The 53,067-nt window shown below is 70.1% G+C and carries 60 protein-coding genes (1 of these 60 only partly in view); 26 read left to right on the top strand and 34 right to left on the bottom strand.

The window, feature by feature from the left end:
• Nucleotides 1–131: 131 nt before the first annotated feature.
• Genes PUT80_RS32465 through PUT80_RS32475 form a run of 3 tightly spaced genes read left to right on the top strand, consistent with a single transcriptional unit; the run spans nucleotide 132 to nucleotide 3,639 of the window.
• Nucleotides 132–653 (top strand): PadR family transcriptional regulator, encoded by a 522-nt coding sequence (locus PUT80_RS32465; protein WP_043837530.1) that lies wholly within the window; start codon nucleotides 132–134, stop codon nucleotides 651–653.
• Nucleotides 653–1,342 (top strand): ABC transporter ATP-binding protein, encoded by a 690-nt coding sequence (locus PUT80_RS32470; RefSeq protein WP_134662416.1) that lies wholly within the window; start codon nucleotides 653–655, stop codon nucleotides 1,340–1,342. Before PUT80_RS32465 ends, PUT80_RS32470 begins: the two co-directional genes overlap by 1 nt.
• Entirely contained in the window at nucleotides 1,339–3,639 is a 2,301-nt protein-coding gene (locus PUT80_RS32475; protein WP_275294445.1) for an FtsX-like permease family protein, read from the top strand. The genes PUT80_RS32470 and PUT80_RS32475 overlap by 4 nt, the downstream gene beginning before the upstream one ends.
• A 71-nt stretch (nucleotides 3,640–3,710) precedes the next feature.
• Here the strand turns inward: PUT80_RS32475 and PUT80_RS32480 are convergent, their stop codons facing one another.
• The 4 genes from PUT80_RS32480 to PUT80_RS32495 form a co-directional block, all read right to left on the bottom strand.
• On the bottom strand, nucleotides 3,711–4,775 hold the full coding sequence (locus PUT80_RS32480; protein WP_275294446.1) for a saccharopine dehydrogenase NADP-binding domain-containing protein: 1,065 nt from the start codon (nucleotides 4,773–4,775) through the stop codon (nucleotides 3,711–3,713).
• The gene (locus PUT80_RS32485; protein ID WP_275294447.1) at nucleotides 4,772–5,107 is read right to left on the bottom strand and encodes a hypothetical protein; all 336 of its coding nucleotides are present in this window, start codon (nucleotides 5,105–5,107) and stop codon (nucleotides 4,772–4,774) included. Before PUT80_RS32485 ends, PUT80_RS32480 begins: the two co-directional genes overlap by 4 nt.
• Before the next feature lie 507 nt (nucleotides 5,108–5,614).
• A complete protein-coding gene (locus tag PUT80_RS32490; RefSeq protein WP_275294448.1) occupies nucleotides 5,615–6,052 on the bottom strand; it encodes a hypothetical protein in 438 nt (145 codons plus the stop codon).
• Between the two features lie 47 nt (nucleotides 6,053–6,099).
• A complete protein-coding gene (locus PUT80_RS32495) occupies nucleotides 6,100–6,900 on the bottom strand; it encodes an IclR family transcriptional regulator (protein ID WP_275294449.1) in 801 nt (266 codons plus the stop codon).
• Between the two features lie 58 nt (nucleotides 6,901–6,958).
• Here PUT80_RS32495 and PUT80_RS32500 point away from each other — a divergent pair, with 58 nt between their 5' ends.
• From PUT80_RS32500 to PUT80_RS32525, 6 genes are all read left to right on the top strand, one after another.
• A complete protein-coding gene (locus PUT80_RS32500) occupies nucleotides 6,959–8,053 on the top strand; it encodes a mandelate racemase/muconate lactonizing enzyme family protein (protein WP_275294450.1) in 1,095 nt (364 codons plus the stop codon).
• 2 nt (nucleotides 8,054–8,055) lie between these two features.
• A complete protein-coding gene (locus PUT80_RS32505) occupies nucleotides 8,056–9,225 on the top strand; it encodes an iron-containing alcohol dehydrogenase (RefSeq protein WP_275294451.1) in 1,170 nt (389 codons plus the stop codon).
• Between the two features lie 189 nt (nucleotides 9,226–9,414).
• On the top strand, nucleotides 9,415–11,112 hold the full coding sequence (locus PUT80_RS32510; RefSeq protein ID WP_275294452.1) for an APC family permease: 1,698 nt from the start codon (nucleotides 9,415–9,417) through the stop codon (nucleotides 11,110–11,112).
• Nucleotides 11,113–11,133: 21 nt separating this feature from the next.
• Nucleotides 11,134–11,550 carry a hypothetical protein gene (locus PUT80_RS32515; RefSeq protein WP_275294453.1) on the top strand — a complete coding sequence of 139 codons (417 nt, stop codon included), beginning with the start codon at nucleotides 11,134–11,136 and terminating at the stop codon, nucleotides 11,548–11,550.
• A gap of 73 nt (nucleotides 11,551–11,623) precedes the next feature.
• A complete protein-coding gene (locus PUT80_RS32520) occupies nucleotides 11,624–12,037 on the top strand; it encodes an SRPBCC family protein (protein WP_275294454.1) in 414 nt (137 codons plus the stop codon).
• Entirely contained in the window at nucleotides 12,034–12,462 is a 429-nt protein-coding gene (locus PUT80_RS32525) for a MarR family transcriptional regulator (protein WP_275294455.1), read from the top strand. The genes PUT80_RS32520 and PUT80_RS32525 overlap by 4 nt, the downstream gene beginning before the upstream one ends.
• Before the next feature lie 297 nt (nucleotides 12,463–12,759).
• On the opposite strand, the gene PUT80_RS32530 is transcribed toward PUT80_RS32525, so the two are convergent.
• The 3 genes from PUT80_RS32530 to PUT80_RS32540 form a co-directional block, all read right to left on the bottom strand.
• Entirely contained in the window at nucleotides 12,760–13,362 is a 603-nt protein-coding gene (locus tag PUT80_RS32530) for an SRPBCC family protein (RefSeq protein ID WP_275294456.1), read from the bottom strand.
• Between the two features lie 116 nt (nucleotides 13,363–13,478).
• Nucleotides 13,479–13,826, bottom strand: a complete 348-nt coding sequence (locus PUT80_RS32535; RefSeq protein WP_078870475.1) for a hypothetical protein — start codon at nucleotides 13,824–13,826, stop codon at nucleotides 13,479–13,481.
• Nucleotides 13,827–13,859: 33 nt separating this feature from the next.
• Complete coding sequence (locus tag PUT80_RS32540; protein ID WP_275294457.1) at nucleotides 13,860–14,792, bottom strand: LysR family transcriptional regulator; 933 nt, start codon at nucleotides 14,790–14,792, stop codon at nucleotides 13,860–13,862.
• Nucleotides 14,793–14,893: 101 nt separating this feature from the next.
• On the opposite strand from PUT80_RS32540, the gene PUT80_RS32545 reads away from it, so the two are divergent.
• Together PUT80_RS32545 and PUT80_RS32550 are read left to right on the top strand one after the other, a co-directional pair.
• The gene (locus PUT80_RS32545; RefSeq protein ID WP_275294458.1) at nucleotides 14,894–15,775 is read left to right on the top strand and encodes an NAD(P)H-binding protein; all 882 of its coding nucleotides are present in this window, start codon (nucleotides 14,894–14,896) and stop codon (nucleotides 15,773–15,775) included.
• A 9-nt stretch (nucleotides 15,776–15,784) separates the two neighbouring features.
• Complete coding sequence (locus tag PUT80_RS32550) at nucleotides 15,785–16,144, top strand: darcynin family protein (RefSeq protein WP_275294459.1); 360 nt, start codon at nucleotides 15,785–15,787, stop codon at nucleotides 16,142–16,144.
• Between the two features lie 51 nt (nucleotides 16,145–16,195).
• Here the strand turns inward: PUT80_RS32550 and PUT80_RS32555 are convergent, their stop codons facing one another.
• From PUT80_RS32555 to PUT80_RS32575, 5 genes are all read right to left on the bottom strand, one after another.
• Nucleotides 16,196–17,338, bottom strand: coding sequence for a M48 family metalloprotease (locus tag PUT80_RS32555; protein WP_134662388.1), 1,143 nt, complete (start codon nucleotides 17,336–17,338; stop codon nucleotides 16,196–16,198).
• Nucleotides 17,339–17,693: 355 nt separating this feature from the next.
• Entirely contained in the window at nucleotides 17,694–17,966 is a 273-nt protein-coding gene (locus PUT80_RS32560) for a DUF3040 domain-containing protein (RefSeq protein ID WP_275294460.1), read from the bottom strand.
• Nucleotides 17,960–18,280 carry a DUF3618 domain-containing protein gene (locus PUT80_RS32565; protein WP_275294461.1) on the bottom strand — a complete coding sequence of 107 codons (321 nt, stop codon included), beginning with the start codon at nucleotides 18,278–18,280 and terminating at the stop codon, nucleotides 17,960–17,962. Before PUT80_RS32565 ends, PUT80_RS32560 begins: the two co-directional genes overlap by 7 nt.
• Nucleotides 18,261–18,686 carry a phage holin family protein gene (locus PUT80_RS32570; protein WP_037813293.1) on the bottom strand — a complete coding sequence of 142 codons (426 nt, stop codon included), beginning with the start codon at nucleotides 18,684–18,686 and terminating at the stop codon, nucleotides 18,261–18,263. Before PUT80_RS32570 ends, PUT80_RS32565 begins: the two co-directional genes overlap by 20 nt.
• Nucleotides 18,687–18,740: 54 nt before the next feature.
• Complete coding sequence (locus PUT80_RS32575; protein ID WP_037813291.1) at nucleotides 18,741–19,298, bottom strand: hypothetical protein; 558 nt, start codon at nucleotides 19,296–19,298, stop codon at nucleotides 18,741–18,743.
• Between the two features lie 117 nt (nucleotides 19,299–19,415).
• On the opposite strand from PUT80_RS32575, the gene PUT80_RS32580 reads away from it, so the two are divergent.
• Nucleotides 19,416–19,835: a CBS domain-containing protein gene (locus PUT80_RS32580; RefSeq protein WP_037813288.1), complete on the top strand. Its 420-nt coding sequence runs from the start codon at nucleotides 19,416–19,418 to the stop codon at nucleotides 19,833–19,835.
• A 198-nt stretch (nucleotides 19,836–20,033) separates the two neighbouring features.
• Nucleotides 20,034–20,891, top strand: coding sequence for an SDR family oxidoreductase (locus PUT80_RS32585; protein ID WP_240690572.1), 858 nt, complete (start codon nucleotides 20,034–20,036; stop codon nucleotides 20,889–20,891).
• Nucleotides 20,892–20,958: 67 nt separating this feature from the next.
• Here PUT80_RS32585 and PUT80_RS32590 read toward each other — a convergent pair whose 3' ends face one another.
• From PUT80_RS32590 to PUT80_RS32610, 5 genes are read right to left on the bottom strand one after another with little or no spacing between them, the layout of a single operon-like run.
• Nucleotides 20,959–23,910, bottom strand: coding sequence for an FAD-binding and (Fe-S)-binding domain-containing protein (locus tag PUT80_RS32590; protein WP_275294462.1), 2,952 nt, complete (start codon nucleotides 23,908–23,910; stop codon nucleotides 20,959–20,961).
• Nucleotides 23,907–25,019: an enolase C-terminal domain-like protein gene (locus tag PUT80_RS32595; RefSeq protein ID WP_275294463.1), complete on the bottom strand. Its 1,113-nt coding sequence runs from the start codon at nucleotides 25,017–25,019 to the stop codon at nucleotides 23,907–23,909. Before PUT80_RS32595 ends, PUT80_RS32590 begins: the two co-directional genes overlap by 4 nt.
• Nucleotides 25,016–26,809 carry a thiamine pyrophosphate-requiring protein gene (locus tag PUT80_RS32600; protein ID WP_275294464.1) on the bottom strand — a complete coding sequence of 598 codons (1,794 nt, stop codon included), beginning with the start codon at nucleotides 26,807–26,809 and terminating at the stop codon, nucleotides 25,016–25,018. The genes PUT80_RS32595 and PUT80_RS32600 overlap by 4 nt, the downstream gene beginning before the upstream one ends.
• Before the next feature lie 53 nt (nucleotides 26,810–26,862).
• Nucleotides 26,863–28,674 carry a glycoside hydrolase family 15 protein gene (locus PUT80_RS32605; RefSeq protein WP_275294465.1) on the bottom strand — a complete coding sequence of 604 codons (1,812 nt, stop codon included), beginning with the start codon at nucleotides 28,672–28,674 and terminating at the stop codon, nucleotides 26,863–26,865.
• A 10-nt stretch (nucleotides 28,675–28,684) separates the two neighbouring features.
• The gene (locus PUT80_RS32610) at nucleotides 28,685–29,020 is read right to left on the bottom strand and encodes a hypothetical protein (RefSeq protein WP_037813276.1); all 336 of its coding nucleotides are present in this window, start codon (nucleotides 29,018–29,020) and stop codon (nucleotides 28,685–28,687) included.
• Nucleotides 29,021–29,118: 98 nt separating this feature from the next.
• Between PUT80_RS32610 and PUT80_RS32615 the strand changes: the two genes are divergently transcribed.
• Complete coding sequence (locus tag PUT80_RS32615; protein ID WP_275294466.1) at nucleotides 29,119–31,071, top strand: aconitate hydratase; 1,953 nt, start codon at nucleotides 29,119–29,121, stop codon at nucleotides 31,069–31,071.
• Between the two features lie 454 nt (nucleotides 31,072–31,525).
• On the opposite strand, the gene PUT80_RS32620 is transcribed toward PUT80_RS32615, so the two are convergent.
• Nucleotides 31,526–32,425, bottom strand: coding sequence for a Ku protein (locus tag PUT80_RS32620; RefSeq protein ID WP_037813271.1), 900 nt, complete (start codon nucleotides 32,423–32,425; stop codon nucleotides 31,526–31,528).
• A 100-nt stretch (nucleotides 32,426–32,525) separates the two neighbouring features.
• Here PUT80_RS32620 and PUT80_RS32625 point away from each other — a divergent pair, with 100 nt between their 5' ends.
• Both PUT80_RS32625 and PUT80_RS32630 read left to right on the top strand, forming a co-directional pair.
• Nucleotides 32,526–33,140: a DUF47 family protein gene (locus PUT80_RS32625; protein WP_134734498.1), complete on the top strand. Its 615-nt coding sequence runs from the start codon at nucleotides 32,526–32,528 to the stop codon at nucleotides 33,138–33,140.
• Nucleotides 33,141–34,136 carry an inorganic phosphate transporter gene (locus tag PUT80_RS32630; protein ID WP_037813265.1) on the top strand — a complete coding sequence of 332 codons (996 nt, stop codon included), beginning with the start codon at nucleotides 33,141–33,143 and terminating at the stop codon, nucleotides 34,134–34,136.
• Here the strand turns inward: PUT80_RS32630 and PUT80_RS32635 are convergent, their stop codons facing one another.
• The 3 genes from PUT80_RS32635 to PUT80_RS32645 are packed head-to-tail and all read right to left on the bottom strand — an operon-like array spanning nucleotide 34,137 to nucleotide 36,174.
• Nucleotides 34,137–34,766, bottom strand: a complete 630-nt coding sequence (locus PUT80_RS32635; RefSeq protein ID WP_275294467.1) for a phosphoribosyltransferase family protein — start codon at nucleotides 34,764–34,766, stop codon at nucleotides 34,137–34,139.
• The gene (locus PUT80_RS32640) at nucleotides 34,763–35,854 is read right to left on the bottom strand and encodes an SDR family oxidoreductase (protein WP_275294468.1); all 1,092 of its coding nucleotides are present in this window, start codon (nucleotides 35,852–35,854) and stop codon (nucleotides 34,763–34,765) included. The genes PUT80_RS32635 and PUT80_RS32640 overlap by 4 nt, the downstream gene beginning before the upstream one ends.
• Nucleotides 35,839–36,174 carry a DUF3040 domain-containing protein gene (locus tag PUT80_RS32645; RefSeq protein ID WP_275294469.1) on the bottom strand — a complete coding sequence of 112 codons (336 nt, stop codon included), beginning with the start codon at nucleotides 36,172–36,174 and terminating at the stop codon, nucleotides 35,839–35,841. Before PUT80_RS32645 ends, PUT80_RS32640 begins: the two co-directional genes overlap by 16 nt.
• Before the next feature lie 138 nt (nucleotides 36,175–36,312).
• Between PUT80_RS32645 and PUT80_RS32650 the strand changes: the two genes are divergently transcribed.
• On the top strand, nucleotides 36,313–36,534 hold the full coding sequence (locus tag PUT80_RS32650) for a hypothetical protein (protein ID WP_275294470.1): 222 nt from the start codon (nucleotides 36,313–36,315) through the stop codon (nucleotides 36,532–36,534).
• A 76-nt stretch (nucleotides 36,535–36,610) separates the two neighbouring features.
• On the opposite strand, the gene PUT80_RS32655 is transcribed toward PUT80_RS32650, so the two are convergent.
• On the bottom strand, nucleotides 36,611–37,144 hold the full coding sequence (locus tag PUT80_RS32655; RefSeq protein ID WP_275294471.1) for a hypothetical protein: 534 nt from the start codon (nucleotides 37,142–37,144) through the stop codon (nucleotides 36,611–36,613).
• A 462-nt stretch (nucleotides 37,145–37,606) separates the two neighbouring features.
• On the opposite strand from PUT80_RS32655, the gene PUT80_RS32660 reads away from it, so the two are divergent.
• From PUT80_RS32660 to PUT80_RS32675, 4 genes are all read left to right on the top strand, one after another.
• Complete coding sequence (locus PUT80_RS32660; protein ID WP_037813251.1) at nucleotides 37,607–37,861, top strand: hypothetical protein; 255 nt, start codon at nucleotides 37,607–37,609, stop codon at nucleotides 37,859–37,861.
• On the top strand, nucleotides 37,854–39,467 hold the full coding sequence (locus PUT80_RS32665) for a hypothetical protein (protein ID WP_238606997.1): 1,614 nt from the start codon (nucleotides 37,854–37,856) through the stop codon (nucleotides 39,465–39,467). The genes PUT80_RS32660 and PUT80_RS32665 overlap by 8 nt, the downstream gene beginning before the upstream one ends.
• Nucleotides 39,468–39,483: 16 nt before the next feature.
• A complete protein-coding gene (locus PUT80_RS32670) occupies nucleotides 39,484–39,717 on the top strand; it encodes a hypothetical protein (protein ID WP_238606996.1) in 234 nt (77 codons plus the stop codon).
• A gap of 516 nt (nucleotides 39,718–40,233) precedes the next feature.
• On the top strand, nucleotides 40,234–40,488 hold the full coding sequence (locus PUT80_RS32675) for a hypothetical protein (RefSeq protein ID WP_199817666.1): 255 nt from the start codon (nucleotides 40,234–40,236) through the stop codon (nucleotides 40,486–40,488).
• A 3-nt stretch (nucleotides 40,489–40,491) separates the two neighbouring features.
• Here the strand turns inward: PUT80_RS32675 and PUT80_RS32680 are convergent, their stop codons facing one another.
• Nucleotides 40,492–40,950, bottom strand: coding sequence for a cupin domain-containing protein (locus PUT80_RS32680; RefSeq protein WP_037813245.1), 459 nt, complete (start codon nucleotides 40,948–40,950; stop codon nucleotides 40,492–40,494).
• 65 nt (nucleotides 40,951–41,015) lie between these two features.
• Here PUT80_RS32680 and PUT80_RS32685 point away from each other — a divergent pair, with 65 nt between their 5' ends.
• On the top strand, nucleotides 41,016–41,570 hold the full coding sequence (locus PUT80_RS32685) for a TetR/AcrR family transcriptional regulator (RefSeq protein WP_275294472.1): 555 nt from the start codon (nucleotides 41,016–41,018) through the stop codon (nucleotides 41,568–41,570).
• Here PUT80_RS32685 and PUT80_RS32690 read toward each other — a convergent pair.
• The 3 genes from PUT80_RS32690 to PUT80_RS32700 form a co-directional block, all read right to left on the bottom strand.
• Entirely contained in the window at nucleotides 41,567–41,926 is a 360-nt protein-coding gene (locus tag PUT80_RS32690; RefSeq protein ID WP_275294473.1) for a hypothetical protein, read from the bottom strand. The two genes, PUT80_RS32685 and PUT80_RS32690, sit on opposite strands and share 4 nt — an antisense overlap.
• A gap of 61 nt (nucleotides 41,927–41,987) precedes the next feature.
• On the bottom strand, nucleotides 41,988–43,190 hold the full coding sequence (locus tag PUT80_RS32695; protein ID WP_275294474.1) for an FAD-dependent oxidoreductase: 1,203 nt from the start codon (nucleotides 43,188–43,190) through the stop codon (nucleotides 41,988–41,990).
• Between the two features lie 143 nt (nucleotides 43,191–43,333).
• Nucleotides 43,334–43,813, bottom strand: coding sequence for a hypothetical protein (locus PUT80_RS32700; RefSeq protein ID WP_275294475.1), 480 nt, complete (start codon nucleotides 43,811–43,813; stop codon nucleotides 43,334–43,336).
• A gap of 162 nt (nucleotides 43,814–43,975) precedes the next feature.
• Here PUT80_RS32700 and PUT80_RS32705 point away from each other — a divergent pair, with 162 nt between their 5' ends.
• The gene (locus tag PUT80_RS32705) at nucleotides 43,976–44,461 is read left to right on the top strand and encodes a DoxX family protein (RefSeq protein WP_275294476.1); all 486 of its coding nucleotides are present in this window, start codon (nucleotides 43,976–43,978) and stop codon (nucleotides 44,459–44,461) included.
• 17 nt (nucleotides 44,462–44,478) lie between these two features.
• Here the strand turns inward: PUT80_RS32705 and PUT80_RS32710 are convergent, their stop codons facing one another.
• Both PUT80_RS32710 and bioB read right to left on the bottom strand, forming a co-directional pair.
• Entirely contained in the window at nucleotides 44,479–45,615 is a 1,137-nt protein-coding gene (locus PUT80_RS32710; RefSeq protein ID WP_275294493.1) for an 8-amino-7-oxononanoate synthase, read from the bottom strand.
• 5 nt (nucleotides 45,616–45,620) lie between these two features.
• Entirely contained in the window at nucleotides 45,621–46,658 is a 1,038-nt protein-coding gene (gene bioB / locus PUT80_RS32715; protein ID WP_235146718.1) for a biotin synthase BioB, read from the bottom strand.
• A 69-nt stretch (nucleotides 46,659–46,727) separates the two neighbouring features.
• On the opposite strand from bioB, the gene PUT80_RS32720 reads away from it, so the two are divergent.
• Together PUT80_RS32720 and PUT80_RS32725 are read left to right on the top strand one after the other, a co-directional pair.
• On the top strand, nucleotides 46,728–47,267 hold the full coding sequence (locus tag PUT80_RS32720; RefSeq protein WP_078870473.1) for a TetR family transcriptional regulator: 540 nt from the start codon (nucleotides 46,728–46,730) through the stop codon (nucleotides 47,265–47,267).
• Between the two features lie 103 nt (nucleotides 47,268–47,370).
• Nucleotides 47,371–48,306 (top strand): bile acid:sodium symporter, encoded by a 936-nt coding sequence (locus PUT80_RS32725; protein ID WP_275294494.1) that lies wholly within the window; start codon nucleotides 47,371–47,373, stop codon nucleotides 48,304–48,306.
• On the opposite strand, the gene PUT80_RS32730 is transcribed toward PUT80_RS32725, so the two are convergent.
• The 6 genes from PUT80_RS32730 to PUT80_RS32755 form a co-directional block, all read right to left on the bottom strand.
• Nucleotides 48,283–49,686, bottom strand: a complete 1,404-nt coding sequence (locus PUT80_RS32730) for a methionine--tRNA ligase (RefSeq protein WP_275294477.1) — start codon at nucleotides 49,684–49,686, stop codon at nucleotides 48,283–48,285. The two genes, PUT80_RS32725 and PUT80_RS32730, sit on opposite strands and share 24 nt — an antisense overlap.
• 162 nt (nucleotides 49,687–49,848) lie before the next feature.
• The gene (locus PUT80_RS32735) at nucleotides 49,849–50,313 is read right to left on the bottom strand and encodes a DinB family protein (RefSeq protein ID WP_275294478.1); all 465 of its coding nucleotides are present in this window, start codon (nucleotides 50,311–50,313) and stop codon (nucleotides 49,849–49,851) included.
• Nucleotides 50,314–50,323: 10 nt separating this feature from the next.
• On the bottom strand, nucleotides 50,324–50,920 hold the full coding sequence (locus tag PUT80_RS32740; RefSeq protein ID WP_275294479.1) for a class I SAM-dependent methyltransferase: 597 nt from the start codon (nucleotides 50,918–50,920) through the stop codon (nucleotides 50,324–50,326).
• 144 nt (nucleotides 50,921–51,064) lie between these two features.
• The gene (locus PUT80_RS32745; protein ID WP_037813225.1) at nucleotides 51,065–51,448 is read right to left on the bottom strand and encodes a DUF2267 domain-containing protein; all 384 of its coding nucleotides are present in this window, start codon (nucleotides 51,446–51,448) and stop codon (nucleotides 51,065–51,067) included.
• Between the two features lie 104 nt (nucleotides 51,449–51,552).
• Nucleotides 51,553–51,858: an SRPBCC family protein gene (locus tag PUT80_RS32750; protein WP_275294480.1), complete on the bottom strand. Its 306-nt coding sequence runs from the start codon at nucleotides 51,856–51,858 to the stop codon at nucleotides 51,553–51,555.
• A gap of 78 nt (nucleotides 51,859–51,936) precedes the next feature.
• Complete coding sequence (locus PUT80_RS32755) at nucleotides 51,937–52,362, bottom strand: DUF6292 family protein (protein ID WP_275294495.1); 426 nt, start codon at nucleotides 52,360–52,362, stop codon at nucleotides 51,937–51,939.
• Nucleotides 52,363–52,667: 305 nt separating this feature from the next.
• On the opposite strand from PUT80_RS32755, the gene PUT80_RS32760 reads away from it, so the two are divergent.
• On the top strand, nucleotides 52,668–53,067 hold the 5' portion of the coding sequence (locus tag PUT80_RS32760) for an HSP18 transcriptional regulator (protein WP_275294481.1). The gene runs 212 nt beyond the window's last position; the window shows 400 of its 612 coding nt (coding positions 1–400); the start codon lies at nucleotides 52,668–52,670; its stop codon lies off the right edge, out of view.

The following is a 53,067-nucleotide window of genomic DNA, read 5'->3' on the forward strand; positions in this document are numbered from 1 at the left end:
GTGTCGCCCGGCGGCAGCGAGCCCTGACCTGCGAAGACGCACTATTCTGCGGTGGTATACACGGTGCGTATACCTGTGTTGTATAGTGATCTTCACCCCCGGGATTCCGGGGTCAAGGGAGGAACAGGGGAATGTCGGTTTCACATACCTTGCTCGGGTTGCTCGAGTCGGGGCCGAGACACGGGTACGACCTGAAACGGGCGTACGACGAGCAGTTCGGGCAGGACCGCCCGCTCGCGTACGGCCAGGTCTACTCGACGCTGTCGCGCTTGCTGCGCAACGGCATGGTCGAGGTCGCGGGGGTCGAGAGCGGCGACGGGCCGGAACGGAAGCGCTACACGATCACCGACGCCGGGATCACCGACGTCGAGCAGTGGCTGAGCACTCCGGAGAACCCGGAGCCGTACCTGCAGAACACGCTGTACACGAAGGTGGTCCTGGCGCTGCTGTCCGGGCGCGACGCCACCGACGTGCTCGACGTCCAGCGCAGCGAGCACCTCAAAGTGATGCGCTCGCTCACGAAACGCAAGTACGAGGGCGACCTCGCCGATCAGCTGATCTGCGACCACGCGCTCTTCCACCTCGAGGCGGATCTGCGGTGGCTCGAGCTCACCGCGGCCCGGCTCGGCGAACTCGAGAAAGCGGTGCGCTGATGACCAGGCCGGGAACCGCGCTGCTCGCGGGCAGCGGGCTGCACAAATCGTTCGGCCAGACGCGGGCGCTCGACGGGGCGGCGCTGGCCGTCGCGGCGGGGGAAGTGCTCGCGATCATGGGCGCGTCGGGGTCGGGGAAATCGACGCTGCTGCACTGTCTCGCCGGGATCGTCCGGCCGGACGCGGGGACCATCCACTACGGCGGGCAGGACCTCGTCGCGATGGACGACAAGGGCCGGAGTGCGTTGCGGCGCACCGAATTCGGCTTCGTGTTCCAGTTCGGCCAGCTCGTTCCCGAGCTGACCTGCCTGGAGAACGTCGCGCTTCCGCTGCGGCTGACCGGGGCGAAGCGGGGGCCCGCCGAGGCGAAGGCGAAGGAATGGCTCGCTCGGCTGGAGGTCGACAACCTGGCGAAGCGGCGTCCGGGCGACGTGTCCGGCGGGCAGGCGCAGCGGGTCGCGGTGGCGCGGGCGCTGGTGACCGGGCCGAAGGTCGTGTTCGCCGACGAGCCGACCGGCGCGCTCGACTCGCTCAACGGCGAGAAGGTCATGCAGATGCTCACCCAGGCGGCGCGGGAAACACACGCCGCGGTGGTGCTGGTGACCCACGAACCGCGGGTCGCGGCGTACTCCGACCGCGAGATCGTGGTCCGGGACGGGCGCACGGTCGACCGGGAGCTGGTCGCATGATGCGGGATCTGCTGCTGGGACTCCGGCTGGCCGTCGGGGGCGGCCGGATGTCCGGCTCGGCGCTCCTGCGGCTCGCGATGACCGCGTTCGGCATCGCGCTCGCGGTCGCTGTGCTCCTGCCCGCCGCCTCGGTGAGCCACCTGGTGAACGCGCGGGCGGACCGGGCGGCGGCGATCAAGCAGGACACGACGCCGCGCGAGGGGATCGCGCCGCTGGCGACCTACCGCTGGTACCCGTCGGTCGGCGAGGACTTCCTCCAGCTGACCGCGGTCGCGGCGACCGGGGAGAACTCGCCGGTGCCGCCGGGGCTTTCCCGGCTGCCCGCGCCGGGCGAGGTGATCGTGTCGCCCGCGCTGGCGGAGAAGCTGAACTCGGCCGAGGGCGCGTCGATCAAGGCGCGGCTGCCGGGGAACGTGGTCGGCCAGATCGGGGAACCGGGCGTCAGTGACGCGGCCGACCTGACGGCGTACTACGGGTCGACCGCCGCGGAGATCAAGGCCGAAGGGGAAAACGCCACCAGCGTCTACTCCTACGGCAAGCCTCCGGAAGGGTTCACCCTGCCGTTGGTGATGTGGATGGTCATCGCGCCGATCGCCGCAGTGCTGCTGCTGCCGTTGCTGATCTTCGTGACCACCGCGTCGCGGATGGGCGCGGCGCAACGCGAACGGCGGCTCGCCGCGCTGCGGCTGATCGGGGTGGACGCCCGGCAGATCAAACGGGTCGCGGCGGCGGAATCGCTGGTCGGCGCGGTGATCGGGCTCGTGGCGGGCGGGGCGCTGTTCTACGCGCTGCGGCCGTTCATCGGGGACTGGCTCCCGTTCGGCCTCCGCGTCTTCCCGGACGATTTCACGCCGTCGTGGGTGTCCTTGCTGGTGATCGTGCTGCTGGTGCCCGGTCTCGCGGTCGGCTCGGCGCTGTTCGGGCTGCGCCGGACCATCGTCGAACCGCTCGGCGTGGTCCGGCAGGGCAAACCGGTGCGGCGGCGGATGTGGTGGCGCTGGACGATCACCGGGATCGGCGTGGTGTTCCTGCTCGGGACGCTCGTCGTCTCGCCGGGGTCGGGGGACCAGGCCGCGGCGATGGCGCTCGCGGTGGGCAGCGTGTTCCTGCTCGTCGGCGTCGCGGCGCTGCTGCCGTGGCTGGTAGAGCGGATCGTCGAACGGCTGCAGGGCGGTCCGCCGTCGTGGCAGCTCGCGGTGCGCAGGCTGCAGCTCGACAGCGGCACCGCCAGCCGGGTGGTGTCCGGGCTCGTCGTCGTGCTCGCCGGGACGATCCTGATCCAGGGCGTGCTTACCTCGATGACCAGCCGCAATTCGCGGTCGTACGAGACGCCGGCCGGGGTCGCGGCCGCGCCGGTGCGGGTGGACACGACGAGTGCGCACGAGGCGGAGGTCCGGCAGCGGCTGTCCGGGGCGCCCGGGGTGACCGGCGTGCACAGCGCCCGCGCCCTGCAGCTGCAGGGATCCGGCGAGAACCAGGTCTACGGCACTGTCGGGGACTGCGTCGCGCTGAAAACGCAGGCGAACATCGGAGACTGCGCCGACGGGGACGCTTTCTACGTGACCGGTTCGTCGGCCCAGCCCGTGCCCAAGGGGGAGTACCGGCTGACCGGCTACCGCAACGGCAACAAGGTCGAGGGTCCGATGTGGACAGTCCCGGGCAACGTCCGGGTGGTGCCCGCGAGCAACACCGCGAAGGCGTCGGCCAGCGAACTGCTGGTCACGCCCGGCGCGTTCGGCGACGTCCAGCTGCCGGTCGAGCGGACGGAACTGTTCGTGTCGGGCGCCGGCGGCGTCGACGCCCTGATCGACCAGGTCGCGACCGCGGTGCGCCCGCTGGCGTGGAAGGCCGAGGTCGGCAAGACGGACTTCATGTCCGACTACGCCGGCCGCGACGAGCGGATGGTGGAGAGCTTCCGCGCGGTGCTGCTGACCGCGTCGCTGTTCGTGCTGGCGGTGGCGGCGATGAGCCTGCTGATGCTGTCGATCGAGCAGATCAGCGAACGCCGCCGTCCGCTCGCGGCGCTGTCCGCGGCGGGCGTGCCGATCGGGGTGCTGGCCAGGGGATCCCTGTGGCAGACCGCGGTTCCGGTGGTCGTCGGGGTGGTGCTGGCCGTAGGAGCCGGGCTCGGCTTGACCGCGCCGATCCTGCGGCTGGCGAAAATGCCGATGATGGTGGACGGCGGGGTCCTGGCCGGACTGGCCGGAGCCGCGGTCGCCGCGGTGCTGCTGGTGACGGCGTTGACGCTGCCGCTGCTGCGCCAGGTGACGAGGCTGGACACGCTCCGCTCGGAATAACCCCGGGGGTGTGGGGTGGTCCGTGAAGGGCTCCTTGAGGGAATCCGATTCCGTCAAGGAGCCCTTCACGGCTATTGCCGCACCAGCCCGAGTTCCGCGCATCCGTCCCGGAGCGGTTCCAGCCCGAACGCGTCCACCGGGCCCACCACGCCGGGCGTCGCCGGGCCCTCGGTGCTCAACCGGATCGCCGCCCAGGCCAGCAGATCCCCGGTGAGCGTGTACGCATTCGGTCCTTCAAGCCGCACCTCGACCCGGGAATCGGCGACTGCGACCACTTCCGCGCCGGTTTTCGCGCGTGCGGTCGCGTCCGGTCCGCCGGGCGGGCCCACCATCGGCCCGCTCATCGCCCGCAGCACCGGACCGGCCACCGAGGCCAGTGCGGACACCACCGGCATCGCCCGGCTCAACGCGGGGAACCATCCATTGTAGACAGTCACCTCGTCGAGCGACGGGAAATTCCCCGGCAGGAACAGCACTTCGGTCCCGGAAACCAGGAAGGCCGACTTGGACCGGCCGCGGACCGGGAACGCGCGCACCCGGCTGCCGGTGCGTTCCTCGACCAGCCGACGGCCCCGCCAGCGCAGCGAGGGCAGCGTCATCCCGTCCCGCATGGTCGTCCGGGTGCCTTGGCTCAAGCCTCGGTAGAGCGGCCCGGTCGCGAAGTAGCCGATCTCCAGCGAACGCACGTCATCGCCCGCCTCTTGCGCGGCTAGGGCGCCGGCGAGGATGCCGGGGACGTAGTCGTAACCGAAGGCCGGGACCATTGCCGCACCGGTTTCGACTGCTCGCTCATGGTGTCGGGCACGCACATCACGGACGAAGCCGACCTCGCCGGTCGAGTCCAGGTAGTGCGCTCCGGCATCGGCGGCGGCTTGCGCGGCCGCGTGCCCGATCCGGTCGAACGGGCCGACGGTGGCGATCAGCACGTCGCCGGGCCCGGCCAGCGAGCGGAGGGTCGCCGGGTCGCTGACGTCCGCGACCGCGATCTCCAAGTCGCCGTGGTCCGCGGCCAGTGCGTCCAACGCAGCACGGTTCCGTCCGGCCAGGACGGGCCGCGCTCCGCGCCGTACCAGTGACTCCAGGACCAGGCCGCCGGTGTAGCCGGTCGCCCCGAACACCACGATCCGCCCGGTCATGCTGTCACCGGAACGTGCCGACGGAGGAAATCGACCTGGTCCGCGACCACTCGCTCGAACGGTTCGCCTTGGTAGACGGCGAAATGCCCGTCCGGATAAGTCCGTACCTCACCGCGCGGCGCACGGGCGGCGTACCGCAGCGTCGGCCCGGACGGGGCGACGGAATCCTTCTCGCACACCGCGAACAACGTGGGCACCTCGATCCGGCCGACGCCGCGGCCCGGCCGGTACCGCAGGATGTCGAACACCGCCCGCGCCGCGACCTCGTTGCGGAAATCGCTGCCCGGCGGCACCAGCGCAAGATACCCCGGCTCGGCGTCCGGCGCAGTCATCAGCGCGGTGCCTCGTTCCGGACCGGTCCCAACGGTGGCCGTTCGCGACGAGCACGGCGTCGTACCGCTCGGTGTCTCCTGTGGACAGTGCGACGGCGAAGCCGCCGTCCGGCCGAGGCTCGACGTGGGTGACCCCGGGGCCGAACCGGATGCGGTTGCCGAAGCCGAAACGCGCCACATACACCGCGAAGCAGTCGGCGATCCGGTCGTGCCGGGCGAAGTCGGGCGTTCGCCGCAGTCCACGCCGAAGCCGCGTTCGGTGGGCACCCTGACCGCGACGATCCCGGACGAGCCCGCGCCGACGACGCAGACCCGAAGCTGCCCGCGAACATGCGTTCTCCTCCTTGTGACCGGTGACCATATGACCACCGGTCAGGCGGGGCGGGTTTATGCAGGGCCCCGGGCAACCGCGCGCCGGACGGGTTTATGCATGAACCGAACAACCACGGACCGAGCAGCGATTATCCGTCACCTGAGCACGACCGAACCCCCCGCGGCAAGAGCGCTTCAGCTCAACACCCGCACCCCGTGCAGGTAAGCCGTCACCCGGATCCGCAAGCCCCGCAGATCACGCAGTGCCAGCGGCAGGTGGTAAGCCGGTCGGTACCCCGCCGAAACCCCCGGCTCTCCGCAAGGTCCGGCGAAGTACACGAAACCGTCGTCGTGGTCGCGGCGGGCGGGGGACCACGGCTGGTCTTGCCAGGCGCGCGCCGCGGCGTGGCTGGCGGTCCAGTAGTTCGGGGCCTTCATCGTCTCGGCGATCGCGGCGGCGAAACCGGCGGCGTCGGCGTCGCTGACTCCCAGTCCGCGGCCCGGCCACAGGCGCGGCAGCACCCGGTCCGCGGTGGGGTCTTCCACCCACGGCGCGCAAGCGAAGATCGCGTGGGCGCCGTCGACCGACACTGACCAGCGTTGCATGGCCGCCGTGGGCGGGATTTCGTACATGCGACCACCTGCCGGGAAGAGACGCTTTGGCGCAGCATAAATGACCGTCATCCCGGCGCGCCGAGCACGGCGGAGATCCGGTCGGCGACGCTGCGGGCGAACCGGCCTGCCGCGGGCAGGCGTCCGCCGAGGCGCGATTTCGGGGCGGACACGTTGACCGCCGCGACGATGTCGCCCCGGAAGCCGTACACCGGAGCGGACACGCCGACCAACCCCGGTTCGAACTCCTCGTCCACCGTTTCGTAGCCGCGTTCCCGGATCCCCGCGAGCTTCCCGGTCAGCTGGTCGAGCGTGAGCGGCGGCGGTTCCTCGGCGGCGCCGGGGAGGTCGGGGAGCGGGTGCGCGGTGCCGCCGCCGAAGGTCCGCCACCAGTGTCCGAGGGTTTCCTCGTCCCATTCGCTCAATAACACCCGTCCGGGTGAGGTCGTGAACGGGTCGACGCCGACGCCTTCCCAGCCGAGTCCGCGAAAAGCGTGGGACGCGAGTTCGCTTCGGAGGGTGAACACCTGCCCGGCGCGCAGGACGCACAGATGCGTCGTTTCGTTGAGCCGCGCCACGATCGTGCGCAGAAACGGCGCGGCGAGGTGCGCGAGATGCGTTTCGGTGGCGTGCGTGGCCAAGGCGAACAGCCGCCATCCTGGCCGGTACGCGCGGGTGTGCTCGTCGCGCAACACGAGGCCGGCGTCGGCGAGCGTCGCGAGGGCGCGCGAGACCTGGGCTTTGTCCCGCCCGGACAGTTCGGCTACGCGGGACACGCCGAGCCCGTCGCGCGCTTCCGGCAGTGCGAGGACCTCGAGCAGGTCGACGTCGCGGACCAGGCCCGAACCGTAGGTGCGCTGGTTCGCCATGTTGAGGACTGTGCAACAACGATTGGGCGAGCGTCAATCCGCGGTTACCGTCCGATGCGTGAAGATCGCCGACATCCAGCTGCTGCCCGGGACGCTGCCGCTCGATCCGCCGTTCGACGCCGCGTGGGATCCGGTGCCGCGCACGCGCTTCGACGCGACGGTGGTCAAGGTCGTGACCGACGAGGGCGTGGTCGGCTACGGCTCCGGCGACACGATGGCGGGCTTCGAGCCGTACGCGGAGCTGTTCCTCGGCCAGGATCCGATGGCGATCAGCCGCCACGTGCGCGCGCTAGAGACCATCGCCTTCCACGCCGGGCGCTACTGGCCGCTGGAGATCGCGCTGTGGGACGTCATCGGGAAGGTGCTCGGCGTTCCGGTCGCGACGTTGTTCGGCGGCGCGGCGGACGCGATCCCGGCGTACGCGTCGACCGGCCGGATCCTGCCTGCCGACGAGCGGGCCGAGATGATGAGTGGGGTGCGCGACCGCGGGTTCCCGGCGGCGAAGATCCGGCTGGCCGCGGATGATTTCGCGGGCGGGATCCGCACCATGCGGGCGGTCCGGGACGCGGTCGGACCGGAGATGACGCTGATGGCCGACCTGAACCAGGCGTGGCGGATGCCCGGCGACGTGCGGCCTTCGCTCGACCCGGCGGCGGTCCGGCGATTCGCCGCGGCGCTGCGCGAAGTGGACGTCTTCTGGCTCGAGGAACCGCTGCCGCTGGACGACCGGCCCGGCCTGCGCGCGGTGCGGGACGCCGGGGTCCGCGTCGCCGGGGGAGAAATGGTCCGGACCTTCAGCGAGCTGCTGGACCTGGTCGAAGCCGACGCTCTCGACGTCTACCAGCCGGACGTCGCGCTCGCCGCCGGAATGCTGCGCGCCCGCACGCTCGCCGAGCTGGTGCTGGCGCGCAACCGGCTCTTCACGCCGCACACCTGGTCCAACGGCCTCGGCCTGGTCGCGAACCTGCACGTGACCGCGGGCGTCGGCGGGGGACCGTACCTCGAATTCCCTTACGACCCGCCGGTGTGGACGCCGGAGCGACGCGACTTCCTGCTTTCCGCCCCGCTGGACATCGACGCGGACGGACTGCTGCACGTGCCGTCCGCGCCCGGGCTGGGCGTCACGATCGACGAAGACCGGTTCGGGAGGTAGGCATGCCTGAGATCTCAGCCATCGAAATCGGTCCGTATCCGGCTGCCACGTTCGCCGCTGGTGCCGTTGGACAGCTGCCGCGATTGATCCGGGCGATCGGCGCGCGGAAGATTGTGCTGGTCAGTGATCGCGGGCTCGTCGCGACTCCGTTGCCCGAGCAGGCAGCCCAGTTGGTATGTCAGGACGGGCTCGCGGTCGAGGTTTTCTCCGAGGTGCACCCGAATCCCACCACTGACGACGTCGACGCGGGCGGCGCTTTCGTGCGCGCCGCCGAGGCGGAAGCGGTGGTCTCGCTGGGCGGCGGGTCCGCTTTGGACGCGGCGAAGGCGATCGCGCTGGCCGCCGTCAACGACCGTCCGGCCGCCGAACTTACTTGGAGCACCGAAGTTTCCGCGGACCTGACGCCCGCGTTGCCGATCGTGGCGATCCCGACCACCTCCGGCACCGGTTCGGAGTGCAACGACCTCGGCGTCATCACCGATCCCCGGCAGCAGCGCAAGTGCTATCTCGGCGGCCCGGCTTGCCTTGCCCGGTACGCACTTCTCGACCCGGCGCTCACCCTGAGTCTGCCGCCGCGCGCGACCGCGGCCGCCGGGATCGACTGCCTGACCCATGCCGTGGAGTCCTTTCTCTCCGCCCGGCCCAATCCATGGGCGGATGGTCTGGACCTGCAAGCCGTCCGTTTGGTCGCGGAGAACCTGCGCCGCGCGGTCGCAGTCGGCGGAGACCTGGCTGCGCGGGCGAACCTGATGCTCGCGGCGCACACGGCGGGCCAGGCGATGCGGACGACCGGACTCGGCGTGGTGCACGGCATCGGGCACTCGCTCGGCGGCCGGTTCGACCTGCCGCACGGCCAGGCGCTCGCCTTGGTGCTCGCCGAATGCCTGCGGTTCAACCTCGCGGTGCGGGAAGACCGGCTGGCGCGCTTGGCGGAACCGCTGGGCGTCGCCGATGCCCGGAAATCGGTCGCGCACAACGCGGACGCGGCGATCGCGGCGGTGGAACGCCTGGTCGCCGAGGTCGAACTGGCCGGCCGGCTGCGCGAATTCGGCATCGGCGAAGGGGATCTGCCGGACCTGGTGGCCGACACCCTGGCGGACGGGGTCCTGGCGAACACCCCGCGGGAGGCCTCGGCGGCGGACGTAACTGGGATTCTGCGCGCGACCTGGTAGTCCGCTGCGGGAAACCGGCGATGTCGGACATAACTCGCGAATACCGTTGTGCGGCAACGGTGAACCGAGCAAGATCCCGGCCTGGCACCGAATGGTGCACAAGGTAACAATTTTATGTCCGCTTATTCTGCGCGCACCGCCGCGGGAGGAGAGTGGAAGCGGACCGCCGACCCGGCAGGAGGCCGCGCCATGGACACAGCCGGAACGACCGAACAGCCGTCCCCCGCGGTCGTCGCGGGCGACGACAAGCGGCTGAAGAAGCACTTCGGCCCGATCGGGCTGCTGTTCACCGCGGTGGGGTCGATCATCGGGTCCGGATGGCTCTTCGGCGCGCTCAACGCCGCACAGCTCGCCGGGCCCGCGGCGATCGTGTCGTGGGGGATCGGCGCGGTCATGTTCGTGCTGATCGGGATGACGTACGCCGAATTGGGCACCATGTTCCCGCATTCGGGCGGCGTCGCGCGGTTCCCGCACTATTCGTTCGGTTCCTTCGCGAGCTTTTCCATGGGTTGGGTGACATGGATCGCGGCGGCCGCGGTGTCGCCGATCGAGGTGCTCGCGGTCGTCCAGTACGCCACGAATTACCTGCCCTGGCTGGAAACACTCGACGCCGACCGCAACGCCGTGCTCACCCCGGCGGGCACCGGGATCTCGATTCTGCTGCTGGCGTTCTTCGTGCTGGTGAATTTCTTCGGCGTGCGCTGGTTCGCCCGGATCAACAATGTGCTCGTGTGGTGGAAACTCGCGGTCATCGCGCTGGTGATCGTCGTTTTCCTGGTGACCGCGTTCCATCCCGGGCATTTCACGGACTACGGCGGATTCGCCCCGTACGGGACGCACGGAATCTTCTCCGCGGTCGCGAGCGCGGGCATCGCGTTCTCGTTTTTCGGTTTCCGGCAAGGCGTCGAACTGGCGGGGGAGACGGCGAACCCGAAACGCAACGTGCCGCTCACGCTCATCGGTTCGGTCGTGCTCACCGGAATCCTGTACGTGCTGCTGCAGATCGCGTTCATCGGCGCGGCCCCGTCCGACGCGATCGGCAAACAGGGCTGGGAACACGTCGGTTCGAACTTCACCGCGGGCAGCGACGTCCTGGCCACGTTCGGCCCGCTCGCCGCGATCTCGAGCGTGCTCGGCATCGGCTGGCTGGCCACCCTGCTGTACGCCGACGCGATCATCTCGCCCGGCGACACCGGCCTGATCTACACCGGCGTCACCGCGCGCATCTCGTATGCCATGGGGCGCAACGGAAACGCGCCGTCGGGGCTCGCGAAGGTGAACTCCGCGGGCGTGCCGTGGGTCAGCCTGATCCTGGCGTTCGTCATCGGCTGCTTCTTCTTCCTGCCCTTCCCCGGGTGGAACAAACTGGTTTCGTTCGTCACGAACAGCACTGTGCTGTCGTTCGGGTCCGGTCCGCTGGTGCTGCTGGCGATGCGCAGCCAGCTGCCGAGCCGCGAGCGCCCGTTCCGCCTCGGCCGGGGCTTCACGTGGGCGGTCGCGTTCCTGGCGCTGTTCTCCACCAACCTGATCATCTACTGGACCGGGTGGGACACGAACTGGAAACTGTTCGTGGTGATCGCATTCGGTTATCTTCTGCTCGCGCTGAACCAGGCGTTCGCGAAGAAGTCGCCGAAACTGGACTTCCGGCACGGCTGGTGGGTGCTGGTGTGGTTCGCCGGGCTCGCGGTGATCAGCTACCTCGGCACGTATCCGGAGGCTTCGAAGCATGCCGGGAACCTGGGAGTCCTGGACTTTTCGCTGGGCGCGGTGGCGTCGCTGGTGCTGACCGCGGTGGTGATGGCGTTGGCGCTGCGGAGCGCGCTGCCCGGGGAGCGGGTGACGGAGATTCTGGCTGAACGCCGGGAGGCGGACGAAAGCCCTGCGTGAGGCGCGGGGATAATCCGGGCGGTGGCCACGCTGCGTTTCGCATTCCATCCGCCCGGCGAAACGGGCGGTCCGGTCGCGGTGCCGTACGTCGACGACGTCGCGCTCACCGACCTGATCGACCGGTTCGAGCTGGCCGCCGGGATGTCCCCGGCCGGGGACGCCTACGGCGGCCTGGACCCGCGCTCGCTGAGCGGCACGATGACCGGGCATTTCCACGGTCTCGAATTCGGCGAGGGCAAAACCCCGATGCTGGGCTGTGCGTGCGGGAACTGGGGCTGCTGGCCGCTGCTGGCGCGCATCACCGTGACCGGTGACGAGGTCGTCTGGGACGCGTTCGAGCAGCCGCACCGCGCGAAACGGGACTACCGCGGGTTCGGGCCGTTCCGGTTCGCCCGCGCCCAGTACGACGCTGCCGTGCTTCGGCTGGAGTCTGCCTGACCGTCCTGGTCGGCTGGTCTTGCCAGATAGTCTGCGCGCAGATAGTCTCTGCGCATACTAACTGGGAGGGCTTATGTGGACCACTGACTACAGCGCGGAGACGTCGGCGAGCCCGGAGGCGGTGTGGGCCGCGTTGCGGGCGTTGCACAGCGGGACGTCGTTGAGCGAGCGCAGTGACCGGTTCGAGTTGCACGGGCCGTTCGAGAAGGGGACCGAGCTGTCGGTCACGCCGCAGGGGCAGGACACGTTCCGTTCGCGCATTACGGAATTGGCCGAAAACGAGGTCTACGAAGACGAAACCCGCTTCGGCGACGTGGTGCTGCGGTTCCGGCACACGCTCGCCCCGCTCTCCGGCGGCGGGACGCGCGTGACGCATCGGCTGGAGATCGAAGGCTCGGCGGGGCCGGATCTGGGACCGCAGATCAGCGAGGACTTTCCGGTCGCCATGAGCGATCTCCTCGGCTACGCGGAGCGGTCCGCGCGATGACGCGGTTCGCGGGGCCGGGGGACAGTCCGGGTTTTCTGCTGTGGCACGTGACTTTGGCGTGGCAGCGGCGGATCCGGCAGACGCTCGAACCGCTGGGGCTCACGCACGTGCAGTTCGTGCTGCTCGCGTGCTGCTGGTGGCTGGAAACGCACGGAACGCCGCCGCGGCAACAGGAACTGGCCGCGCAGGCGGGGACCGATGTCAAGATGACGTCCCAGGTGATCGCCCGGCTGGAGGCGGCCGGGCTGGTGACCCGGACAGTCGACTCCGGTGACACCCGCGCGAAACTGGTGCGGCTGACCGAGAAGGGCCGCGATCTGGCCGGTCGCGCGGTGACCGCGGTGGAGCAGGTGGACACGGAGATGTTCGGGACGGACGCCGGGCCGTTGCTGCGGACGCTGCGGTTGGTGCTCGACTCGGAGTGATCGCGGGAGCCGGGGTCGCTTCGGTCCGGGTGTGGTCTGAGCTGCGGGCGGTCGTGGGGGCGGGTTTGTGCGGCCGCGGGGTGGATTGGTGGTGCGGCGGAGGTCTTGGGGCCAGGTTCGTCGCCGCGGGATCCGTTGCGCTGTTGCGCCGCGGCACCGGTTTCACCGGAAGGCCCTCGCGGCGGCTATTCGATTCGGGCGCGGCGGGGGTTGGTTCGGCGGGCGCTTTCGCGACCGGCGCGCGGATCCCGGGCGATCGGGTAGCTGACGAGGTGCAGCGACGGCCCGAGGCGCGGGTCAGTCCCGGCAACCGGTTTCGGCGGTGGTTTTCAGGTCGCTCAGCCAGGTTTCGAGGCCCATGTCGGACGTCGGGTCGGCTTGGGGGCCCGAGTGGCTTTCTTCGGTGCGGACGAGGACGCCGTCGCGGGTGGGGTGGAAAGTCCAGACGTGGACGCCGTCGATGTGGTAGCCGGTGGCGTCTGCCGGGCCGGTCCAGCGGAGGCACTTGCCGCGCTGGAGTTGGCGGACGGTGGAGTTGATGACCACTGTGCTCGGCGGAACCGAGGGCACCTGGACGGTCGCTTGGAATCGTGAATGTTTGCGCAGCGGGCCGGGATCCAGGCGGCGCACGGTCATCGGGGCGGCGGGTTTCTGCCAGGACGTCCAGGCTTCCACGTCGGTGTGGAGGTCCCAGATCCGGTGCAGCGGGGCGTGGATGAGGATTTCGGCGCGGTGGCGGGCTTTCGCGGCCGGGTCGACACCGTGGCCCTGGCAGGTCGGCGAGGCCGAGCCGGGAACGGCGGCTTGGGCGGGGGCTGGGGTGAGAACGGCGGCCAGCGGGACGGCGAGCAAGGCTGTGCGGCGAAGGGGGCGTGAGCTTTTCGGGTTGATGCTGCGCATGGGGCTGCTCCGGGAGTTAATAGGCTTAACGAGAGTTAAAGCCTATAGCGCAGCGTTGGTGAAGGTCAATAGGAAAGGTGAAGGGGTTTAACTGCGGCGTGAGGGGCAGTTCGGCGTCAGGTGCGGAGGAAGACGTCCTCCAGGGCGAAGGTTGGCTGGAGCTGCACGCGCATCCGGCCGAGGCAGTCTTCGGCGCGGTACTCGACGGCGATGACGGGGCCGGGTTGGTGGATCGTCAGCACGGTCGCTTGTTCGCGGAAGACGTCGACGACGACGTCCGGCCCCTGGCGGTACCGGAGGCGGACGCTCCGCTCGACTGGGTCCCAGCTGAGGTGGAGTTCCCCGGTCTCGGATACGGGGATCTTGAGTTCCCGCACGTAGCTGTCGCCCGACGCGTCTTCCCATTGCGGGAGAGTGTCGAAAACGGAGAGCCATACCTCGTCGTCGGCGACTGCGAACTCCACGCGGGGCAACTTACCGCCAAAACAGCACGGCCCTCACGGGTTCGAGCAAAGCGTCCGCCGCACCGCGGCCCGGAGCCAGCGGTGTGCTCCGTCGGCGGACTGTCGCGGATGCCAAGCCATGCCGATCTCCAACGGCGGCAACGGGACCGGGATGTCGAGAAGCCGCAGGCCGAGCGCGGTCGCGTCGGCGGTGAGCGGCGAGGGCGGTTCGCCGGGGAGCGACGCGGGGATCAGGCACACCACATCGCTGCGGGCGGCGACCGCCATCGCGGCCAGGTGGCTCGGCAGGACGATCGCGACCCGGCGGCGGAGGTTGTGTTCGGCCAGTGCCGCGTCGAGGGGGCCGGTGAACCGGCCGCGGCGGCTGACGGCGACGTGGTCCGCCGCGGCGAGCCGGGCCGGGGTCAACGGTTCCGAAGCCAGGGGGTGGCCGGGGCGGACGGCGGCGACCATGCGCAAAGTGAGCAGCTTCTCGACCTGCGTCTCGGGATCGACGTGGTCGATGGAGCCGACCTCCAGGTCGAGGCGGCCGTCGCGGAGGGCTGAACCGGCTTCCAGTTCTTCGGCCCGGACGCGGAGGGAGATGCCGGGGGCTTCCTCGCGGGTGAGTCGCAGGAGCCCGACAGCCAGGGCGGCGCCGACCAGGTCCGCGGTTTGGATCGTGAAGGTGGACCGCAGCGTCGCTGGATCCACGACGGCGCCGGGGCTGAGCAGCGCGTTCAGGCTTTGCACCACGGCCGCGGCTTCGTCGCGCAGGGATTGGGCGCGCGGCGTGGGGACCATGGCTTGCTCGGCCCGGACCAGCAACGGGTCTTGCAGGATGCGGCGCAACCGGGCGAGCGTGCGGCTCATCGCGGCCGGCGACGTGTGCAGGCGCGCGGCGGCGCGGGTGACGCTCTGCTCGGTCAGCAGGGCGTCCAAAGCGACGGCCAGGTTGGCGTCGATCGCCGGATTCAGGCTGTTCACCAGGGTAATTCCATTTCAGGCAAGGATTGCGTGCCGAAGTTCCCATTGTGGCATCGCGGCGGCGCTCAGCAGGATCGAGGGCGTACCCCACGGAGGTTTTCATGATCGTCATCACTGCCCCTACCGGAAACATCGGCAGCCGCGTGCTGAGCGAGCTGGTCGACGCAGGCGAGGAGTTGCGGGTGATCGTCCGCGACCCCGCGCGGCTGCCGGATTCGGTGCGCGAGCGCGTCGAGGTCGTCGTCGGTTCGCACGGCGACCCCGAGGCGGTCGACCGGGCTTTCGCGGGCGCGGACGCCGTTTTCTGGGTCGTGCCACCAGATTCCACCCGGACTCCGGCAGAAGGTTGGAGCGGCTTCACCGGCCCGGCGGCGAAAGCGCTTGTCGCGCACGGCGTCGGGCATGTCGTCGGGGTCTCGGCGCTTGGCCGCGGCACCGCGGTCGCCGACCGGGCGGGGCTCGTGACCGCGTCGCTCGCGATGGACGAGCTCATCGCGGGCACCGGCGTCGCGTATCGGGCGCTGGCCAACCCGTCCTTCTTCGAGAATCTGCTGGAGGAAGTCGATTCGATCCGGGAGAGGGGCGTTTACAGCGACGTCCTGGACCCGGACCGCAAGGCTCCGCTCGTCGCCGTCGCGGACATCGCCGCGGTCGCCGTCCGGCTGTTGCGAGACCGGTCTTGGACCGGCTTCGCCGACGTCCCGGTTCTGGGGCCGGAAGACTTGTCTCCCAACGACTTGGCCCGCATCATGACCGAGCAGCTCGGCCGTCCGGTCCGCTACGAGCGCGAGTCGCTGGACGACCTGCGGTCCACACTCATCGGCTACGGGCTCAACGAAACTTTCGTCCACGGCATCGCGGACATGAAGTACGCCAAGGACAACGGCCTCGACGCCGGTGTCGCGCGCACTGCCGAAACCGCGTCTCCGACCACGTTCGAACAGTGGTGCGCGGAGACCCTCAAACCCGCTTTCGACGCCTAAGGATCCGCAATGTCCCTCGAAAATCCGCCAGTGACCGCGTTCCTGCTGGTCAAAACCACGCCGGAATGGCTCGCCCTGACCCCGACGGAACGGGCGGCCGCGTTCGCCACCCAGGTCGTCCCGGCGATCGAAGCGAAAACCACCGGCGTCCGGTCCCGGTTCTACGACACCGAGTTCTACTCCGCGCGCGTCACCGACGTCTGGGTCTGGGAGGCCGACGACCACCACGCCTACCAGCTCCTGATCGACGCCCTGCGCGAAACTCCGTTCTGGGACCGGTACTTCGAGATCGTCGACCTGCTCGTCGGCACCGAGAACGGCTACGCCCGCACGTACGGCTTCGACCCGCTGGCCACCATCGCCACCTGAACACGCGAACGGGCCCCGTTCCGTGAGAAACGGGGCCCGCTCCGGCGTGGCTCAGTGCGCCGCGGCCAGTGCCGCCGTGGCGGGCGGCATCAGCTTCGGGTACTCCTTCTGGAACTTCTCGATCATCTTCGCGGACGGGATGATCCGGTTCGGGTTGTTCTGGCTCACGGCCTGCTTCTCGCCCCATGCGCCGGCGGCCTTGCGCTGGTCGGGGGTGCCGTGGCTGTGGTAGCAGTCGCCGATGGAGGCGTCGAGGTACGTGACCTCCTGCTGGGTGCGGGCGTTCCAGGCCTCGCCCTTGGCGTGCGCTCCGAAGTAGCCGCCGTAGGCGTCCGGGCCCATCTCGCCGGATTCGTTGCGCGGGTAGTTCTCGTGCGCGAAGTCGACCTGGTGGCCGTACTCGTGGCCGACGACCGCTTCCACCGACACGTCGTCGAAGCCGAGGTGGTTGACCACGTCGAGCAGGCCGTCGCCGAGCATGATGCGCTTGCCGCCGAGGCTGTCGGCCGGGGCGGAGAACGCGTTCAGGGTCAGCAGCGGGTGGCGGCCGCCCTGCAGCGCCGGGACCTCGTAGAGCACCTTGGTCGCGAGCGCGCCCGCTTCCGCGGCCCGCTTCGGGTCGAGGCCGAGCTTGAACGTCTGCGTCGTGCGGTCCTGGCTGCCGAGGTCGGTGCCCTTCCAGGCGACCAGCTGGATGTTCCAGCTCTCGATGTCCCAGAACCCGCGCAGCTTGTCGATCGTCGCGCCGGCGCGCGGCGTGTACTGGCCGTCGGTGCCGAAGACCTGCGGGGTCTTGTCGCTGGCGACGGCCTGGGTGTAGAGCTGGCCGATCGCGCTCAGCGCGCTGAGCGCCTTGTTCTCGGTCGGGGACAGCGAGGACGCGAGCTTGTTCGCGTACGTCAGCAGCGATCCCTCGGTGCAGCCCGGGATCGGGCCCTGCGCGGCGTGCGCCTGCTGGCCCGGCCGCTTGACCGGCGAGTCGAACAGCGGGTCGACGCCGCGCAGCGCGTTCGCGGGCAGCCCGTTGTAGAGGTCTTCGACGTCCTGGTACAGCTGCGCGATGTCCTGGTCGACCGACGTCGGCTCGGCCGCCTGCGGCGCCGCGGTCGCCGGGACGGCCGTGGCCATCGTCAGCGCCGCGAGGGTGCCCGCCGCGGCGAGCGTTCTGCCGAGAATCCTGGTCCGTTTTCGCATGGGCCCCTCATTCCGGTTTCAAGATCACCAAGTACGCCCAACCCTAAGACGATCTTGGACGCGGAAACCGGGACGAGGGAAAGAACCCCGGGATGGCCCACGCCTTTCGGCGGGTTTTCGCCCTGCGGGCATCGGCCGAAAGTACTATCGGGCAACGACGGCCGCGGTTCCGGCGAACCGGGCATTCGGGAAAACGGGACAAAATGGGCTTCGCTGCGCAAGGGAACCAGAATGCCGTGCGAGGAAAAGCAGCGAAGCCGAGGAAACCGACGCTGTAGCGGTACGACTGACAGTCCGCTAACAACGAAAGCCGGTGTCGCTCACCAGGCCGTTCGTCGTGCTCAGCGAACGCGGGTCAACGGGAGGATCCGGCGTTCCAGTGCCGCACCGCGAACGGCCCGCCCAGGAGCGCGGCGAGCGCGACCACCCCGGCCACGATCATGCCCGGCCGCGAGTCGAACGCCCCGGTCGCGATCATCACGACGCTGGTGACGATCGCCAGGATCTCGAGCGCGGAACGGCGCCGACGCCCGGATCCGCGGGCCAGCTCGGCGCTGAGCCGCGGATCCGTGGCGGACAAACCGCGTTCTATTTCGTTCAGTGCACGCTGTTCCCGGTCGGTCAGCATGCGTCGCCTTGCTTCCGGTGCGCGTGCCGGCGGCGGATCAGGAACCGAAGCACGAACACGCTGCCGAAAACCGCCGCGAACAGCGGGAGCGGGTTGTTCCGGACCGCTTCCGCGCCGGCGCGGACCTTCTCCGCGGCCGGTGCCGAGACGGTGTTCTCGACCTGCTCCGCGGCCCGGTCTATCGTCGCGTCGACCTTCTCGGCGGCTCGCGTCCGGACGTCCAGTTTGTGGCTCAGTGCGTCCAGCGTCTCGGCCAGTTCCTCGCGGGTGACGTCCCGGTCCGCCCGGGCCTGCTCAACTTTGCGTTCGGTCATGACCGCCCCCCTTCATCGTCTCGACGTCTTCGCGGACCCGTTCGACGGATTCCTCCGGCACCACCGGCCCGGCGCTGCGTGCTTCCTTGCCGCCGACCAGCGCGGCGAGCCCCGCGACCAGCAGCAACGCGCCTCCGACGATCAGCGCGGACAGCCAGCCGGGCACCACGAGCGCCAAGGCGAGCACGGCCGCGGCGATCAGCGTCGCGCCGCCGAGCAGCGCGAGCACACCGGCGAACCCGACCAGCCCGGCTCCGATGCCGAAGCGCTTCCCCTTCGCCTGGAGCTCGGCCATCGCCAAGCGGAATTCGTCTTGGAGCAGGCGCTTGATGGAAGTGGTCAGATCGGCCGCGAGGTCCGCGGTGGACTTCTCGTGCGCGGGCGTCCGGTTCATTTCCTCCAGCACGGCTTCCTCCCTTCCTTTTTCGAGGCGTACCCGGCAGGGGGACGGCGAAACCGATCAGCGGGATTCCAGCTGTGCGAGGGTTTCGCGGAGCGCGTCGACGACCCAGTCGTGGCCCAGCGGCAGCGGGCTCGGCACCTGGTCGCCCGGGTCGTCGCGGCTGTGCGCCAGCACCTCGACTTCGACGCCGGACTCGCGCAACGCGGCGATCTCGGCGTCGTGCTGGACCAGCCAGGCTTCGTCGGCGACGGCGGCGTCACCGGGGCTCACCACGCCTTCCGCCGCCGGGTCGACGAGCAGGACGGACCGCAGCGAGCCCGAATGCTCGGCCGCCAGCTGCAGCGCCTCGGCAGCGAGGGGACCGCTCGTGACGAGGTCGCTGTGCCCGGGAGCGGCAAGGGTTTCCGCGGTTTCGCGCCACGCGCTCTCGACCGGAATCCGGTACCAGAGGATCTCGTGGTCCTCGGCGAGCGGACGCCAGGTGGCGGGCAGGCCGTCGTGTTTGGCCGCGCCCGCCGGGTCGAGCACGATCAGCCGGGGCGCGCCGGGCCGGCCTGCCGCGACCAGCGGCGGGCCTTCCGCGCGGACCGGGTCGGACGGGAACGGTTCTGGCATGTCGGCTCCTTCCACGCGCTCCGGTTACCCGGGCGGGCGGAGGAGAAACTGCCTGGGAGGCGTAACCGCCGGGAACGCGGGTAGCCGGGGAGTGACCGGGAGGAAGGAGAAGAACCCATGACCACCGCCCGCGATTTGATGACACCGAACGCCGTGTGCGTGCGCGAGTCGGACACCGTGAACGACGCCGCGCAGACGATGGCGCGCGAACAGCTGGGCGCGCTGCCGGTGTGCGGCGAGGACAACCGGCTGAAGGGAATGCTGACCGACCGCGACATCGTGGTGAAGGTGATCGCCGAGGGCAAGGACCCGCGCGCGGTGCACGCGGGCGAGCTGGCGCAGGGAGAAGCGGTGACGATCGGCGCGGACGACGACGTCACCGAAATCCTGCAGACCATGTCGCAGCACCGGGTGCGCCGGCTGCCGGTGATCGACGGCCACGACCTGATCGGCGTCGTCGCCCAGGCGGACGTCGCCCGCGCCATGCCCAATCCGGACACCGGCGTGCTGGTCGAGGCGCTGTCGCACGATTACTGATCGCCCCCGCGTTTTGCCTGTCGCGGGCCGGGGTAACCGCCGCGCATCCGCAGAGCGGGTTCAGGGGGCGAAGGGCCGCGCAACCGTCGCAGGGGGACGGTTGCGCGGCCTTTCCCGCGTCGGAGCGGGCCCGCGATTGAACGGCGGCACAGCGGGTAGCCGGAAAGGAACAGAACCGACTTTCCGGGGAGGACTCCCGTGGCCGACCGCATCCGACCTCCGCAGCAGCAGGACCCGCCGGGCACCACCGCGGAAATGGACCCGCAGCCGCGCGATTCGATGACCGACTACGAGGGCCGCGGCCTGCTGGCCGGACAACGCGCGCTGATCACCGGCGGTGATTCCGGAATCGGCCGCGCGGTGGCGATCGCCTTCGCGAAAGAGGGCGCGGACATCGCGATCTCGTATCTCAACGAGCACGAGGACGCCGAGTACACCGCGGACCGGGTGCGCGCGGAGGGCCGGGAATGCCTGCTGCTGCCCGGCGATCTCGCCGAGGCGAAGCAGTGCCGGGACATCGTCGAGCGCACACTGTCCGAACTGGACGGACTGGACATCCTGGTCAACAACGCGGCGACGCAATGGCCGGTGGACCGTCCCGAGGACCTGACCGAAGAGCAGTGGATGCACACGTTCGACGTGAATCTGCACAGCTACTTCCGGGTGACTGCCGCCGCGTTGCCGCATCTGGGCGATGGCGACGTCATCATCAACACCGGTTCGGTGAACGGCTTGCGCGGCAATAAGAGCCTGATCGACTACTCGGCGACCAAGGGCGCGATTCACGCGTGGACGTACGCGATGGCGCAGGCGTTGGCCGACCGCGGGATCCGGGTGAACTGCGTCGCGCCGGGTCCGGTGTGGACACCGCTGATCCCGTCGACCTTCCCGCCGGACAAGGTGGAGAAGTTCGGCTTGCAAGCGCCGATGCAGCGGGCGGCGCATCCGGATGATCTCGCGCCGTCGTATGTGTTCCTCGCGTCGAATCGGCTGTCTTCGTATTACAGCGGCGAGGTGCTGGCCGCTTTGGGCGGGGAAACCGTGCCCGGCGGCTGACCGCGGCTCGGTCCGTGAAGGGCTCCTTGCCGGAATCTAGTTCCCTCAAGGAGCCCTTCACGGACGTTCAGCGGTCTTTCGAGTCGAGACCGGCGGCCAGCAGTTCGGCGAGATGGATGCCTTCGCGTCCGCCGCTGTCGAGTTCGTGCAGCTGGGTCCGGCAGCTGAATCCGTCCGCCAGCACCGCCGTCCGACGGTCCGCCTGGCGTACTCGCGGCAGCAGCACCCTTTCCGCACAAGCCTTGCTGACTTCCAGATGCCCCCGCTCGAAGCCGAAGTTCCCGGCGAGGCCGCAGCAGCCCGAATCCAGCCGTTCGACGTCCACTCCGGCTGCCTGCAGCAGTTTCTTGTCCGCGTCCCAGCCGAGCACCGCGTGCTGGTGACAGTGCACTTGGGCGAGTGCGTGCCCCGGGATCTGCGGCGGCCGATACCCGGGGGAGTGCTGGGTCAGCAGCTCCGCGAGGGTCACGGTCTGGTCCCGCAGGCGCCGGACGTCCTGGTCGCCGGGGAACAGTTCGGCCACGTCGGAGCGGAAGACCGCGGTGCAGCTGGGTTCCAGGCCGAGCACCAATCCGCCGTTCCGGAGATGCGGGGCCAGCGTGCGCACGGTGCGAGTGAGAACCCGTTTCGCGACGCCGAGCTGGCCGGTGGAAATCCAGGTCAGGCCGCAGCACACGGACGGCTCCGGCAGTTCCACCCGCCACCCCGCGTCCTCCAGTACTCGCACGGCGGCCTCGGCGACGTGCGGGTGGAAGTAGGACGTGAAGGTGTCCGGCCACAACAGCACGGTGCCGCGCGCGCCGGTTCCGGCGGGTTGATGCCGGGCGAACCACCGCGGCAGCGTTTTCGGGGCGAAGCGGGGGATTTCCCGGTCCTCGACCCCGGCGGCCCGCGTCGCGAGGCGGGTTTTGCTCAGCAGGTTCACCAGCCGTGCCGTGCGGGTTTTCCCCACCAGCCGGGCGACCAGCGGCAGCCAGCCCATGCTGAAGTCCGACCGCGGCCGTTTCCACGGGCGGCCTTCGTAATGGTGGGCAAGGAATTCCGCCTTGTAGGTGGCCATGTCCACATCGGCCGGACAGTCCGATTTGCAGCCCTTGCAGGAAAGGCACAGGTCGAGCGCGTCACGGACCTCGGTGGAGCGCCAGCCGTCGGAGATCGGGCCGTCGTGGTGGCCGTTGAGCATCTCGAACAGCAGCCGCGCCCGGCCGCGCGTGGAGTGTTCCTCCTCGCCGGTGACCTGGTACGACGGGCACATCACGTCGCCGCTTTCCGAAGTGGACTGCCGGCAACGGCCGACGCCGACGCACCGGTTGGCGGCCTGGGAGAACGAGCCGCCGTCGTGCGGGAAGCGGAAGTAGAGGTCCTGCGGCTCGGCGGGGGACCACGCGCCGCCGAGCCGCAGGTTTTCGTCCAGCGAGTACGGCGCGACGACCTTGCCCGGGTTCATCCCGTCGGTCGGGTCGAAAATCGCCTTCAGCTGGCCGAAAGCGGTGACCAGGTCGTTGCCGAACATGCGCGGCAGCAGTTCGCCGCGGCTCTGCCCGTCGCCGTGCTCGCCGGAGAACGAGCCGCCGAACTCCGCGACGAGGTCGGCGGCGCGTTCCATGAACTTCCGGTAGGTCGCGACGCCGGACGCGGTGTAAAGGTCGAACGGGATCCGCGTGTGCACGCAGCCCTGTCCGAAGTGGCCGTACAGGCTCGGCCCGGTTTCGTCGGCGTAGCCGAATTCCGCGTACAGCGCGTCCAACCGACGGAGGTAGTCGCCGAGTTTCTCCGGCGCTACCGCGGAATCTTCCCAGCCCTCGAAGGTGTCCCGCTCGCCGGGGACGTGCGCGGTCGCGCCTAACCCGGCTTCGCGGACCTGCCAGAGTTCGGCTTCCTTCGCCGGATCGTCGAGGAAAGCGACCTCGGCGCCCTCGATGGAGTCGAGCAGCCCGCGCGCTTGCTTGTCGGCTTCTTCGATCGTCTGCCCGCCGAACTGGACCATCAGGAACGCCCGGCCGCGCGGCAGTTCTTCGCGGGCTTTTTCGTTGAGGTTCTTCAACCGTTCGTCGTAGAGGAGCCGGTGGTCGACGCCTTCGAGCGCGATCGGTTCGTGCGGCAGGATGTCCGGCACCGCGTCGGCGGCCGTCGCGATGTCCGGGTAGCCGAGCACGACCATCGCGCGCTCCGGCAGCACCGGCACCAGTTTCAGTTCCGCGCGCAGAACCGTGACCAGCGTCGATTCGCTGCCGACGAGCAGTCCGGCGATGTCGAAGCCGTGCTCGGGCAGCAGCGAGTCGAGGTTGTAGCCCGACACCCGGCGCGGGATGTCCGGGAAGCGACGGCGGATCTCGTCGGCGTATTCGTCGCGCAGCCGGCGCAGCTGCCGGTAGATCGCGGCGCGCCGGTCGCCGTGGTGCTCGATCTCGGCGTACTCGGCGTCGCTGGTTTTGCCGCACCAGAACCGGGTTCCGTCCGCCAGCAGCACTTCCAGGCGCACGATGTTGTCCACGACCTTGCCGGTGCGCTGGGCGGTCGCGCCGCAGGAGTTGTTGCCGATCATGCCGCCGAGGGTGCAGTTCATGTGCGTGGCCGGCTCGGGCCCGTACCGGAGCCCGGTGTCGGCGAGCTGCCGGTTGAGGTCGTCCAGCACGATTCCGGGCTGCACCACGCAGGTGCGGTTGTCCGCGTCGACGGATTCCAGCTCGGAGCAGTACTTCGACCAGTCGAGCACGACGGCGGTGTTCGTGCACTGGCCTGCGAGGCTCGTGCCGCCACCCCGCGAAAGCACCGGTGCGCCGAACTCCCTCGCGACGGCCAGCGCTTCGACGCCGTCGTCGGGGGAGCGCGGCACGACGACGCCGAGGGGGACCTGGCGGAAATTGGACGCGTCGGTGGAGTAGGCGGCGCGGCTCCCGTCGTCGAAGCGGACCTCGCCCTCGACCCGCTCGCGCAACGCGGCAGCGAGGGCTTCGATGTCGATTTCGGCCGGTTCCGGCACGCGGACCACGGGATTGGGGAGTTCGGCGGTGCTCATCGGCCCTCCTTGACCGCATATTCGGCCGCGGCGTCGGCGTGCAGGCGCAGCCCGTGCCCGGCGGTGGACATCGACGGGGCGACCCGGCCGCCGCTCGGGTCGAGGCCGCCGTAGAACAGCTCCCGTTCGATCCGGTCGTGGTCGGCGAACCATTCGATGTGCCGGAAGTTCGGGGTCGCGGCGGCCGCGTGCGCGGACAGATTCGGCGCGCAGTGCGCGGAAACCTCGCGGTTCGCGGCGGCGGCGAGGGCGGCGACGCGCCGCCATTCCGTGTAGCCGCCGCAGCGCGTCACATCGACCTGGAGACAGTCGACCGACGGCAGCATCCGGGCGAAGTACGGCAGGTCGTAGCCGTATTCACCGGCGGCGATGTCCGGTCCGTCGGGCGTGCGCAGCTGCGCGAGCCCGGGCAGGTCGTCGCTGGACACCGGCTCCTCGAACCAGGTCACGCCGAACTCCCGCAAGGTATCGGCGATCCGGCGGGCCCGGCCGACCGAATAGCCGCCGTTCGCGTCGACGTACAGCGCGGCGTCGTCCCCGATCGTCTCCCGGGCCAGCCGGACCCGGCCGATGTCGCGGGCGACCGCGGATCCCCACGACTCGCCGATCTTGATCTTTACGCGCGGGATGCGCTGCTCGCGTACCCAGTGGTCCAGCTGCGCGACCAGCTCGTCGTCGTCCTGCGAGGTGAAGCCGCCGCTGCCGTACACGTCGACCTCGTCGTGCACCCGGCCGAGCAGGCGGCTCAGCGGAACGTCGAGCAGCCGCGCGGCCGCGTCCCAGATCGCGATGTCCACAGCGGACAGTGCACAAGAGACCAATCCGGGGCGGCCGAGGTTCCGGATCGCGCGCTGCATCGCGGTCCAGCACGCGGGCGGGTCCAAGACCGGTTTTCCCACGACGGCGAAGGCCAGTTTGCCTTCGATCAGCGGGACGCACGAGAAATCGGCGTACGTCCACCCGAGTCCGTCGGTGCCGCCGGCCCGCACCCTGGCCACGACGAGCGTGGTGGAATCCCAGGAGAGCGTGCCGTCGGCCTCCGGCGAAGGAGTGGGCACCTGATAGGCGCGCGCGTCGATGCGTTCGATGTGCGGGGCGGCGACGGTCACCGCGACCGTCCGGGCAAGAACTCCTGCAGCTTCGTCTTCGCGCCCTGGAACATCAGGTGGAACGCTTCGGGATCGCCCTTGAGCACCGACTCGGTCACCGATTTCATCTGCTCGAACGTCGCGTGCGGCGGAATCGGCGGGACCTCGGCGTCGCAGCGCACGTCCAGCACCGTCGGCCGGTCCGCGGCGAACGCGGTCCGCCAGGCCGAGGCGAGATCGCCCGGGTCGTCGACGTTCACGCCTTCGAGGCCGACACTGCGGGCGAACCCGGCGTAGTCGACATCCGGCAGCGACTGCGACTCCTCGAACTTCGGCGCGCCGCCCATCGCGCGCAGCTCCCACGTGACCTGGTTGAGGTCGTTGTTGTGGAAGACGCAGACAATGCACCGCGGATCGGTCCACAACCCGTGGTAGCGGGCGATGGTGATCAGCTCGGCCATCCCGTTCATCTGCATCGCGCCGTCGCCGACGAGCGCGATCGCCGGCCGGTCGGGATGCGCGAACTTCGCGCCGATCGCGTACGGCACGCCGGGTCCCATCGTCGCGAGCGTGCCGGACAGCGTGCTGCGGATGCCTTCGCGGATCCGGAGATTGCGCGCGTACCAGTTGGTCGACGAGCCGGAATCGGCGGTGACCATCGCGTCGCCCGGGATCTGCTTCGACAGCTCGTGCACGATCCGCATCGGGTTGACCGGTTTCGCGTCGACCTCGGCCTGCTGGTCCATGGTGGTCCACCAGTCGCCGACGTTCTTCTCGATTTTCTCGCGCCACGAACGGTTTTCGGTCCGGTTCAGCTTCGGCAGCAGCGCGCGCAGGGTCGCCGCGGCGTCGCCCACGAGGTTGACCTCGGTGGGGTAGCGCATGCCGATGAACCGGCCGTCGATGTCGATCTGCACCGCGCGGGCCTGGCCGTACTCCGGCAGGAACTGGCTGTACGGGAAATTGGACCCGACGATCAGCAGCGTGTCGCAGTCGCGCATCATCTCGTAGCTCGGCCGGGTGCCGAGCAGGCCGATCGCGCCGGTCACGTACGGCAGGTCGTCAGGGAGAACGTCCTTGCCCAGCAACGCTTTCGCCACGCCGGCCCCGGTGAGGTCGGCGACCTGGCGCACCTCGTCGGCCGCACTGCGTGCGCCTTGCCCGACGAGGATCGCGACCTTTTCCCCGGCGTTGAGCACGTCGGCTGCCTCGCTGATGGCGGGTTCGGGCGGCACCGGATTCGGCCACGCGGTCCCGGGCGGGCTCGACGGCATCTGCTTGAACGCGTGCTGCGGCGGCTCGTACGGCTCTTCCTGCAGATCCGCCGGGATGATCAGCGCGGTCGGCGTGCGCGACGCCTGCGCGACCCGGAACGCGCGGTCGAGCGCGTTGGGCAGCTGCTCGGCGACGTTCACCTCGATGCAGTACTCGTTCGCGACATCCCGGTACAGCGCCTGGAGTTCGACCTCCTGCTGGTAGCTGCCGCCCATCGCGGTGCGCGCGGTCTGCCCGACGATCGCGACGACCGGGACGTGGTCGAGTTTCGCGTCGTAGAGCCCGTTCAGCAGGTGGATCGCGCCGGGCCCGGACGTCGCCATGCACACGCCGACGGCCCCGCTGAACTTCGCGTAGCCGACTGCGGAGAAGGCGGCCATTTCCTCGTGCCGGGCCTGGACGAAGCGCGGCTGGTTGTCCGCCTTGCCGAAGGACGCGACGAGACCGTTGATCCCGTCGCCGGGGTACGCGAACACCTGTTCCACGCCCCAGTCACGCAGCCGCGAAAGCAGGTAGTCGCCGACGGTCTCGGTCATGACAAGTCCTCCCGTGCGTTGAGTCCTCCCCGGCTACCCGGAGGTCGGGGGCGTTACACGTCGTGTCGCAGCCCCTGTTCGTGGCCTGTCGCGTTTGTCGTGGTTTCCGCTCCGTCGAGGTGGCGCGCGGTGTTGACGAGCCCGACCATGCTGAAGGCCTGCGGCATGTTCCCGAGCTGCCGTCCGGCGCTCATGTCGTATTCCTCGCTCAACAGGCCGACGTCGTTGCGGACGGACAGCATCTGCTCGAAAACCTCGACGGCTTCCTCAGTGCGGCCGGTTCCGTGCAACGCGTCGGCGAGCCAGAAACTGCACGGCAGGAAAGCGCCCTCGCCGCCGCTCAAATCGCCGGGGCCGGAGTCGGCATTCGGGTCGAAACGGTGGACGAAACCGTCGCGTGACAGTTCTTTCCGCACCGCGTCGACGGTTCCGCGCACCCTCGGGTCGCTTCCGGGGAGGAAGCCGACGCGGGGGATGAGCAGCAACGCGGCGTCCAGGCCGTGCGAGCCGTAGAACTGGGTGAAAGTGTTGCGGTCGGTGTCGAAACCCTTCCGGCAGACTTCCTCGTGAATGCGGTCGCGCAGCGCGCGCCAGCGGTCGACCGGTCCGTCGAGATCGTGGCATTCCACCGTCCGGACGGCCCGGTCGACGCCAGCCCACGCCATCACCTTGGAATGCACGAAATGCTGCGGTTCGCCGCGGACCTCCCACAGGCTCCGGTCGGGCTGGTCCCAATGGCCTTCGAGGAAATCGAGCAATCCGCGTTGCAGATCCCATGCCGGATGTATCACCGGAAGTCCGGCTTCGCGGACGAGATGCAGGCCGTCGAGCGCTTCGCCCCACACATCGAGCTGGACCTGGCCCGCCGCGGCGTTGCCGATCCGCACCGGGGTGGAACCGGCGTATCCGTCGAGCCAGTCCAATGTGGACTCCGGAACGCGGCGGGAACCGTCGAGTCCGTAAAGGACTTGGAGGTCGGCCGGATCGCCGGCCGCGGCGCGGACGAGCCATTCGCGCCAGGCTTTCGCTTCGTCCGGATAGCCGGTGCCGACGAGCGCTTGCAGGGTGAAGGTGGCGTCGCGCAGCCAGCAGTAGCGGTAGTCCCAGTTGCGTTCGCCGCCGAGTTGTTCCGGCAGCGAGGTCGTCGGCGCGGCGAGAATGCCGCCCGTCGGTTCGTAGGTGAGCGCCTTGAGGGTGATCAGCGCACGGCGCACCGCGGAAGGCCACCGGCCGTCGTACCGGCAGCGGCCGATCCAGTCCGCCCAGAAGCGTTCGGTGTGCGCCAGCGCTTTCTCGGCGTCAGCCGGATCGGGGCGTTCCTGGTAGGAGGCGTGGTAGGTCAGCACGAACGGCACACGGTCGCCCTCGGCGACGGTGAATTCGGCGAAACCCTCGGTGGACACTTCGACCGGCGTGGTCAGCCGGACCGCGTCGGGGCCCGCGACCGCGTCGAATCGTCCGTCGACGTGCCGGACCCACGGCCGCACCGACCCGTAGTCGAACCGCGGCCGCAGGCAGGTCCGCATCGGGACCCGGCCGCGCACGCCTTCGACGATCCGGACGAGGTCGGCCGCTCCGTCGCGCGGCGGCATGAAGTCGACCACGCGCACGGTGCCGTCGGCGGTTTCCCATTCGCTGGCGAGGACCAGGGAGTCGCCGACGTAACCTCGGCGGGTGGCCGGCCCGCCGTCCGCGGGTCCGAGCTGCCACACCCCCGCGCTTTCGTCGTGCAGCAGCGCGGCGAAGCACGCGGGGGAGTCGAACCGCGGCAGGCACAGCCACTCGACCGCACCTTCCCGCGACACCAACGCCGCGGTGTGCAGGTCGCCGAGCAGGGCATAGTCTTCGATCGGGCGCTGGTTCATCGCGGCGGATTCAGTCCCGGCCGAGCGCCTTCGCCAGTTCCTTCTTGGTCATCGTCGACCGGCCGTGGATATTGCGTTTCTTGGCCTCGTTGTACAGCTGGTCGCGCGTCGGGCCCCCGGGGCCGAGCCGCTTGCCGGAACGATGCCCGCCGCGCTTCTGCGGCGATTTGTCGCGCACCGAGGACTTGCTCGCACGGTCCGATTCGCCCGACTGCGCCCGGTTCTTGTTCACCGTGCGGGCGGCGATCTCCTTCGCGCGCTTCTTGCTGGCGCCGCGGTCCTCCTGCGACTCCTCGATGTGCTGGTACTGCCGTTCCCGTTTCGAGCTCCAAGCCTGCTGCGGCATCCCAGTCTCCTTCCGCCGTTCTTGATCCCCGGATTGCCCGCGCGGCCGGGACGGAAACATCGCGGTTCGCCGCGCCGGAAACGGGTACCCGCTCGCGAGTGGGACGCGAACAGACTCTCGCCGGGCGGCTGCTGGCCGAGCACCTGGTCGCCGGCCGGCTCGAACCAGGGACCGAAATCGGCCTGCGGGTCGATCAGACGCTGACCCAGGACGCCACGGGCACGCTCGTGATGCAGGAGCTCGAGGCGCTCGGGCTCGACCGCGCGCGAACCGAGCTGAGCGTCCAGTACGTCGACCACAACCTGCTGCAGGCGGACGAGAAGAACGCCGAGGACCACGCTTACCTGCGTTCCGCCTGCCGCCGGTTCGGGCTGTGGTTCTCCAAACCGGGCAACGGCGTTTCGCACCCGACGCACATGGAGCGGTTCGGCGTGCCCGGCAAGAGCCTCGCCGGGTCCGATTCGCACACCTGTGCGGCGGGCGCGCTGGGCATGCTCGCCGTCGGCGTCGGCGGCCTCGAAGTGGCGCTGGCCATCGCCGGGGAGCCGCTCTACCTGCGGATGCCGGAGATCTGGGGCGTCCGGCTGGAGAACGAGCTGCCGCCGTGGGTGTCGGCGAAGGACGTCGTGCTGGAGATGCTGCGGCGGCACGGCGTGAGCGGCGGACGGCACCGGATCATCGAGTACCACGGCCCGGGGCTGGCCTGCCTGAGCGCGATGGACCGGCACGTGATCGCCAACATGGGCGCCGAGCTGGGCGCGACCGCGTCGGTGTTCCCGGCCGACGAAGCGATCCGCGCGTTCCTGCGGGCGGAGGGGCGCGAACACGACTTCCGCGACCTGCGCGCCGGACGCGACGCCTCCTACGACATCGAAGACGTGATCGATCTGTCCACAGTGGAGCCATTGGTGGCGAAGCCGTCGTCGCCGGGCAACGTGGTGCCGGTGCGCGAGGTGTCGGGGACGCCGGTGGGGCAGGTCGTGATCGGTTCCTCCGCCAACCCCGGATTCCGGGACTTCGCGGTCGCCGCGGCCACCGTCCGGGGGAGGCAGACGGCCGATTCGGTGAGCTTCGACGTCAACCCGACCTCGCGGCAGATCCTTGTCGAACTCGCCCGCAGCGGACACCTCACCGACCTCGTCGCGGCCGGGGCCCGCGTGCACCAGGCGGGCTGCCTCGGCTGCATCGGAATGGGCCAGGCGCCCGCGCCCGGCACGAACTCGCTGCGCACCTTCCCGCGGAACTTCCCCGGCCGGTCCGGAACTGCCGACGACTCGGTCTGGCTGTGCTCGCCGGAGACCGCGGCGGTGTCGGCGCTGACCGGCGTGCTGACTGATCCGCGCGACTACGCGACCGCCCACCACCTGGCGCACCCGCGCGTCGCCGGACCAGCCCGTTCGGCAGCCGACCCGCGCGTCTTCGCCGCTCCGCTGCCCGAGGAGGAGGCACTGCGGGAGGAGCTGGTGAAGGGCCCGAATGTCGCCGGCTTGCCGGACTTCGACCCGCTGCCGGACGAGCTCGAGGGCCCGGTCCTGCTGAAGGCCGGGGACGACGTGTCGACCGACGAAATCTCGCCCGCCGGAGCCCGCGCGCTGCCCTACCGCTCGAACATCCCGAAGCTGGCCGAGTTCACCTTCACCCGGATCGACGAGGACTACCCGAAGCGTGCGGCCGACAGTCTGGAGCATTTCGTGGTCGCGGGGGAGAACTACGGCCAGGGCTCGTCGCGCGAGCACGCCGCGATCACCGCCCGGTACCTGGGTTTGCGCGTGGTGCTGGCCCGGTCGTTCGCCCGGATCCACTGGCAGAACCTGGTCAACTTCGGGGTGCTGCCGCTGGAGTTCGCCGACCCGGAGGACAGCGAGAAGATCGAGCGCGACGACGTGCTGTCGGTGTCCGGCCTGCACCGGCTGGCCGAGACGGGGGAGTTCACGGTGCGGAACCAGACCCGGGACGAGGAGTACCGGGCACGCCACCAGCTGTCGCCGCGGCAGGTGGACGTGCTGCTGGCCGGCGGGCGGATTCCGCAGCTGGCTCGGGCGCTGCACTGAGACGTCGGCCATGGGACACGCGGTTTGAGTGTCGTGAGGGGAACCCTGAGGGAATCAGATTCCCATGCCAGGGACTTAAGCCGGGCGGTCTCGGCCCGCGGACTGTCCACACAGGACGCCATCCCCGCCGAAATGCCCGATTAATACCCGTCTGACCGGTTCTATGGGTCTGTGAGGGACCCCTTGAGGGAATCAGATTCCCTCAAGGGGTCCCTCACAGACCGCACACCGCGTTTCCGCCCGACGGGCCCGTCTGCTGGCAGTCGGCCCGGTCTTCTCGGCTCGGGCGGACGCGCTCCCCATGCACCCGCAGGGTCGCCTTAAGTCCCTGGCATGGGGCATTTCGGCGAGTCGCGGGTTTCTTGTGGACAGTGAGCCGGGCTCGATCGACGCGGCTTAAGCCTCCGGCTTGGGGACTCCGCGACCAGGGACGCCCTCACGGTCCTCTCACTGGTCAGGAGGCCTTCAGCGCAGCCTCCAGGTCGGCGCGGGACATCTTCGAACGCCCCTTGACGTCGCGTTCCTTCGCGAGCTTCTGCAGCTCCGTTTTGGACAGCTCGGACAGATCCGGCGTGCGCTGCTTGCGGCTGCCGCGCACGCTCTTCGCCAGGGCCTCCATGAGGTCGACCACCTTCGTCGGCTGCTCCGGCTCGGCGGCGGGCGTGACGGTGTTCCCGGCCCGTTTGGCCTCGATCAGCTCCTCCACCCGCTCGCGGTAGGTGTCGCGGAACTCGTCGGGCTTCCACGGCTCGGTCATCGCGTCGATCAGCTTGACCGCGAGGTCCAGTTCCTTCTGGTTCGTCTTGGCCTTGGCGGGCAGCTGCGGCACGTCGTCCGCGTTGCGCACCTCGGCGGCGTAATGCAGCGTGTTGAGCACGATCACGCCGTCGCCGGCGCGGGCGAGCGCGAGGTGTTCGCGGCCGTGGAAGACGAACTTCGCGACGGCCGCCTTGTCCCGGCTGGACAGTGCGTCGAGCAGCAGCACGTACGGGCGCTGCGCTTCCTCCTTGGCAGGCGCGAGCCAGTACGCGCGGTCGAAGAACAGCGGGTCGACCTCCTCGAGGTCCACGAAGCTCTCCACCTCGAGCGACCTCGACCGGCCCGGCGCGATCTCGTCGAGTTCCTCCTGCTCGACCAGCACGTACTCGTCGTCGCCGACCTCCCGGCCGCGGACGATGTCGTCGTAGGACACCTCGTCGCCGGTCCGCTCGTTCACCCGCCGGTAGCGGATGCGGTCCCGGGTCCCGCGCTGGAACTGCGTGAAGTGCACGGCATGGTCCTCGACCGCCTTGTACATCCGCACCGGGACGTTCACCAGCCCGAACGACAGCGCACCCTGCCACACCGGACGCATCGGCGCTCCTTCCTTCCTGATGCCCGGCGGGTACCCAATCCGGGCGCGCGGCACACCGCGCCGGTGTGAGCGAAGGGGTTACGGGGTAGCTTTTGCTCCGATGCGCATAAAACCTCGCGGAAGCCAGTTCTTCCAGCTGCTCGCGGACGCGGCCGCGAACCTCGTCACCGCCACCGCGCTCCTGCGGGACCTCACCGAGGCGTCGCCGCCCGACCGGGAGGCGATCGCGGCCCGGCTGCACGAGGTCGAACACGCGGGCGACGACCTGACGCACACCATCATGGTCGAGCTGAACAGCACGTTCGTCACGCCGTTCGACCGCGAGGACATCCAGGCGCTGGCCGCCCGGATCGACGACGTGCTGGACTTTGTGGACACCGCCGCCGACCTCGCGGTCCTGTACCGGCTCGAGAAGTTCCCGCCGGGCACCGACGGAATGCTGCGCGTGCTGTGCCGCGCGGCGGAGCTGACCGCCGAATCCATGCCGGGGCTCTCGAAGGTCGGCGAGCTGTCGCCGTACTGGATCGAGATCAACGCGCTGGAGAACGAGGCGGACCACACCTACCGGCGGATGCTCGCCGACCTCTTCCAGCCGGGAGCCGACGCGCTCGAGGTGCTCAAGGCGAAGGAGGTCGTCGAGCAGTTCGAACTGGCGGCCGACGGCTTCGAGCACGTCGCGGACGTGGTGCAGACCATCGCGGTCAAGGAGTCCTGAGTGGACAGCACCGCCGCGCTGGTCGCCGTCGTGGTGCTGACGGTCTTCTTCGACTACACCAACGGTTTCCACGACGCGGCCAACGCGATCGCCAGCGCGGTCTCGACCAGGGCGCTCCCGCTGCGCACCGCGCTCGTGCTGGCCGCGGTGATGAACCTGGCCGGAGCGCTGCTGTCGACCGGGATCGCCGCCACCGTCGCGAAGGGCATCATCGACGTCCCGCCCGGCCCGGGCGCGCTGACCGTGGTGCTCGCCGCGCTGGTCGGCGCGATCGCGTGGAACCTCGTGACCTGGTATTTCGGGCTGCCGTCCTCGTCGTCGCATTCGCTGATCGGCGGGATGGTCGGGGCCGCGCTGGCCGCGGCGAGCACCGTGCACTGGACCGGCATCGTGGAGAAAGTGCTCGTGCCGATGGTCGCGTCGCCGCTGCTCGGGCTGGTGCTCGGCTACGCGGCGATGGTGGCGGTGCTCTGGCTGCTGCGCCGGGCGAACCCGCACCGCAGCGGCCGGGTGTTCCGGCGGATGCAGATCGTGTCGGCCTCGGCTCTCGCGCTCGGACACGGGTTGCAGGACGCGCAAAAGGGCATGGGCGTGCTCGTCCTGGCGCTGATCGCGGCGGGCAAACAGGACACATTCGCGGTGCCCCTGTGGGTGACGCTGGTGTGCGCCGGCGCGCTGTCGCTCGGCACCTGCTCGGGCGGCATGCGCATCATGCGGACGCTCGGCCGCCGCGTCTTCCCGCTCGACCCGCCGCACGGGTTCGTGGCGGAATCGGTCGGGGCTTCGGTGCTGTACTTGACCGCGTTCGCGGTGAAGGCGCCGATTTCGACCACGCACGTGATCACGGCGGCGGTGATGGGCGTCGGCGCGACGCGGCGGCTTTCGGCGGTGCGGTGGGGGATCGCGCGCGACATCGTGCTCGGCTGGGTGCTGACGTTCCCGGCGGCGGCGGGGGTCGCCGCGCTGATGTTCTGGCTGCTGTCCGCGTTCAGCTGATCACTGCGGCACCAGGGCGAGGACTTCCTCGTCGCTGGTGGGGCTGAAGTCCGCATAGAACTCGCCGACCGCGCGGAATTCCTCCGGCTCCCGCAGGCAGACCACCTCGTCCGCTTCGCGGGAGAGCTTGTCCAGCGCGGGCGGCGCGCCGACGGGAGCGGCGAAGACCAGCCGCAGCGGTGCGTGCGACCGGAGGGCCCGCAGCGCCGCGATCGCGGTCCCGCCGGTGGCCACGCCGTCGTCGACCGCCACGACGTCGTGTCCCGCCGGCGAGCGCGGGGCGCGGCTGCCCAAGTAGCGGCGGACCTGGTCGCGGGCCTCGGTACGGGCGTGGTCGACCTCGCCGGCGATGTCCTCCGGCGTGAGCCCGAGCGCCCGGAGCCCGGCGCGGTCGAAGAACGGCGGCCCGTCCGCCGCTACGGCGCCGAGGCCGAGTTCCGGTTGTCCCGGTGCGCTGATTTTGCGGGTGACGAGCAGCTCCAGCGGCGCGTCCAGTTCTTCGGCGACGGGCGCGGCGACCGGAAGCCCGCCGCGGGCGAGCCCGAAGACCACCGGGTCCGCCCATTCCCGGCAGGCCAAGGCGGCGGCGAGCCGGGCGCCCGCGTCGGCGCGGTCCCGGAACGGTCTCACCGGCGACCCTTCTTCGCGGCGCGCCGGAGCGTTTGCCGGACAGTGGCCAGACCAGCGGCTACGCGGGCTGCGGGCCGATTTCGCTTCTTCGCGGTGCGGCGCAGCAGTTCTCCGGCACCGACTACGGCGGCGGTCAGCCCGGCGGCGACCGCACCGTGATGGCGGCTCAGCACGGGCTGGACGTCTCGCGTCTTCGCCTGCTGGTCGAACTCCCCGTGCGCGCCGTAGTCGAACCCGCGCGGGCCGTCCGCGGGCTCCCACAGGTTCGCGGGCTGGCTCGGCCGTTGCAGCTGACCGGTTTGCTGCGCGCCGAAGCCGGTGCGGGCGAGGTACCGGTCGAGCAGGCCGGGCGCGACGGCGTTGGCCAGCAGCGTCGCGGCGGTGCTCGTGCCGACCCAGTACTCGCGGCGGCGCGGGTGATCGGCCGCGTGCAGCACCGCGCGGGCGGCGAGTTCGGGCTGGTAGATCGGCGGGACCGGCTGGGCGTGTTCGGGCAGCCGCGACAGCAGCCAGGTGAACTGCGGCGTGTTGACCGCGGGCAGTTGCACCATGGTCGTCCGGATTCCGCTGTGCTCGTGGAGAAGTTCGCAGCGCAGCGCCTCATTGAAGCCCTGAATGGCGTGCTTGGCCCCGCAATATGCGCTCTGCAGCGGGATCCCGCGATACGCGAGCGCCGAGCCGACCTGGACGATCGTGCCCGCGTCCCGCGGTTTCATCCGCGCGAGAGCGGCCATCGTGCCGTGCACGAAACCGAGGTAGGTCACCTCGGTGACCCGGCGGTATTCGTCCGGTTTGACGTCGGCGAAGCGGGCGAACACCGAGCTGAACGCGACGTTGACCCAGACGTCGATCGGTCCGAGCTCCTCCTCGGCGCGGGTGGCGGCGGCGTCGACCTGGGCGAAATCGGCGACGTCCGTCGGCAGTTCCAGCGGCGTGCCCCCGGCTTCCCGGACGTCCTCCGCCGCGGCGACGAGCCCCTTCTCGCCCCGCGCCAGCAAAGCGACCTTCGCGCCGCGGCTGCCATACGCTCGGGCGACAGCCCGGCCCACTCCGGCGCTGGCCCCGGTCACGACTACGACGGGCGGCATGGAAATCCTTTCCCCGGACCGGGAGTCCGGCGGCTCGGCGGACGCAGACACTCCTGGCGGGCGACGTGCCCGCACACCGCGATCGCCCCCAGCACGAAGCCGAGCAGCGCGAGCGGCACCTCCGGCGGAAAGACGATCCCGCAGACGACCAGGGCGGCCGCGACCGCGGTCAGCGCCCAGCACGCCACCGGCCAAGCCCGGCGCAGCGGCCACGCCGCCTGCCCGAAGGCGCGCCGCATCCACAGCGCGTCGGTGGCGAGCAGCTCGCGTTCCATCGAACGCAGCGCCCGGTGGGGATCCGGCTGCCGGTGCGCGGGCATCGCCTGCTCCCTTCCGCCTGACCGACGGCTTACCCGTTCCCGGTCAGGTCAAACCGGAACGGCGGAGGCGTCCGGTTTGCCCCGGAAGACCCCGGGTAACCGGACGCTTTCGCCGGAGCACGTCGGAGGGAGCACGAGATGAGCAGGCTGCTGGTGGACCCGGAGAGCGCGACCGTCCCCTGTGGACAGTGCGGGCGCGAGGCGGTGCACGTGGGCAGGCTGGTGCAGGAGGACGGGACGCCGGTCAGCCACGCGGTGGTGTGCACGGTGTGCCGGGCCCATCGTCCGGGACCGGGGCTCGGGGAGACGCGACGTCCGCGGCTGGCCGTGCTTTCGCGGCCCGCCGAAGGCTCGCCCTAGGCCGCCGCGTTCGGCAGAAGTCCGTGAAGGGCTCCTTGAAGGAACCAGATTCCGTCAAGGAGCCCTTCACGCCCGCTCAGTCGATGCCGAGCACGGACTCGGCGGTGGTCCAGTTGGCGAGCATCGCGTGCTGCGCGTCGGCGAGGGTGGCTTTCCCGGAGCAGACCGCCTTCTTCACCGCGTTCTCGACGGAATCCTTGCTGTAGGAGTTCTGGTCGCCGTCGTGCGGCTCGGGCCAGAGGTTCTTCGGGTCCTTCGGCGCGCCGCCCAGTTCGAGCGGCAGGAAGTGGTCCTCCTCGTACGAGCTGAGCGAGGTGTCGGAATAGCCGTAGTCGATGATGCCCTGCTTCTTGAGCTTGTTGGTGTAGGTCGTCGGCGGGCGGATGGTCGCGGTCCAGCCGGGGACGCAAATCGTGTCGCCGATGGTGTCCTGGGTGACGTCCGGGTTGGTCGCGCCGGGCGTGCAGGCCGGGTCGGGCAGCGGAAGATAGGACTGCGAGCAGGCAGCGGCGAGAGTGTGCGGAACGGCGGCGTGCGCGGCGGGTGCGGCCAAAGCGAGCGAACCGGCCAGAATGACGGCAGGCGCGGCGAAACGGGCAAGTCGGGACATGGGAAATCTCCTCCCTGGAGCACGGTCGCGCCAGCGTCCGCCGATTCCGGGCAAGCGCACTACCTACCTTCGAAGGAATGCGTGAAGAATTAACCGGGTGCTCAACTTGCCGGACGGCAAAATACGCAAGGTGGACGTGCGTTCTGGGCGCTGAGGGGATGATCCGAAAACGCGGCGCAAGCCGGGCGAACGGGCCGGGGATGCTTGATCCGCCAGCATTCGGGCGTTCGAGGCGAGTCCGGACGGGCGGCTCCGGATGGCTGGAAAGGTTCTTCGGAACTGTTTCCGGTCGGTTTTTATGCGCCTTCCGGGCGAATCGGGGAAAAAATGCTGAAATCGATTTCCGCTGCGCCGTTCGGCTGAAGGTCGCGGCGTCCCGTATCCGTCGCCGGGTCTGGTGCGACCTTTTTCGTGAACCTCGCCGGAATTGATCTTTTCGGGCGGAATTCCCGGGAGTGAACGATGAGCGAACCGGAAGGGCCGCGGTCCGGGGCCGGACGCGCAGAGGGCGCGGAAAGCGGCCCGGCGGGCGAAAACGCGCCCGCCGAACCGGAAGCGGGGTACGAGATTCCGATCGGGATGCCAGTCCCGGCCGCCGAGCTGGAACGGCTGAAGGCGGCCGCCGAGCGGCACCGCGATCGGGAGGAGGAGGCCGACGCCCCGGCACGGGCCGGCGACGAGGCCGCTGAGGAAGAGGGTGATCACCGTGATGCCTGAAGCACAGGTGCTCGAAGGCCAGGCAGGGGAAACGGCCGGGGGCGCGTCGCGGGAAATGGCGGATCTGACGGTCGGCGAACTGCTCGCCGAACCGCTGTCCCCGGAACGGTCGCCGTTGTTCGCGCAACGGTTCCCGGTTCCGGTCGAGGAGTACGACCGGCTGAAGACCGGCGCGCGCGAGCACGGCGCGGAGGCGCTGGCCCCGGGGGACGCGCTCGACGCGCAGCTGGACGAGGAAGCGGCGGCGGAACTGTCGGAGGAGAACCCGCCGGAGGACGAGATCGTCGAGGGGCTCGCGCCGGCGGCGTCGGCGAGTTTCGAGGGGATTTCGCAGACCGCGTTCCGGCCGCCGGACTGCACGGTCGCGGTCGGCCCGAAGCAGGTCATGGCCGCGGTCAACGTGGACCTGGTCGGCTACGACAAGACCGGGCTGCAACAGTTCCGGTGGGCCAATTTCACCGCGATGTTCAACCCGGTGCTGCCCGCCGGGGCGCAGCTGTTCGACCCGAAACTGGCCTACGACCACTACAGCGGCCGCTGGATCGTCTGCATCGCGGCCCGGCGCGCGAACCCGCAGGGATCGTGGATCATGCTCGGCGTCTCGCAGACCGCCGACCCCGCGGGCGCGTACTGGATCTGGAGCACCGACGCGACCGCGAACGGGGCCACCGCGACCGGCAACTGGTCGGACTACCCGATGCTGGGCTTCGACAGCCAGGCGATTTACGTGTCCACCAACCAATTCGCGTTCGGCGGCGGATTCGCCTACGCGAAACTGCGGATCTTCAACAAGGCGGAGCTGTACGGCGGCGGGTCCGGCGGCGGCCACACGATCCGTTGGTGGGACTTCTGGGGCCTGAAGAACCCGGACGGGAGCGCCGCGTTCTCCGTCCAGCCGGCCTGCCATTTCCAAGGCGTGGGCGGGAATCCGCGCGCCTACCTGGTCAACTCGCTGTTCCCGTCGGGGTCGAGCCTGACGCTGTGGACGCTGTCGAACCCGCTGGGCCTGTGGTCCGGCGGCGCGCCGACGCTGGCCGCGACCGCCGTACCGTGCCGCAGCTACAACCTGCCGCCCGGCGCGGTGCAAAAGGACGGCGGGACAACGAGAATCGCCACGAACGACACCCGGCTGCTCAACGCGGTCTTCCAGGCGGCGGGCCGGACCCAGCGGTTGTGGACGACGCACACGTCCGCGTACAGCTGGCGGGGCGACACCGAAGCCCGGTCAGTGGTGCAGTGGTACGAGATCGACGTGCCCAGCCACGCGATCACGCAACAGGGCGCCTTCGGCGCGCCGGGCAGGCACTATTTCTTCCCGGTGATCCAGACCGACATTTCCCGCAACGCCCACGTGGCGTTCGGCCGGTCCGCCGCCGACGAGTACGGCCACTTCCGCCAGACCGGTCGCCTCGCCACCGATCCGCCGGGAACGTTGCAGGGCAGCGCGTCGGTGATCGCCGGGCAGAGCGCCTACACCGGCGGCAGATGGGGCGACTACTTCGGCATCGGCCGGGACCCGTCGGATTCCCGGACCGTGTGGAGCTACGGCGAATACGCCGGAGCGGGCAACACCTGGCGGACCCGTCTCAACGCGGCGAAGTACTGAGAGCAGGGAGGGTGTCATGAACACTGCACAGAAGTTCCGGATCGCGGCGGAGGCCGCGCTCGCGGTGCTCAGCGCGGTCGCGTTGGTGCTGACGCTCACGGTTCCGGACTGGATCGAACGCACGACCGGTGCGTCTCCGGACGGCGGAGGCGGGGAAACCGAGTGGCTGCTGACGGCGGTCGCCTGCGTGGCGACGGTGCTGTTCGCCGGCTTGGCCACGTGGGAGTGGCGGCGGTTGCGGACGGCGTGACCGGCACGAGCGGGCACCGGACTTCACGGCGGTGCCCGCTCTTTGCCGGGCTTTTCGGCGGAACGCCGGACGGGAATTCCGGGCCGCCCTAGGCTGATCCGGTGACTGCCTTCGAACCGTCGCCCGAGGTCCGCCGACCCGACCTTCCGATGTATCTGGTGGAAAACCCATACCTTCGGGCGCGCCCCGGTTCGCGGAACACCTTCGGCGGCAGGCCGATCCTGCCCGAGGGCGAGGACTGGCCGGAGTGCTATTGCGGCGAGCGGATGGCGTTGTTCTTCCAGCTGGACGTCCCGCCGGACATCCCGCGGTTCGGCGGCGACCACCTGCTCGTGTTCCAGTGCCCGGTGCACAACGACGCGGCCTGCCTGCCCGGAGATCCGGAGCAGCTTCCGGAGTGCTACTGGGAAAATCCGCACGTGCTGGATCACCCCGGCGCGTTCTCCGGAGTACGAGATGGAAACCGTGTGGAGGCCTGTCCCGCGCGAAGGGTTCACCGAACGGAGCACCGGCCGGATGGAGTTCAAAGTCGGCGGGCTGCCGTGCTGGCTTCAGGGTCCGCAACGGCACGTCTGCGCGTGCGGTGCCGAGATGGCGTTCTTGTGCGAGATTCCGGAGTGCACCGAATTCGCGAGGCGGCCCGGCCGAGCGGACCAGCGCCACGATTCCTATGGAGATTCCTATGTGCTGTTTCTCGGCAACGCGGTGTACCTGCTCGCGTGCCCGGAACACTGTCATCTCGCAGCGGTCTGGCCGGTGCCGCAGAACTGACCCTCATTCCTCGTAGGTGATCGAATACCGCGCCGCCACCGGATTGATCTTCACCGGGTCCACCGCGCCGTCCGTCAGCACTGCCGGACCGGCCTCGAACAGGTCCTCGAGGTAGTGCTCCCACCCGCCCGGCGAGGAGATCTGCAGCAGCCGCGGCGCGGGATCCGAAACCGCCCGCAGCGCATGCGGAACCCCGTGCGGCAGCAGCACGAACATCCCCTTCGCCGCGACGTGAGTCTCGTCGGCGAAGTCGATGCCCAGTTCCCCTTCGAGCACGTAAATGCATTCGTCGGCCTCGTGGTGGACGTGCCGCGGGATGTCGCGCGCCAGCGTCACCTCCAGCAGCGAGAACCGGGTCTCGGTGTCGCCGGTCATCGCCTTCACCGCGAATGCGGGCGGCAGCGGCACCCGGCCCGGGCGTGCCTCGCCGGGCTGCAGGAGCAGGAAGCGGTCTTTCGTCATGGGGTATCCTCGCAGACGAATCGGAAGCGGAGTCCGTTTCCAGATTAACCGGAGGAGGGCGTCGGTTGTCAACGGAGCGCAAGCCGAGGGCGGACGCGGAACGCAACCGGGCACGGGTCCTGGAGGCGGCCCGTGTGCTGCTCGCCGAGCAGGACGACGTCCAGTTGCCGGAGATCGCGCGGGTGGCCGGGGTGGGTGTCGGGACGGTGTACCGGAATTTCCCGGACCGGCGGGCGCTCGTGGAAGCGTTGGCGGAGCAGCGGTTCGCCGAGATCGCGGAGTACGCGCGGAAGCGGTGCGTCGACGGGAAATCCGGCGTCAAGCGCTATCTGCGGCACGTCGGCGAGGTGCTGTCCGGGGACCGGGCGCTGTCGTCTGCCATCGAGACTGCGCGCGGTTCGGCGGGGAGCGAACCGCGTGGCGACGCCTTGGCCGAGCTGGAAATCGTGGTGGCGCAGGCGATCGTGGCGGACCAGGCGGCGGGGGTGCTCCGCGCGGATTGCACGGTGGGGGACGTGTATCTGCTCGTCGGCTGTCTGTCGTCGGTGGTCCGCACGGGGAGCGGGGACTGGCGGCGGTTCCTGGAGCTGGCGTTGGAGGGGTTGCTGCCCCGGGGCTAGTCGGCCAAGCGCAGCAGATGAGATCTCAGTTCGCCGCTGTCGTGCATCGCGATCAGCACGGCGGTCATCTTGCGCACGCCGGGTTCGCGGACGATCAGCCCGTCTGGAACGGCGAAGTAGCTGCCGCCCGCGCACTCGCCGGTGCTTTCCCAGCGGCGCATGATCCGGTCCACCTCGTCGAGGGTGAACATCGTCGCGCTCCACCGGGAACCGTCGGGGTAGCGGACCTCGACGTCGACGTTGTCCACCTCGTCGGGGTTCTCGCCGCCGCCGACGAGGAAATGCGCGTCGAACGCCGAGGTGTGCACGACGTAGTACGCGGAGTCCCATCCGGCGGAGAGGATTTCGGTTGCCACGGCGGGAAAGCCTAGCGGGCCGCTCCGGAAACCAGTCCGGAACGGCCTGTCAGCAGCGAACTCAGGCGAGGTCCTCCAGCGGGACCTCGGGGTCGGCCAGCCGGTCCGGGTCCACTGCCTTGCCAGAGCGGATGAGCGCCTTGATCGGGTCCGTGACGTCCCAGACGTTGACGTTCATCCCGGCCAGGACGCGGTTGTCCTTGAGCCAGAAGGCGATGAACTCGCGCCCGGGCACGTCGCCGCGGAACACGACGCGGTCGTGGCCCTCGATCGTGCCCAGGTACTCCATGCCGAGGTCGTACTGGTCGGTGAAGAAGTACGGCAGCTCGTCGTACGACTCCTCCTTGCCGAGCATCCCGGCCGCGGCCACGGCGGGCTGGTTGAGCGCGTTCGCCCAGTGCTCGACGCGCAGGTGCTTGCCCAGGAACGGGTGGTAGGCGTTCGCGACGTCGCCCGCGGCGAAGATGTCCGGGTCGCTCGTGCGCAGGCTCGCGTCGGTGACCACGCCGTTGTCGACGTCGAGGCCGGCCGCCTCGGCCAGTTCGACGTTCGGCTTCGCGCCGATCCCGGCCAGTACGGCGTCCGCGTCGAGGACGCTGCCGTCGCCGAGGCGGATCCGCTTGCCCTGGCCGCCGTTGGTGATGTGCTCGACCTGGACGCCGAGCCGCAGGTCGACGCCGTGCGCGCGGTGCAGGTCGGCGAACACCGGGGCGACGTCGCGGCCGAGCGCGGTGATCAGCGGCAGTTCGAGTGCCTCGACCACGGTGACCTCCACCCCGGCCTGGCGCGCGGCGGCGGTCGCTTCGAGGCCGATCCAGCCGCCGCCGACGACCACCAGCTTCGAGGCGGCGCCGAACAGCTCCTTGAGCCGGTCGGCGTCCTCGATCCGGCGCAGGTAGTGGATCCCCGCGGTGTCCGGCAGCTCGCGCGGGCTCGCGCCGGTGGCCAGCAGGAGCTTGTCGTAGCCGAGGCTGGTGCCGTCGTCGAGCGCGACCTGCTTCCGGTCCCGGTCGATCGCCGTCGCCTTGACGCCCTGGCGCAGGTCGACCTTCTTCTCGGCGTACCACGCCGCGTCGTGCACCTGGAAGCTCTCGGCCTCCGCGTTGCCCGCGAGGTAGTCCTTCGACAGCGGCGGACGCTCGTAGGGCAGGTGCCGCTCGTCGCCGACGATGGTGATCTTCCCGTCGAATCCCTTGTCGCGCAACGCTTCCGCGGCCTTCGCTCCGGCCAGCCCGGCTCCGATGATGACGAACGACGAGGTCACTGACGAACTCCTTCGATGCGGGGACGACGGGAGTACTTATATCACTAGCGAAGTTTGGTCTTATTCGGCTGCTCGGTCAAGTTCCCCTGATCAGAGGTACCCAATTGAGACAGCACCTACCCGGAAGGGTGTTACTTCGCCGCTCAGTAGCTGCCGCCGCCGTACCCGCCCGCCGGGGCGGAGCTGGTCGTGGTGATCGCGGTGCCGTCCGAGGTGACCATCCACCAGAGCCCGCCGTTGAGGTTCAGGCCCTGGCCGTTGGTCTGCCCGGCGGACTTGTCGCCGATGTACCGGTACAGCGGATGGCCGGCGAGCGTTTCCTGCTTGGACCCGTCCGGCCGGGTGATGGCGCCGACGCTGCCCTGGGCCGGCCCGGTGAGCGGGGTGCCCGCGGCGACCGGGGGCCAGTAGCTCGCGCAGCTCGCGGCGCAGGCGGACTGGCCGTTGTGGTCCGCGGCGAACAGGTAGATCGTGTCGCCTTTGCTGTCGGTCAAATGCGTCGGCGCGGCGGGTGGTGCGGCTGTGGACCCGCCGCTGTTGCCGCCGCCGCATGCCGCGGCGAACAGGCCTGCCGCGGCCAGCGCGGTCAGCAGTCCGAAAGTTCTTGGGGTTGTGCCAGTCATCCCAGCCTCCAGCGGTGCGTGGGTGTCGCCCTTTCTCCGACACGCGGCTGGCTCCAGAACGGTTCAGCCGGATTTATCTAAACGGCACAGCGTCTGGACGGGAGGGGTCTCGATGCGTACGGTATGGCAAGCCTAACCTTAGTGACTCTCCGAGGAGGACCCATGCCAGAGCGTGCGCTCGACCGGGCCGTCCCGTTCGTGCTCGGCCTGTTCCGGATCGTCGTCGGGCTGCTGTTCGCGGCCCACGGCGCGGCGGCGCTGTTCGGCGTCTTCGGCGGCGGCCCGAAAGGCGGAACCGTCGCGGCAGGCGTGTGGCCGTCCTGGTACGCGGCGGTGATCCAGCTCGGCTGCGGCCTCCTGGTCGCGTTCGGCCTCGGCACCCGGATCGCGGCACTGCTCGCGTCCGGCTCGATGGCGTACGCCTACTTCGTCGTCCACCAGCCGGACGGCTTGCTGCCGCTGCAGAACCACGGGGAACCCGCGGCGATGTTCTGCTGGGCGTTCCTGTTGCTGGCCTTCACCGGGCCGGGGGCGCTGGCGGTGGACGCGGTGTTCCGGAAGCGGTCGGACGATGCGCGGGGTGTGGTGAGTGGGGAATCGCGGGGTGCGCTGAGTGCGGTGCAGGTCAGTCCTGGCGGGGGCGAGTAGCCGGATTCGGGCGGCGATCAGACGATGCTCGCCGCACGCGACCACTGGGCAGCCAGTCGCGCAGCGTCCTCGGCGCGGTCCAGGTCAACCCCGGCACGGGCGACCAGCCGGAGTCGGGAGATGCCGTCCGGGACGCTTGGCGGGCGGAAGCAGCCGACGACGATGTCCCGTTCATACAGCTGATTCGCGGCAGCCACAGCCTGCTCCGGAGAGTCCGCGGGAATCGACTGCACCGCACCCGGCGCGCGCGAAACCCCTGCGGCGGCGGCGATCGCTGCCGCGGCGCGGTGCAGATCCTCGACCCGCGAAGGCTCCGCCGCGATGATCCGGCACGCTTCCGCCGCGCTCGCTGCCGCGGCGGGGGCGAGGCCGGTGTCGAAGATGAACGTCCGCGCTGTGTTGACCAGATGTTCGCGCAGCAGCGGTGATCCCAAAACCGCACCGCCCTGTGCGCCCAGAGCTTTCGACAGCGTGGCGGTGACCGCGACGTGCGGCGCGCCTGCGAGACCGGCCGCGTACACCGCACCCCGGCCGTTGCCTGCGACGCCGATGCCGTGTGCTTCGTCGACCACCAGGAAAGCGTCGTATTCAGCGCACAATGCCGCCGCGCGCACGAGGTCCGTGGCATCGCCGAGCACCGAATAGATCGACTCGACCACCACGATCGCCCGTTCCTGCGACCGGTCCCGCAGCAAACGCTCGAGGGCGTCCAGGTCGTTGTGCGGGCAGATCGCGACGGGGGAGCGGGACAGCCGCGCGCCGTCGATCAGCGAGGCGTGGATGTGCGCGTCGGTGATCAGCAGTGTGTCCGGCGAGCCGAGGGCGGTGATCACGCCGATGTTTGCCGTGTAACCACTGGAAAAACCGAGCGCGGCCGGTTGCCCCGTGAGGCTGGCCAGTTCCCGTTCCAGTTCCGTGTGACACGGTGTGGTGCCGGTGACGACTCGGGACGCGCCGGCGCCGACGCCGTACTTCTCGACGGCTTGGACGGCGGCCGAGCGCAATCGCGGATCGGTGCTGAGGCTCAGGTAATCGTTCGACGCGAGGTCCAATGTGGACTTTCGCGGGTGCCGCCGATCGTCGGTCCGCCGGACGAGACCGGCGACGTGCCGGTCCCGTTCGGCGGCGGTGAGCCAGTCGTGCATCGACACCATGGCGGTCACGCGTTGGGTGCGGCGGCGGTGCCCGCTCCGCGTTCGCGGAGCGCCGGGGTCGCGTGCGCGGCCTGCTGCTGCTCGCCCGCGCCGAGGACCTCGAAGCCGGCGTCGGCGATCATTTCCAGGTCGGCCTTCGCGGCCTGGCCTTCGCTGGTGAGGTAGTCGCCGAGGAACAGCGAGTTGACCACGTGCAGTGCGAGCGGCTGCAGCGACCGCAGGTGCATCTCGCGGCCGCCGGCCATCCGGACTTCCGTTGCCGGGCAAGCGAACCGGGCCAGCGCGAGGATGCGCAGCGCGCGCAGCGGGCTCAGTTCCCATGTCCCGGCGAGCGGTGTGCCCTCGAACGGCATCAGGAAGTTGACCGGGATCGAATCGCTGCCGATGTCGCGCAGCGCGAAGATCGCGTCGATCAGTTCGTCGTCGGTCTCGCCCATGCCGACGATCAGGCCGGAACACGCGGAAAGCCCCGCGGACTTGGCCTTTTCGACGGTGTCGACGCGGTCGTCGTACCCGTGCGTCGTGCAGATCTCGGAGTACCGCGACTCGCTCGTGTTCAGGTTGTGGTTGTACGCGTCGACCCCGGCGTCGCGCAGCTTCTCGGCCTGCCCCTCCTTGAGCAGCCCGAGGCAGGCGCACACTTCCACGTCGGAATGTGCGGACTTCACCGCCTCGACCGCCTGGGCGACCCGATCGACGTCGCGGTCGCTCGGCCCGCGCCCGCTCGCCACCAGGCAGACCCGCGACGCGCCGCCCTGGATGCCCGCGCCGGCCTGGCGCGCCGTTTCCTCGGCGGACAGCCACGAGTACTTGAGGATCTGCGCGGACGACCCGAGCCGCTGCGAGCAGTACCCGCAGTCCTCGGGGCACAGGCCCGATTTCAGGTTGACGAGGTAGTTGACCTTGACCCGGTTGCCGAAGTGCGCGCGCCGCAGCCGCCCGGCCGCCGCGACCAGGCCGAGCACGTCCTCGTCCGGCGCTTCCAGCACCGCGCGGGCGTCAGTTCGGTCGAGTACGCCGCCGGCCAGCTGCCGGTCGGCCAGGTCGTCGAAGGTTTTGAACACCTATCAAATCCTAGGCGGCCGATCGGCCGGAAGCAAGCGGCGGGCAGAATGAGAGGGGTGAAGGTGACGCGAGACCAGATCGTCGACCGGGCGTACGAGCTGCTGAGGGAAGCGGGGCTGAGCAGCTTGTCGATGCGCCGGGTGGCCCTCGACCTGGGGGTCCAGCCGGGCGCGCTGTACTACCACGTCGCCAACAAACAGGAGCTGCTCGCCGTCGTCGCCGCGCGGATCCTGAAGGGGCTGCCCGGGGTGGCGAAGGACCCGCGCGAGGCGGCCGGGGACTTCCGCTCGGCGCTGCTGCAGGTCCGCGACGGGGCCGAGGTGGTGTCGTTCGTGCAGGCGTACCGGCCGGATCTGCTGGTGCCCACGCACGCGTTGCGCCGCCTGTTCACCGGGAAGTACGACGAGCGGCGCGCGGAGTGGGCGGCGCGCACCGTTGTCCACTATGTACTCGGGTTCGTCGCGGAGGAACAGAACCACGCCGAGCTGGTGCGCGCCGGGATCGTCGAGGAGGATCCGTCGCACAGCGGGGATTCGGACGAGGCGTTCGGGTTCGGCATCGACGCTATCCTCAGTGGACTGTCGTGAGTGTCTGTCGTGAGTGTCTGTCGCGATGGGACCGGGATGGACACGCACGAGGCCGGACCGAGGAGCGCACCCGTTGTCGCAGTCGTCAGGCCTGGTGTCGCGGATGGAACGGCACCAGGTCGTCATCTACCTCGGCGCGCTCGCCGCCGGCGCACTTGCCGGCTGGCTGGCCCCGTCCGCCGGGCCGGGCCTGGAACCGGCGATCAACCCGGTGCTGGCGGCGCTGCTGTATGTCACATTTCTTCAGGTGCCCGCCGCCGAATTGGGCCGTTCCCTGCGTGACGGCCGGTTCCTCGGCGCCGCCCTGGCGGTGAACTTCGTGGTGGTGCCGCTGGTCGTCGCGGCGATGTCCGCCTTCTTCCCGGCTGGACAAGCGCTTCGGCTGGGCATGCTGCTCGTGCTGCTGGCCCCGTGCGTGGACTATGTGATCGTTTTCAGCGGTCTTGCCGGAGGCAGCAGCCGCCGCTTGCTCGCGGCGACGCCGTTGCTGCTGCTGGCGCAGATGATCCTGCTGCCCGGATTCCTGTTCCTCTTCCTCGGCGCGGACCTGGCGCAAGTCGTGCGGGCCGGACCGTTTCTCGAAGCGTTTCTCGTGCTGATCGCGATCCCGTTGGCGCTGGCCTGGCTTACCCAGGCCTGGGCGGCCCGGGCCGCGACCGGCCGCCGGTTCGCCGACGCGGCCGGGTCCGCCATGGTGCCGTTGATGGCCGCGACGCTGGCGACGGTGGTCGCGTCGCAAACCCCGAAGCTCCACGGCGGACTCGGCCCGGTCGCGTCGGTGGTGCCGTTCTACGTGGTCTTCCTGGCGGTGATGGCGTTCGCCGGACTGGGCGTCGCGCGGCTGTTCCGGTTGGACGTTCCTGGCGGGCGCGCGATCGTTTTCACCGGGGCCACGCGGAATTCGCTGGTGGTGCTTCCGCTGGCACTGGCGTTGCCGGACGAGTTCGCGGTCGCGGCGGTCGTGGTGGTGACGCAGACGCTGGTGGAGGTGGTCGGCATGGTCTGTTACGTCCGCCTAGTGCCCCGTTTGCTGCCGTAACCGGGGGTAGAGGCGCGCCGGTTCGCCGCGGTCCAGTTGGGCGCGCAGGCGGGCGGCCCCGTCCGGGAGGAACGGGCTGAGTTCCGTTGCCAGTTCCCGGCAAGTGCTTACGACGGTCCCCAATGCCTCTTTCAGTTCGGTGCCGTGCAACGTCCAGGGCCGGGTCTGTTCGACGTACCGGTTCGCGTCGGTGATTACCTCGACCAAAGCCCCAGTGGCTGCGCGGAAGTCGAAGGCGGCAAGTGCCGAGTCGATCCGGTCGGCGAGCGTGTGCACGGTCCTTAGCGGACTCGACGGGGCGATCCGGTCGGTGCGGCGGGCCAGACTGAGCACGCGATGCACGAGATTGCCGAGACCGTTCGCGAGTTCGTCGTCGGCGCGCGCGATCAGCCGTGCTTCGGTGAAGTCGGTGTCGCCGAGCGGGGCGACCTCGCGCAGCAGCCACCAGCGGACGGCGTCCGCGCCGTACTGGCCGATCAGGTCCGTCGGGCGGACGGTGTTGCCCGCGCTCTTGGAGATCTTCGCGCCGTCGAGGGTCAGGTAGTCGTGCACGAAGATGGTGTCCGGCAGTCGTTCGCCCGCGGAGAGCAGCAGCGCGGGCCAGTACACGGCGTGGAACCGCAGGATGCCTTTGCCGATCACGTGCACGCGTTCGGCCGCTTCGGCCCAGCGCGCCGGGTCGGCGGTGAGATAGTTGGCGAGCGCGTCCCACCAGACGTAAATCACCTGGTCCGGGTCGCCGGGCACCGGGATGCCCCAGCCGTCCGAGCGCGCGGCGGGCCGGGACACGCTGAGGTCGGACAACCCGGAGCGCACGAATCCCAGCACCTCGCGGAGCCGGGCGGCGGGCTCGATCCGGAGGCGGCCGGACTCCAGCAGGTCCCGGATTTCTCCGGAATAGCGGGAAAGCCGGAAGAACCAGTTCTGTTCGGTGACGACTTCCGGCGGGGTTTCGTGTTCCAGGCAGCGTTCGCCGTCCGCGTAGAACTGTTCGCAGCCCACGCAGTAGCGGCCGGTGTAGTCGCGGCGGTAGAAGTCGCCGCGTTGGGCGCTGGCTTGCCACAGGCGCCGGACGCCGTCGAGGTGGCGGAGATCGGTGCTGGTGCGGAGGAAATCGTCGACGGCGAGCCCGAGCGGTTCCTGTAGCGCGGCGAATCGCGCGGCGCCTTGGTTCACGAACTCCTGCACCGGCACGCCTGCCGCCTTTGCCGCGGTGACGTTCTTGAGGGCGTTGTCATCGGTGCCGGTGAGCAGGTGGACTTTGGCGCCGCGCAACCGTCGGTGCCGGGCAAGGACGTCGGCTTGCACGAGTTCGAGCGCGTGCCCCAAATGCGGTTCCGCGTTGACATAAGGGATCGCGGTGGTGATCAAGTCGGTCATGGACAACCCTCTCCGCCCTCGGACGACGGCGGAGAGACCCCGGCGACGGCCGGGGCTGGTCGTGTCAGCGCACGAGAACGGGCCCCAGGTCGGGGCTCGCCATGCGTGCGGTGGTCATGCCTTCCATGATGGCCGGGCGCGCCGGGGCGGGGCCACTGGTTTTCAGCGTCCGGTCGTGCCGTCGATCAGCTCGCGCAGGATGTCGGCGTGCCCGGCGTGCCGTCCGGTTTCCTCGATCATGTGCGTCAGCGCCCAGCGGACGCTCGGACCGTCGCGACCTGGCAGCGCGGCGGCGAGATCCGGGCAGCTGTCGAGAACTTCGTTGGCGAGCTTGACCGCTTCGCGATAGCGGGCGACGACGTCGGCGACGTTGTCCTTGGTGCGAAAGGTCGATGGCCAGCTCTTGACGGTTTCGCCGAGAAACAGCGACCGCTCCACGAAGGTCAGATGGTTGAGCAGGCCGGCCAGATTCGTCCCGGACGGCACCATGGCGGTGTGGGCTTCGGGTTCCGGCGCGCCGTCGACCTTGGCGGCGACTGAGGTGCGGAGATAGTCGAGAAATCCGCGCAGGACTTCGGTTTCGCTGCTTCCGGTGCGGGGCGGCGGGGTGTCGCGACGGCGGGCCACAGTGGTCTCCTCAGGGGTTCAGGCGGATCAGCAGGACGTGGTCGACGACCTCGGCGGTCTGGCCGTTCGGTCCGGTCGCGAGGCGGGTGGGGGAGTCGGCGCGCTCGACGGCCCACCGCGCCGGGTCGAGGGCGAGGTCTTCGGCGATCTCGGCCGGGCTGGGGAAATGCGCGTCCGGGTCCTGGTTCCACGACCACGGCGCGATCGAGCCGTGGTCCACGACCAGCAACCGGCCGCCCGGCCGCAGTGCGTGCGCGGCGGTGCGCAGGACCGCCGACCGGTCCAGTTCGAAGGGGGTCTGCAGATAGTGCGCCGTCACGAGGTCGAATTCGCCTGCCGGGAAGCTGACCCGCAGGTCGTGCCGCACCGCGGTGATCCTCGGGCCGGAGAGGCGGTTGACGGCGACGGCGGAGATGTCGGTGGCGGTCACGGTCCAGCCGCGGCCGGCGAGCCAGCGGGCGTCGCCGCCGTTGCCGCAGCCCAGGTCGAGCGCGGCGCCAGGGGGAAGGCCGGAGACGGTTTCCACGAGCCGGGCGTTCGGCTTCGGGGCCGCGGGCGGCCGGGCGGCGTGCACTTCGTCCCAGAACAGGGTCGCGTCGGTGGTCATCGGTCGGCTCCTCGGGTCGGGTGCGTCCAGCGTCGCCGCAGCCGGGCCCGGAGTGCACGCGATCTTGCCGGAACGGCAACTCCCCGAGGGGGAGGCAGGTGCGATGCGGACCGGACCGCGGCCAGACTCGAGCCTGAGCAGGGTTTATCCGCTGTGGCACCGGGGCGGGGTTTCCCGCGACCACGTGCTCGGCTGCCGCGTCCCGCCCAGCAGGACCAGCACGTCCGGGCTCACGCCCGCGCGCACCCGGGACGCGAGCTCCGGCGACGTCTGCCCCAGTGCGGAGTAGACCGCGCGCACCAGGAACCTCGCCGCGAGCGGGGAACGCCTGGTGCGCAACGAGATCTCCATCAGGAGGGCCTCGCGGTCGCACGTGCGGCCGCGGCTCGCCGCGACGACGCCCAGCCGGGTTTGCTCGGCCAGCGGAAGGCAGCGCAGCAGGCTGTCGACGACGCAGTCGACCGCGAACCGGTTCCGTTCCGTGCGGGGCAGGCGAGGCCCGGGCAGAATTTCCTTCCGCACCACCATGGACCATCAACTCCTGGCCGCAGAGTAGCCGATCCGAAGCGCGCGGTGCCGTTCCTGTTCCGTGCGACGGAAAACGATCCGGGCCGAGTCCCTTGTGGACGGTTTCAGCCGGGCGAGCCGGACAAAACGGCGAGGCGGTCGAGGGACTCGCGGATGCGCGCCGGGACGTCGTCGCGGCCGGGTCCGGCCGGGACCAACAGGTGCAGCGTCGCGTGGCTCGTGCCCGCCGCGCCGGACGCGATCTGGAGCCAGCCGCCGTCCCATTCGAGCCGCAGCCGGTCACGGCGCCCGGCCAGGGGCGCGGCGACCGGCTCCGGCAGCCATTCGTCCTGGTGCGCGGCATCGGACGCGACGGCGTACACCCGTTCCGCGGGCGCGGGCATCCTTCGCTGCGCTTCGAACTCGCTCATGATCTTGGCTACCCGTCGCGAGGCGGCGTGAAACGGGGGAGTCCACAGTGGACGCTCATGGACGGTGCGCCGCCCGGTTCAGCCCGCATCGCGCAGGATGGCGTCGAGCTCGGCAGGCGTGCCCAGCGTCCGGATTTCGGGCGGCGCGAGGCAGCCGATCCGGTGGTCGTCGTCGCGGACCGCGGCCGCGAACTCGGCGACGCGGGACGCGGGCGGCGCGACCGTGGACCCGCCCAGGTAGCGGATGACGATGAGGTCCTCGCCGGAATGCGTTTCCACGGCGGCGGCCCAGCCGTGGATCTCGTCCCACAGCAGGGCGACGTCGCGGCCGGGGTAGGCGGGCAGGTGGCCGTCGAGCGCGACGTAGGCCGACACCGGGGTGTCGTGGTCGACGGTGCAGGACTCGAGGCCGATGCCCAGTGCGGCGGTGACGTCGGCGAGGTAGTTCCACAAGCGCACCGAAGCGGGGTGCGACGGGCCGGTCTGGGCGGTGTGCAGCGGCAGGGACACGGGGACAACGCCTTTCTCGCGCGAAGGACTGGCACGGACCAGGGGTGGCCTGCTCCGCGCCACGGGCCGCATCCGGCGGCGCGGCGGGGTTTTCCGGCTAGCGGCCGGAACGCGCCCTTGCGGGCGGTCCGGACCTGATTCCCGGTGAAGGGGCACGGGAAACCTGCGGAACGCGGGGAATCGGCCCGCGTGCTCGGCAGGACATCGGACTCACCTCCGCCGCTCGACAGGGGACGCTCTTTTCTTCTAGCATGTCATCGAAACGATGACAACTGCCAAGTCGTCGAGAGGATGACGCGATGGCGGAGGTGGACCCCGGCCTGCTGATCCAGGGCGTCCGCGACGCGGTGCTGGCCGCCCGGGACGGCGGAGCGGCGGCCGACCGGTCGATGGCCGCGCTTTCCGCGCTGCGGGCGCTGCGCGACCAGCTCGGAGAATGGGAACCGGAACTGATCGCGGCCGCGCGCGCGGCGGGCGCGAGCTGGGCGGCGCTGGCCCCGGCGCTGGGCGTGGCGAGCAGGCAGGCGGCCGAACGCCGGTACCTGCGGCTGCGGCCGTCGGCGACCGGAGAGGCTACCGGCGAAGCCCGTGTCGACGCGGAACGCGGCCGCCGCGCGGGAGACCGGGCAGTCGCGGACTGGGCCCGGCGCAACGCCGCGGTGCTGCGCCGGCTGGCCGCGGAGGCGAGCGCCGCGCCCG

Origin of the sequence: Amycolatopsis sp. La24 (assembly GCF_029087445.1) — a bacterium.
Lineage (GTDB): Bacteria > Actinomycetota > Actinomycetes > Mycobacteriales > Pseudonocardiaceae > Amycolatopsis > Amycolatopsis nivea.

Excerpts from the sequence above, each read along its gene's own strand:
- PUT80_RS32465 (WP_043837530.1), top strand. The coding sequence starts at position 132 with ATGTCGGTTTCACATACCTTGCTCGGGTTGCTCGAGTCGGGGCCGAGA.
- PUT80_RS32470 (WP_134662416.1), top strand. The coding sequence starts at position 653 with ATGACCAGGCCGGGAACCGCGCTGCTCGCGGGCAGCGGGCTGCACAAA.
- PUT80_RS32475 (WP_275294445.1), top strand. The coding sequence starts at position 1,339 with ATGATGCGGGATCTGCTGCTGGGACTCCGGCTGGCCGTCGGGGGCGGC.
- PUT80_RS32480 (WP_275294446.1), bottom strand. The coding sequence starts at position 4,775 with ATGACCGGGCGGATCGTGGTGTTCGGGGCGACCGGCTACACCGGCGGC.
- PUT80_RS32485 (WP_275294447.1), bottom strand. The coding sequence starts at position 5,107 with ATGACTGCGCCGGACGCCGAGCCGGGGTATCTTGCGCTGGTGCCGCCG.
- PUT80_RS32490 (WP_275294448.1), bottom strand. The coding sequence starts at position 6,052 with ATGTACGAAATCCCGCCCACGGCGGCCATGCAACGCTGGTCAGTGTCG.
- PUT80_RS32495 (WP_275294449.1), bottom strand. The coding sequence starts at position 6,900 with ATGGCGAACCAGCGCACCTACGGTTCGGGCCTGGTCCGCGACGTCGAC.
- PUT80_RS32505 (WP_275294451.1), top strand. The coding sequence starts at position 8,056 with ATGCCTGAGATCTCAGCCATCGAAATCGGTCCGTATCCGGCTGCCACG.
- PUT80_RS32510 (WP_275294452.1), top strand. The coding sequence starts at position 9,415 with ATGGACACAGCCGGAACGACCGAACAGCCGTCCCCCGCGGTCGTCGCG.
- PUT80_RS32520 (WP_275294454.1), top strand. The coding sequence starts at position 11,624 with ATGTGGACCACTGACTACAGCGCGGAGACGTCGGCGAGCCCGGAGGCG.
- PUT80_RS32525 (WP_275294455.1), top strand. The coding sequence starts at position 12,034 with ATGACGCGGTTCGCGGGGCCGGGGGACAGTCCGGGTTTTCTGCTGTGG.
- PUT80_RS32530 (WP_275294456.1), bottom strand. The coding sequence starts at position 13,362 with ATGCGCAGCATCAACCCGAAAAGCTCACGCCCCCTTCGCCGCACAGCC.
- PUT80_RS32545 (WP_275294458.1), top strand. The coding sequence starts at position 14,894 with ATGATCGTCATCACTGCCCCTACCGGAAACATCGGCAGCCGCGTGCTG.
- PUT80_RS32550 (WP_275294459.1), top strand. The coding sequence starts at position 15,785 with ATGTCCCTCGAAAATCCGCCAGTGACCGCGTTCCTGCTGGTCAAAACC.
- PUT80_RS32555 (WP_134662388.1), bottom strand. The coding sequence starts at position 17,338 with ATGCGAAAACGGACCAGGATTCTCGGCAGAACGCTCGCCGCGGCGGGC.
- PUT80_RS32560 (WP_275294460.1), bottom strand. The coding sequence starts at position 17,966 with ATGCTGACCGACCGGGAACAGCGTGCACTGAACGAAATAGAACGCGGT.
- PUT80_RS32565 (WP_275294461.1), bottom strand. The coding sequence starts at position 18,280 with ATGACCGAACGCAAAGTTGAGCAGGCCCGGGCGGACCGGGACGTCACC.
- PUT80_RS32575 (WP_037813291.1), bottom strand. The coding sequence starts at position 19,298 with ATGCCAGAACCGTTCCCGTCCGACCCGGTCCGCGCGGAAGGCCCGCCG.
- PUT80_RS32580 (WP_037813288.1), top strand. The coding sequence starts at position 19,416 with ATGACCACCGCCCGCGATTTGATGACACCGAACGCCGTGTGCGTGCGC.
- PUT80_RS32590 (WP_275294462.1), bottom strand. The coding sequence starts at position 23,910 with ATGAGCACCGCCGAACTCCCCAATCCCGTGGTCCGCGTGCCGGAACCG.
- PUT80_RS32600 (WP_275294464.1), bottom strand. The coding sequence starts at position 26,809 with ATGACCGAGACCGTCGGCGACTACCTGCTTTCGCGGCTGCGTGACTGG.
- PUT80_RS32605 (WP_275294465.1), bottom strand. The coding sequence starts at position 28,674 with ATGAACCAGCGCCCGATCGAAGACTATGCCCTGCTCGGCGACCTGCAC.
- PUT80_RS32610 (WP_037813276.1), bottom strand. The coding sequence starts at position 29,020 with ATGCCGCAGCAGGCTTGGAGCTCGAAACGGGAACGGCAGTACCAGCAC.
- PUT80_RS32620 (WP_037813271.1), bottom strand. The coding sequence starts at position 32,425 with ATGCGTCCGGTGTGGCAGGGTGCGCTGTCGTTCGGGCTGGTGAACGTC.
- PUT80_RS32625 (WP_134734498.1), top strand. The coding sequence starts at position 32,526 with ATGCGCATAAAACCTCGCGGAAGCCAGTTCTTCCAGCTGCTCGCGGAC.
- PUT80_RS32640 (WP_275294468.1), bottom strand. The coding sequence starts at position 35,854 with ATGCCGCCCGTCGTAGTCGTGACCGGGGCCAGCGCCGGAGTGGGCCGG.
- PUT80_RS32645 (WP_275294469.1), bottom strand. The coding sequence starts at position 36,174 with ATGCCCGCGCACCGGCAGCCGGATCCCCACCGGGCGCTGCGTTCGATG.
- PUT80_RS32650 (WP_275294470.1), top strand. The coding sequence starts at position 36,313 with ATGAGCAGGCTGCTGGTGGACCCGGAGAGCGCGACCGTCCCCTGTGGA.
- PUT80_RS32655 (WP_275294471.1), bottom strand. The coding sequence starts at position 37,144 with ATGTCCCGACTTGCCCGTTTCGCCGCGCCTGCCGTCATTCTGGCCGGT.
- PUT80_RS32660 (WP_037813251.1), top strand. The coding sequence starts at position 37,607 with ATGAGCGAACCGGAAGGGCCGCGGTCCGGGGCCGGACGCGCAGAGGGC.
- PUT80_RS32665 (WP_238606997.1), top strand. The coding sequence starts at position 37,854 with ATGCCTGAAGCACAGGTGCTCGAAGGCCAGGCAGGGGAAACGGCCGGG.
- PUT80_RS32670 (WP_238606996.1), top strand. The coding sequence starts at position 39,484 with ATGAACACTGCACAGAAGTTCCGGATCGCGGCGGAGGCCGCGCTCGCG.
- PUT80_RS32675 (WP_199817666.1), top strand. The coding sequence starts at position 40,234 with ATGGAGTTCAAAGTCGGCGGGCTGCCGTGCTGGCTTCAGGGTCCGCAA.
- PUT80_RS32680 (WP_037813245.1), bottom strand. The coding sequence starts at position 40,950 with ATGACGAAAGACCGCTTCCTGCTCCTGCAGCCCGGCGAGGCACGCCCG.
- PUT80_RS32700 (WP_275294475.1), bottom strand. The coding sequence starts at position 43,813 with ATGACTGGCACAACCCCAAGAACTTTCGGACTGCTGACCGCGCTGGCC.
- PUT80_RS32705 (WP_275294476.1), top strand. The coding sequence starts at position 43,976 with ATGCCAGAGCGTGCGCTCGACCGGGCCGTCCCGTTCGTGCTCGGCCTG.
- PUT80_RS32710 (WP_275294493.1), bottom strand. The coding sequence starts at position 45,615 with ATGGTGTCGATGCACGACTGGCTCACCGCCGCCGAACGGGACCGGCAC.
- PUT80_RS32720 (WP_078870473.1), top strand. The coding sequence starts at position 46,728 with ATGAGAGGGGTGAAGGTGACGCGAGACCAGATCGTCGACCGGGCGTAC.
- PUT80_RS32725 (WP_275294494.1), top strand. The coding sequence starts at position 47,371 with ATGGAACGGCACCAGGTCGTCATCTACCTCGGCGCGCTCGCCGCCGGC.
- PUT80_RS32730 (WP_275294477.1), bottom strand. The coding sequence starts at position 49,686 with ATGACCGACTTGATCACCACCGCGATCCCTTATGTCAACGCGGAACCG.
- PUT80_RS32740 (WP_275294479.1), bottom strand. The coding sequence starts at position 50,920 with ATGACCACCGACGCGACCCTGTTCTGGGACGAAGTGCACGCCGCCCGG.
- PUT80_RS32745 (WP_037813225.1), bottom strand. The coding sequence starts at position 51,448 with ATGGTGGTGCGGAAGGAAATTCTGCCCGGGCCTCGCCTGCCCCGCACG.
- PUT80_RS32750 (WP_275294480.1), bottom strand. The coding sequence starts at position 51,858 with ATGAGCGAGTTCGAAGCGCAGCGAAGGATGCCCGCGCCCGCGGAACGG.